At 71.2% G+C, this 52,784-nt stretch carries 53 protein-coding genes; 28 read left to right on the top strand and 25 right to left on the bottom strand.

Going from position 1 to position 52,784, the window contains the following annotated elements:
- Window positions 1–300 (top strand): transposase (locus tag K336_RS17025; protein ID WP_211223467.1); only part of this gene is annotated, 300 nt, incomplete at its 5' end.
- Between the two features lie 145 nt (window positions 301–445).
- On the opposite strand, the gene K336_RS0107935 is transcribed toward K336_RS17025, so the two are convergent.
- Entirely contained in the window at window positions 446–1,276 is an 831-nt protein-coding gene (locus K336_RS0107935; RefSeq protein ID WP_028706739.1) for a TrmH family RNA methyltransferase, read from the bottom strand.
- Between the two features lie 244 nt (window positions 1,277–1,520).
- Between K336_RS0107935 and K336_RS0107930 the strand changes: the two genes are divergently transcribed.
- Complete coding sequence (locus K336_RS0107930; protein ID WP_021798437.1) at window positions 1,521–2,564, top strand: bile acid:sodium symporter family protein; 1,044 nt, start codon at window positions 1,521–1,523, stop codon at window positions 2,562–2,564.
- A gap of 32 nt (window positions 2,565–2,596) precedes the next feature.
- Here K336_RS0107930 and K336_RS0107925 read toward each other — a convergent pair whose 3' ends face one another.
- The gene (locus K336_RS0107925; protein ID WP_021798435.1) at window positions 2,597–3,385 is read right to left on the bottom strand and encodes an ABC transporter ATP-binding protein; all 789 of its coding nucleotides are present in this window, start codon (window positions 3,383–3,385) and stop codon (window positions 2,597–2,599) included.
- Window positions 3,386–3,541: 156 nt separating this feature from the next.
- On the opposite strand from K336_RS0107925, the gene K336_RS0107920 reads away from it, so the two are divergent.
- Window positions 3,542–4,270: a hypothetical protein gene (locus K336_RS0107920; protein ID WP_028706738.1), complete on the top strand. Its 729-nt coding sequence runs from the start codon at window positions 3,542–3,544 to the stop codon at window positions 4,268–4,270.
- Window positions 4,271–4,442: 172 nt separating this feature from the next.
- On the opposite strand, the gene fabI is transcribed toward K336_RS0107920, so the two are convergent.
- Window positions 4,443–5,216, bottom strand: a complete 774-nt coding sequence (gene fabI, locus K336_RS0107915) for an enoyl-ACP reductase FabI (RefSeq protein WP_021797451.1) — start codon at window positions 5,214–5,216, stop codon at window positions 4,443–4,445.
- Window positions 5,217–5,248: 32 nt separating this feature from the next.
- Entirely contained in the window at window positions 5,249–5,968 is a 720-nt protein-coding gene (gene fabG, locus K336_RS0107910) for a 3-oxoacyl-ACP reductase FabG (protein ID WP_028706737.1), read from the bottom strand.
- Window positions 5,969–6,032: 64 nt separating this feature from the next.
- Here fabG and K336_RS0107905 point away from each other — a divergent pair, with 64 nt between their 5' ends.
- The 3 genes from K336_RS0107905 to K336_RS0107890 all read left to right on the top strand — a co-directional run bounded on the left by K336_RS0107905 (window position 6,033) and on the right by K336_RS0107890 (window position 8,491).
- Window positions 6,033–6,779, top strand: a complete 747-nt coding sequence (locus K336_RS0107905) for an SDR family oxidoreductase (RefSeq protein ID WP_028706736.1) — start codon at window positions 6,033–6,035, stop codon at window positions 6,777–6,779.
- Window positions 6,776–7,630, top strand: a complete 855-nt coding sequence (locus K336_RS15340) for a putative RNA methyltransferase (RefSeq protein ID WP_051245532.1) — start codon at window positions 6,776–6,778, stop codon at window positions 7,628–7,630. The genes K336_RS0107905 and K336_RS15340 overlap by 4 nt, the downstream gene beginning before the upstream one ends.
- A gap of 180 nt (window positions 7,631–7,810) precedes the next feature.
- Window positions 7,811–8,491, top strand: coding sequence for a CE1759 family FMN reductase (locus tag K336_RS0107890; RefSeq protein ID WP_028706735.1), 681 nt, complete (start codon window positions 7,811–7,813; stop codon window positions 8,489–8,491).
- A gap of 77 nt (window positions 8,492–8,568) precedes the next feature.
- Here K336_RS0107890 and K336_RS0107885 read toward each other — a convergent pair whose 3' ends face one another.
- Window positions 8,569–10,167 carry an ABC-F family ATP-binding cassette domain-containing protein gene (locus K336_RS0107885; protein ID WP_043150574.1) on the bottom strand — a complete coding sequence of 533 codons (1,599 nt, stop codon included), beginning with the start codon at window positions 10,165–10,167 and terminating at the stop codon, window positions 8,569–8,571.
- Between the two features lie 339 nt (window positions 10,168–10,506).
- On the opposite strand from K336_RS0107885, the gene K336_RS18990 reads away from it, so the two are divergent.
- Window positions 10,507–11,241 (top strand): hypothetical protein, encoded by a 735-nt coding sequence (locus tag K336_RS18990; protein ID WP_162142584.1) that lies wholly within the window; start codon window positions 10,507–10,509, stop codon window positions 11,239–11,241.
- Here the strand turns inward: K336_RS18990 and K336_RS0107880 are convergent.
- The 9 genes from K336_RS0107880 to pdxS all read right to left on the bottom strand — a co-directional run bounded on the left by K336_RS0107880 (window position 11,231) and on the right by pdxS (window position 19,312).
- The gene (locus K336_RS0107880) at window positions 11,231–11,650 is read right to left on the bottom strand and encodes a metal-sulfur cluster assembly factor (protein WP_021798137.1); all 420 of its coding nucleotides are present in this window, start codon (window positions 11,648–11,650) and stop codon (window positions 11,231–11,233) included. The two genes, K336_RS18990 and K336_RS0107880, sit on opposite strands and share 11 nt — an antisense overlap.
- Entirely contained in the window at window positions 11,647–12,108 is a 462-nt protein-coding gene (sufU, locus tag K336_RS0107875) for a Fe-S cluster assembly sulfur transfer protein SufU (protein WP_021798141.1), read from the bottom strand. Before sufU ends, K336_RS0107880 begins: the two co-directional genes overlap by 4 nt.
- Complete coding sequence (locus tag K336_RS0107870) at window positions 12,108–13,361, bottom strand: cysteine desulfurase (RefSeq protein WP_021798148.1); 1,254 nt, start codon at window positions 13,359–13,361, stop codon at window positions 12,108–12,110. The genes sufU and K336_RS0107870 overlap by 1 nt, the downstream gene beginning before the upstream one ends.
- The gene (sufC, locus tag K336_RS0107865) at window positions 13,351–14,100 is read right to left on the bottom strand and encodes a Fe-S cluster assembly ATPase SufC (RefSeq protein ID WP_021798135.1); all 750 of its coding nucleotides are present in this window, start codon (window positions 14,098–14,100) and stop codon (window positions 13,351–13,353) included. Before sufC ends, K336_RS0107870 begins: the two co-directional genes overlap by 11 nt.
- Before the next feature lie 127 nt (window positions 14,101–14,227).
- A complete protein-coding gene (gene sufD / locus K336_RS0107855; RefSeq protein ID WP_051245531.1) occupies window positions 14,228–15,439 on the bottom strand; it encodes a Fe-S cluster assembly protein SufD in 1,212 nt (403 codons plus the stop codon).
- The gene (gene sufB / locus K336_RS0107850; RefSeq protein WP_021798136.1) at window positions 15,439–16,881 is read right to left on the bottom strand and encodes a Fe-S cluster assembly protein SufB; all 1,443 of its coding nucleotides are present in this window, start codon (window positions 16,879–16,881) and stop codon (window positions 15,439–15,441) included. Before sufB ends, sufD begins: the two co-directional genes overlap by 1 nt.
- Window positions 16,878–17,657 (bottom strand): helix-turn-helix transcriptional regulator, encoded by a 780-nt coding sequence (locus K336_RS15335; RefSeq protein ID WP_021798142.1) that lies wholly within the window; start codon window positions 17,655–17,657, stop codon window positions 16,878–16,880. Before K336_RS15335 ends, sufB begins: the two co-directional genes overlap by 4 nt.
- Before the next feature lie 144 nt (window positions 17,658–17,801).
- Window positions 17,802–18,404: a pyridoxal 5'-phosphate synthase glutaminase subunit PdxT gene (gene pdxT / locus K336_RS0107840; RefSeq protein ID WP_081660692.1), complete on the bottom strand. Its 603-nt coding sequence runs from the start codon at window positions 18,402–18,404 to the stop codon at window positions 17,802–17,804.
- Window positions 18,401–19,312: a pyridoxal 5'-phosphate synthase lyase subunit PdxS gene (pdxS, locus tag K336_RS0107835; protein WP_021798147.1), complete on the bottom strand. Its 912-nt coding sequence runs from the start codon at window positions 19,310–19,312 to the stop codon at window positions 18,401–18,403. The genes pdxT and pdxS overlap by 4 nt, the downstream gene beginning before the upstream one ends.
- A 95-nt stretch (window positions 19,313–19,407) precedes the next feature.
- Between pdxS and pdxR the strand changes: the two genes are divergently transcribed.
- The 4 genes from pdxR to pgl are packed head-to-tail and all read left to right on the top strand — an operon-like array spanning window position 19,408 to window position 24,146.
- Window positions 19,408–20,937, top strand: a complete 1,530-nt coding sequence (pdxR, locus tag K336_RS15330; protein WP_051245530.1) for a MocR-like pyridoxine biosynthesis transcription factor PdxR — start codon at window positions 19,408–19,410, stop codon at window positions 20,935–20,937.
- A 17-nt stretch (window positions 20,938–20,954) separates the two neighbouring features.
- A complete protein-coding gene (zwf, locus tag K336_RS0107825) occupies window positions 20,955–22,490 on the top strand; it encodes a glucose-6-phosphate dehydrogenase (RefSeq protein ID WP_028706729.1) in 1,536 nt (511 codons plus the stop codon).
- 13 nt (window positions 22,491–22,503) lie between these two features.
- Window positions 22,504–23,406 (top strand): glucose-6-phosphate dehydrogenase assembly protein OpcA, encoded by a 903-nt coding sequence (locus tag K336_RS15325; protein WP_021797756.1) that lies wholly within the window; start codon window positions 22,504–22,506, stop codon window positions 23,404–23,406.
- Window positions 23,406–24,146 carry a 6-phosphogluconolactonase gene (gene pgl, locus K336_RS0107815; RefSeq protein ID WP_028706728.1) on the top strand — a complete coding sequence of 247 codons (741 nt, stop codon included), beginning with the start codon at window positions 23,406–23,408 and terminating at the stop codon, window positions 24,144–24,146. Before K336_RS15325 ends, pgl begins: the two co-directional genes overlap by 1 nt.
- Before the next feature lie 25 nt (window positions 24,147–24,171).
- On the opposite strand, the gene K336_RS0107810 is transcribed toward pgl, so the two are convergent.
- From K336_RS0107810 to uvrC, 9 genes are all read right to left on the bottom strand, one after another.
- On the bottom strand, window positions 24,172–24,528 hold the full coding sequence (locus tag K336_RS0107810) for an RNA polymerase-binding protein RbpA (RefSeq protein WP_081660691.1): 357 nt from the start codon (window positions 24,526–24,528) through the stop codon (window positions 24,172–24,174).
- Window positions 24,529–24,586: 58 nt separating this feature from the next.
- A complete protein-coding gene (secG, locus tag K336_RS0107805) occupies window positions 24,587–24,847 on the bottom strand; it encodes a preprotein translocase subunit SecG (RefSeq protein ID WP_051245529.1) in 261 nt (86 codons plus the stop codon).
- A gap of 118 nt (window positions 24,848–24,965) precedes the next feature.
- A complete protein-coding gene (gene tpiA / locus K336_RS0107800) occupies window positions 24,966–25,754 on the bottom strand; it encodes a triose-phosphate isomerase (protein WP_021797774.1) in 789 nt (262 codons plus the stop codon).
- A gap of 2 nt (window positions 25,755–25,756) precedes the next feature.
- On the bottom strand, window positions 25,757–26,968 hold the full coding sequence (locus K336_RS0107795) for a phosphoglycerate kinase (RefSeq protein ID WP_021797764.1): 1,212 nt from the start codon (window positions 26,966–26,968) through the stop codon (window positions 25,757–25,759).
- 158 nt (window positions 26,969–27,126) lie between these two features.
- On the bottom strand, window positions 27,127–28,131 hold the full coding sequence (gene gap, locus K336_RS0107790) for a type I glyceraldehyde-3-phosphate dehydrogenase (protein ID WP_021797763.1): 1,005 nt from the start codon (window positions 28,129–28,131) through the stop codon (window positions 27,127–27,129).
- A 224-nt stretch (window positions 28,132–28,355) separates the two neighbouring features.
- On the bottom strand, window positions 28,356–29,342 hold the full coding sequence (gene whiA, locus K336_RS0107785) for a DNA-binding protein WhiA (RefSeq protein WP_021797773.1): 987 nt from the start codon (window positions 29,340–29,342) through the stop codon (window positions 28,356–28,358).
- Between the two features lie 63 nt (window positions 29,343–29,405).
- A complete protein-coding gene (locus K336_RS0107780) occupies window positions 29,406–30,356 on the bottom strand; it encodes a gluconeogenesis factor YvcK family protein (RefSeq protein WP_021797766.1) in 951 nt (316 codons plus the stop codon).
- Window positions 30,357–30,410: 54 nt separating this feature from the next.
- Entirely contained in the window at window positions 30,411–31,292 is an 882-nt protein-coding gene (rapZ, locus tag K336_RS0107775) for an RNase adapter RapZ (RefSeq protein ID WP_377173438.1), read from the bottom strand.
- An 87-nt stretch (window positions 31,293–31,379) separates the two neighbouring features.
- On the bottom strand, window positions 31,380–33,317 hold the full coding sequence (uvrC, locus tag K336_RS0107770) for an excinuclease ABC subunit UvrC (RefSeq protein ID WP_028706724.1): 1,938 nt from the start codon (window positions 33,315–33,317) through the stop codon (window positions 31,380–31,382).
- A 136-nt stretch (window positions 33,318–33,453) separates the two neighbouring features.
- Between uvrC and K336_RS0107765 the strand changes: the two genes are divergently transcribed.
- The 9 genes from K336_RS0107765 (at window position 33,454) to K336_RS0107725 (ending at window position 42,749) form a co-directional block, all read left to right on the top strand.
- Window positions 33,454–34,767 (top strand): sensor histidine kinase, encoded by a 1,314-nt coding sequence (locus K336_RS0107765; protein ID WP_043150572.1) that lies wholly within the window; start codon window positions 33,454–33,456, stop codon window positions 34,765–34,767.
- Window positions 34,764–35,435 (top strand): response regulator, encoded by a 672-nt coding sequence (locus K336_RS0107760; protein WP_028706722.1) that lies wholly within the window; start codon window positions 34,764–34,766, stop codon window positions 35,433–35,435. Before K336_RS0107765 ends, K336_RS0107760 begins: the two co-directional genes overlap by 4 nt.
- 70 nt (window positions 35,436–35,505) lie before the next feature.
- Window positions 35,506–36,423, top strand: coding sequence for an ABC transporter ATP-binding protein (locus tag K336_RS0107755; protein WP_390896269.1), 918 nt, complete (start codon window positions 35,506–35,508; stop codon window positions 36,421–36,423).
- Window positions 36,420–37,601 carry an ABC transporter permease gene (locus K336_RS0107750; protein WP_028706720.1) on the top strand — a complete coding sequence of 394 codons (1,182 nt, stop codon included), beginning with the start codon at window positions 36,420–36,422 and terminating at the stop codon, window positions 37,599–37,601. Before K336_RS0107755 ends, K336_RS0107750 begins: the two co-directional genes overlap by 4 nt.
- A 110-nt stretch (window positions 37,602–37,711) precedes the next feature.
- Complete coding sequence (locus tag K336_RS0107745; RefSeq protein ID WP_028706719.1) at window positions 37,712–39,022, top strand: extracellular solute-binding protein; 1,311 nt, start codon at window positions 37,712–37,714, stop codon at window positions 39,020–39,022.
- Window positions 39,019–39,948 (top strand): carbohydrate ABC transporter permease, encoded by a 930-nt coding sequence (locus K336_RS0107740; RefSeq protein ID WP_021797761.1) that lies wholly within the window; start codon window positions 39,019–39,021, stop codon window positions 39,946–39,948. Before K336_RS0107745 ends, K336_RS0107740 begins: the two co-directional genes overlap by 4 nt.
- A gap of 6 nt (window positions 39,949–39,954) precedes the next feature.
- Window positions 39,955–40,797 (top strand): carbohydrate ABC transporter permease, encoded by an 843-nt coding sequence (locus K336_RS0107735; RefSeq protein ID WP_021797760.1) that lies wholly within the window; start codon window positions 39,955–39,957, stop codon window positions 40,795–40,797.
- A 20-nt stretch (window positions 40,798–40,817) separates the two neighbouring features.
- Window positions 40,818–42,062, top strand: coding sequence for an ABC transporter ATP-binding protein (locus tag K336_RS0107730; protein ID WP_028706718.1), 1,245 nt, complete (start codon window positions 40,818–40,820; stop codon window positions 42,060–42,062).
- Between the two features lie 150 nt (window positions 42,063–42,212).
- Window positions 42,213–42,749 (top strand): GNAT family N-acetyltransferase, encoded by a 537-nt coding sequence (locus tag K336_RS0107725; RefSeq protein WP_021797776.1) that lies wholly within the window; start codon window positions 42,213–42,215, stop codon window positions 42,747–42,749.
- Between the two features lie 102 nt (window positions 42,750–42,851).
- Here K336_RS0107725 and uvrA read toward each other — a convergent pair whose 3' ends face one another.
- A complete protein-coding gene (gene uvrA / locus K336_RS0107720) occupies window positions 42,852–45,851 on the bottom strand; it encodes an excinuclease ABC subunit UvrA (RefSeq protein WP_028706717.1) in 3,000 nt (999 codons plus the stop codon).
- A 201-nt stretch (window positions 45,852–46,052) separates the two neighbouring features.
- Between uvrA and K336_RS15320 the strand changes: the two genes are divergently transcribed.
- The 4 genes from K336_RS15320 (at window position 46,053) to K336_RS15315 (ending at window position 49,457) form a co-directional block, all read left to right on the top strand.
- Window positions 46,053–46,799 (top strand): maleylpyruvate isomerase family mycothiol-dependent enzyme, encoded by a 747-nt coding sequence (locus K336_RS15320; RefSeq protein ID WP_021797107.1) that lies wholly within the window; start codon window positions 46,053–46,055, stop codon window positions 46,797–46,799.
- The gene (locus tag K336_RS0107710; RefSeq protein ID WP_233418744.1) at window positions 46,796–47,398 is read left to right on the top strand and encodes an MBL fold metallo-hydrolase; all 603 of its coding nucleotides are present in this window, start codon (window positions 46,796–46,798) and stop codon (window positions 47,396–47,398) included. The genes K336_RS15320 and K336_RS0107710 overlap by 4 nt, the downstream gene beginning before the upstream one ends.
- Window positions 47,399–47,488: 90 nt before the next feature.
- Window positions 47,489–48,490 carry a DUF3644 domain-containing protein gene (locus K336_RS0107705; protein ID WP_028706715.1) on the top strand — a complete coding sequence of 334 codons (1,002 nt, stop codon included), beginning with the start codon at window positions 47,489–47,491 and terminating at the stop codon, window positions 48,488–48,490.
- A gap of 229 nt (window positions 48,491–48,719) precedes the next feature.
- Window positions 48,720–49,457: a hypothetical protein gene (locus K336_RS15315; RefSeq protein ID WP_051245528.1), complete on the top strand. Its 738-nt coding sequence runs from the start codon at window positions 48,720–48,722 to the stop codon at window positions 49,455–49,457.
- A 54-nt stretch (window positions 49,458–49,511) separates the two neighbouring features.
- Here the strand turns inward: K336_RS15315 and K336_RS17740 are convergent, their stop codons facing one another.
- Complete coding sequence (locus tag K336_RS17740) at window positions 49,512–50,579, bottom strand: IS630 family transposase (protein ID WP_081660690.1); 1,068 nt, start codon at window positions 50,577–50,579, stop codon at window positions 49,512–49,514.
- Between K336_RS17740 and K336_RS17735 the strand changes: the two genes are divergently transcribed.
- The 4 genes from K336_RS17735 to K336_RS19935 all read left to right on the top strand — a co-directional run bounded on the left by K336_RS17735 (window position 50,475) and on the right by K336_RS19935 (window position 52,727).
- Window positions 50,475–50,945, top strand: a complete 471-nt coding sequence (locus tag K336_RS17735; RefSeq protein ID WP_081660694.1) for a DNA methyltransferase — start codon at window positions 50,475–50,477, stop codon at window positions 50,943–50,945. The genes K336_RS17740 and K336_RS17735 overlap by 105 nt on opposite strands.
- Window positions 50,935–51,867 (top strand): hypothetical protein, encoded by a 933-nt coding sequence (locus K336_RS0107685; protein ID WP_051245527.1) that lies wholly within the window; start codon window positions 50,935–50,937, stop codon window positions 51,865–51,867. The genes K336_RS17735 and K336_RS0107685 overlap by 11 nt, the downstream gene beginning before the upstream one ends.
- A 249-nt stretch (window positions 51,868–52,116) precedes the next feature.
- A complete protein-coding gene (locus K336_RS17020; RefSeq protein WP_051245526.1) occupies window positions 52,117–52,326 on the top strand; it encodes a hypothetical protein in 210 nt (69 codons plus the stop codon).
- A gap of 278 nt (window positions 52,327–52,604) precedes the next feature.
- Window positions 52,605–52,727 carry a hypothetical protein gene (locus tag K336_RS19935; protein ID WP_267879357.1) on the top strand — a complete coding sequence of 41 codons (123 nt, stop codon included), beginning with the start codon at window positions 52,605–52,607 and terminating at the stop codon, window positions 52,725–52,727.
- Window positions 52,728–52,784: the final 57 nt, after the last annotated feature.

The following is a 52,784-nucleotide window of genomic DNA, read 5'->3' as shown; positions in this document are numbered from 1 at the left end:
GAGAAGATCGCGGTCGTCCTCGACAACGCCCGGTTCCACCACGCCAAGATGCTGACCGGTCTCTACGAGCCCGGCCGGCTGCTGGAACGCATCACCCCGATTCAGCTGCCACCGTACGCGCCCGACCACAACCCGGTCGAGCACGTCTGGAACACGGCCAAGAACAACATCGCGAACATCCAGCGCGAGACCCCCGAAGAAACCTTCGGCGCGTTCGCCTCATACATCACCGGCCGCACCTTCGACTACGACTTCGAACACCTCCCACCCCGCGACACCGAAAACGATCTTGTTTCATGACCGCCATACCAGAACGTCATCTTCCACAACTGACGGGCCGCGGGACCGGCCGCACCGAGCCGGCCCCGACCATGATCCGGGCCCTTCCCCGATTCCTTTCTCTCCGCCTCACCGCTGTGGGGCACAGGGGGAAGGGCCCTCCTCCTCAGCGGCGGTGGCCGGGCGCACCCTCGCGCAGGGTGTAGCAGGCCACCGCCGCCGCGGCGGCCACGTTGAGGGAATCGATGCCGCGGGCCATGGGGATCCGCACGACGACGTCGGCCTGGGCCAGCCAGTGCGAACTCAACCCGCTGCCCTCGGTGCCCATGAGCAGCGCCACCTTGCGCGGCTCGGCCGCCAGGTCGGCGGCGAACTCGTCGAGGGTCACGTCGTCGGCGCGCAGGGCCATCGCCGCGACGGTGAAGCCCGCCCGCTTGAGGGTCCCCAACCCTCCGGCCCAGTCGTCCATGCGGGCCCAGGGCAGGAAGAAGACGGCGCCCATGCTCGTCTTGACGGCCCGCCGGTAGAACGGGTCGGCGGCCCGCGGGGCGAGCAGCACGCCGTCCCAGCCGAGGGCGGCGGTGCAGCGGATGATGGCGCCGACGTTCGTGTGGTCGACGATGTCCTCGCACACGACGAGGCGCCTCGCGTCGAGCAGTTCGGCCATGCTCCAGCGGGTGGCGCGCTTCATCGAGGCGAGCGCCCCGCGGTGCACGTGGAACCCGGTGACCCGCTCGGCCAGGGCCTCGTCCACGACGTAGACGGGCACGTCGAGGCGGTCGAGGATCGGGCGCAGCCCGGCGATCCAGCGCTCGGCCAGCAGGAAGGACCTCGGCTCGTAGCCGGCCTCGCAGGCCCGCCTGATCACCTTCTCGCCCTCGGCGATGAACAGCCCCTGCTCGGCCTCGAGGGACCGGCGCAGCGAGACGTCGCGCAATCGGACGTAGTCGCCCAGCCGCTCGTCGGCGGGATCGGTGATCGGGATGAGGGTCGCCACGGCGCAAGGCTAGTGCCCCGACGGCCCCCCGGCCGGGCCGGCCAACGATGAGGGGCCGCCGAGGGGCGCCACGGCGGCGGGGACGACGCCCCGGCTCCGGGGGATGGAGCATCCCGGCCACGCGCGAGAGGACAGCGCGGCAGCAGGAGAGCCGCGGCACGGGCCCCGCCGGCAGGACCGGCTCCGACCGGACCGCTGACCGGCGGCGCACCGCCCGGAGGCGACCCGATCCTAGACTGGCCACGTGACGACCCAGACCCAGCAGCACGGACCGAGACCCTGGTACCGGAGGATCCGCATCGACTGGTTCGTGACCGCCATCGTCGTCTCGGCCGTCGTCGCCACGGCGCTGCCGGCCACCGGCGAGGCCAACCGCGTCCTCGACTGGGCCGTCAAGGTGCTCATCTTCGTGCTCTTCCACCTGTACGGCGTGCGCCTCGAACCGCGCGAGGCGCTGGCCGGCCTGGTGCACTGGCGCCTGCACGTGACGATCCTGGCCTGCACCTATGTCGTCTTCCCGGTCCTCGCGCTGGCGCTGCGCCCCCTGTCGGGCGGTTACCTGAGCCCGGAGCTCTACCTGGGGGTGCTGTGGCTGTCGATCCTGCCGTCGACGGTGCAGAGCTCCATCAACTTCACCTCGATCGCCGACGGCAATGTGGCCGGGGCGATCGTCTCGGCCTCGATGTCGAACATCCTCGGCGTCTTCTTCACCCCGCTGCTGGCCATGGTCGTCATGAGCACCGGCGGCCTGGTCATCGAGCCGGGCTCGATCGTCGACCTGGCGGTGCAGCTGCTGCTGCCCTTCGTGCTGGGCCAGCTCACCCGCCGGTGGACGGCCGGCTTCGTCCGGGACCATCCGCGGCTGAGGCTGGTCGACCAGATCAGCATCGTCTGCGTCGTCTACAGCGCGTTCAGCGACGGCATCAACGAGGGCGTCTGGCACACCGTCGGCGCACTCGACATCGTACGGCTCCTGCCGGTGCTCTTCGCGCTGCTGGCATTCATGCTGGCCTTCACCTGGTGGCTGCCCGGCCGGATCGGCTTCGGGCGCCGCGACCAGATCGCCATCCAGTTCTGCGGGACGAAGAAGTCGCTGGCCACCGGCGCCCCGATGGCCTCCGTGCTGTTCAGCGCCGCCCAGGTGCCGCTGCTCGTCCTGCCGCTCATGATCTTCCACATGGTGCAGCTCATCGTCTGCGGCGTCATCGCCGGGCGCTACCGCGCCAAGCCTGCGGCCTGGCACGAGCGGGGCGGGCGGTTGAGCGCCGCCGAGGAGCAGCGGGACTGAACGGCGGGCCACCGGGCCGGACCGCCCCGTCCTCAGCAGGCGGCCTTGGCCGTCCAGCGCCCGTCGTCGGCCTGCTCGATGCGCAGCGGCATGCCGTAGACGGCGGACATGAGCTCGTCGGTGAGCACCTCGCCGATCGGCCCGGAGGCCGCGACCCGGCCGCCGGACAGCAGCAGGGCATGGGTGATGCCCGCCGGGATCTCCTCGACATGGTGGGTGACGAGCACGGTCGTCGGCGCGTAGGGGCTGGCGCACAGCTGCGCGAGCGTCGACACGAGGCGCTCCCGGCCGCCCAGGTCGAGGCCGGCGCCCGGCTCGTCGAGCAGCAGCAGCTCGGGGTCGGTCATCATGGCCCGGGCGATCTCGACGCGCTTGCGCTCCCCCTCGCTCAGGGTGCCGTAGGTGCGGTCGGCGAGCTCGACGACGCCGAAGTAGTCCATGAGCCGGCCGGCGCGGTCGAAGTCCATCTCGTCGTAGTGCTCGCGCCAGCGCCCGTTGACGGCGTAGCTGGCCGAGACGACGACGTCGCGCACCCTCTCGCGGGCCGGGATGCGGTGGGCCACCGTCGGGCTCGTCAGGCCGATGCGGGGGCGCAGCTCGAAGACGTCGACGGCGCCGAGCACCTCGCCGAGGATCCCGACGACCCCCTTGGTGGGATACAGATGAGTCGCCAGGATCGACAGCAGCGTGGTCTTGCCGGCGCCGTTGGGGCCGATGACGACCCAGCGCTGGCCCTCGTCGATCGACAGGTTCACATCGTCGAGCAGCAGGGTGGTACCACGCCGCACACTGACACCGGCAAGCTCCGCAACCGAGACCATGGTTAGACCTTACAAGTCGGCCCCGCGAGGCTGCGGCCGCCGACCGTCTGGCGACGCGCCGCGTTCGGCTGCGACGCAACCCCTCGGGCGTCCGGCGGCGGACGACCAGCCTGGGCGCCGTGTCCGACCCCCTCACTCATCGCGTGCCTGAGGCTCGTGAGCGTGCTCAACGCCATGGGCGTCGGCGCCCTCGACGCTCCCCGCGCCGAGCGCGTGCTGCGCATCAGCGACACCGGCGAGCCGGACCGGCCCCACCACGTCGCCGACCCCGAGGGGTCCTCGGACCGGGCGGGCCCGACGCGGCCCCGTGCGCCCGACCCTGGCCCGCATCGCGAGCACCCGCTGCCCGGCGAGCTGTGGATGCTGGCCGTCGTCCACCCCGGCGATCCGGCTGGGCGGCCTGCGCGACCCCTCGACGACGAACGCCCAGGCCCTCGAGTGCGGCGCCACCGCCGTCGCCCACGGGGCCGGGTGGCCTGGCTGCCCCACCCGGTCGGGCCCGCCATGCAGTGGCGGCTGGCCCGCGCCGAGCGTCCGCTGCCCCCGCCCACGCCCGGCGAGGCGGCGACGGCGCTCAACGCGCAGGTCCTCGTCTCGGCCCGCGAGCTGGCCGGCCTCGACGCGGCGGTCGGGCGACGTCCGGACGACGCGGCCTCGGTCGTCCTGGGCGGGGCCTACCCCACGGGGAACCAGCGCCTGCTCGACCGGGCGATCCTGTGGCGCGAGGTCTGCGCGGCGGGCCCGGGCGCCGACAACGCGGCGCTGCACTCGCATGCCCGGCTGGCCCGCTCGGCGCACCTGCGCAGGATCGGGATCGTGTGCCGGCAGGCGATCAGCGCGGCCGCCAGCTGGCCGGACGCGCGGCCGGCGGGCGCCCGTCTCTGAGAGGTGGGGCCGGAGAGGCGGAGCACCCGCGCGGCGCGTCCGCGCCGGGCCGCCGGGGCCCGCACGACCGTCACCGTGCGGAGCGCCCGCCCCGCGGGCGGGGCCGCCGACCGGTTCGGCGACGGGCAGGGCCGATCCGACCCGCGCAGCAGGCCGGTGACGCCGGGAGCCCTCAGGCGCCGGTCGAGAACAGGCCGCCGTCGACGTGGATGATCTCTCCGGTCGTCGCGGCGAACAGGTCGCTGAGGAGCGCGCAGATGACCGTGCCCACCGGGGTGGCGTCCTTGGCGTTCCAGCCGAGCGGGGCCCGCTCGTCCCAGACGTCGTTGAGCGAGGCCGATCCGGGGATGGCCTTCTTCGCCAGCGAGTCGATCGGCCCGGCGGAGACGAGGTTGGCGCGGATGCCGTCGGGGCCGAGGTAGCGGGCGAGGTAGCGGTTCGCGGACTCCAGGCCCGCCTTGGCGACGCCCATCCAGTCGTAGGACGGCCAGCTGATCGTCGCGTCGAAGGTGAGGCCGACGACCGAGGAGCCGGGCCCCATCATGTCCTTGAGGGCCATGGCGAGGGCCGGGTAGGAGTAGGTCGAGGTGTGCAGCGCGGTGGCCACGTCGTCCCAGCCGGTCGTGAGGAAGCCGCCGCCGAGCGCCGTCTCGGGGTTGGCGAAGGCGATGGAGTGCAGCACGCCGTCGATGCGGTCGAATCCGTTCTCGCGCAGGGCGCCGGGCAGGGCCGCCAGGCTCTCCTCGCTCGTGGCGTCGAGCTCGATGACCGGGGGCGCGGGGTCGAGCTTGGCGCAGACGCGCCTGCACAGGCTGAGCGCCCGGCCGAAGCCGGTGACGATGATGTCGGCGCCCTCGCGCTGGGCGACCTCGGCCGCCTTGTAGGCGATGGAGGTGTTCATCGTGATGCCCGTGACGAGGATCTTCCTGCCCTCGAGAATGCCCATGTGTTCTGGTCCTTTCCGTTCTCGGTGGAAGACTAGCGTCCCATGCCGATGCCGCCGTCGACGGGCAGGACGACGCCGGTGATGTACCCGGCCTCGTCGGAGCACAGGAAGCGCACCGCGGCGGCGACGTCCCCGACCTCGGCGGCCCGGCGCAGCGGGATGCGCTTGAGGTAGTCGGCCCTGACCTCGTCGGACAGCTCGTCGGTCATGTCGGTGCGGACGAAGCCGGGCGCCACGACGTTGCAGGTGATGCCGCGGCTGCCGAGCTCGCCGGCGACGGAGCGGGCCATGCCGATGAGGCCGGCCTTGCTCGCCGCGTAGTTCACCTGGCCGGGCGTGCCGACGTAGGCGGACACGGAGCCGATGAGCACGATGCGACCGAAGCGGGCGCGCGTCATGGGGCGCACGGCGCGGCGCACGGTGCGGAAGGCGCCGGACAGGTTCGTGCCGATGACGTCGTCCCAGGCCTCGTCCTTCATCATGGCGAGCAGGCCGTCGCGGGTGATGCCGGCATTGGCGACGAGCACCTCGACGGGGCCGATCTCGTCCTCGACCCGGCGGTAGGCCGCGTCGACCTGGTCGGGCTCGGTGATGTCGGCGGCGATGCCCAGGACGCCCTCGGGGGCGGTGCCGGTCCGGCTCGTGCCGGCGACGCGGTAGCCCGCGGCGAGGAGGTCGGCGGCGATGGCTGCGCCGATGCCGCGGCTGGTTCCGGTGACGAGGGCCACGCGCCCGTTCTGCTGCGTACTCACCCGTCCACGGTACCGGTTCGCGCCCCTCGGCGGGGCGCGGATCCCCGTGGGGCAGGATGAGGACATGGATTGTGGACTGCACGACAGGGTGTTCATCGTCACGGCCGCCAGCGGCGGCCTCGGCCTGGCGGGCGCCCGGGCGCTCGTGGCCGAGGGGGCCCGTACGGTGCTCGTGGCGCGCCGGAGGGACGCGCTGGAGGAGGCGGTCGCCGAGCTGGGCGCCGACCGGGCCACGGCGCTGGCGGCCGATCTGTCCGAGGCGGACACGGCGCAGCGCGCCGTCGAGGCGGCGCTGGGGGCCTGGGGGCGGCTGGACGGCGCCCTGGTCTCGGTCGGCGGCCCGCCGAAGGGCACCGTCACCGGCACCACGGACGCGCAGTGGCTGGGCGCCTTCGACTCGGTCTTCCTGGCGGCCGTGCGCATCGCCCGCGCCGTGCTGGGCGCGAACGGGGCGGCGAGGCTGGGCTTCGTCCTGTCGGTCTCGGCGAAGATGCCGCTGGCCGACATGGCCCCGAGCAACGGCCTGCGCCCGGGCCTGGCCATGCTCGTCAAGCAGCTGAGCGACGAGATCGCCCCCGCCGGCGGCCGGGCCGTCGGCCTCATGCCCGGCAACATCGCCACCGGGCGGATGATCGACCTGCTCGGCCACGAGCCCACCGCCGAGGACGCCCGTCGGGCGGGCATCCCGATGGGGCGCCTGGGCACGCCGGCCGAGTTCGGCGCGGTCGCGGCCTTCCTCCTCTCGGATGCGGCGAGCTATCTGACCGGCTGCCTCGTGCCGGTCGACGGCGGAATGCTGCGCGGCCTGTGACCGTCCCCCTCGCCCGGCGCCTCGCCGCGCTCGACCGGGCCGCGGGCCTGCTCGCCTGCCCGGTCTGCGCACGCCGGGGCGTCCCCGATGCGCCGCTGGCACGCTCGGAGCGGCGGCTGCGCTGCGGGGCCGGCCACGCCTTCGACGTGGCGCGGCAGGGCTACGTGAACCTGGCCGGCTCGGCCCAGCCCCGCAACGCCGACACGGCGCGGATGCTCGACGCCCGGGGGCGCCTCCTCGGCTCGGGGGTCCACGAGCCGCTGCGCCGGGCCGTCGTGGAGGCCTGCGGCGAGCCGTCGACGATCGTCGAGGCCGGCGCGGGCCCCGGCTGGTACCTGGCCGGGGCCGCAGCGGCCCATCCGCGGGCCGTGCCGCTCGCGATGAACGCCTCGGTGCCCGCCCTCAGGCGGGCGGCGGCGATCGGGCTGGCCTGCGTCGTGGCGGACACCTGGGCCGGGTTGCCGCTGCGCGCGGGATGCGTCGACGCGCTGCTGTGCGTCTTCGCGCCGCGCAACGCGGCCGAGTTCTCCCGGGTGCTCTCGGGGTCCGGTCGCGTCGTCGTGGCCGCCCCGACGACGGCCCACCTGGCCGGGCTGCGCGCCGAGCTGGGCCTGCTCGATGTCGCCGACGGCAAGGCCGACCGGCTCGTCGGGCAGATGGGCGACGCGGGCCTGGACCGAGTCGGGAACCGGCTCGTCGAGTTCGAGGCCGCATGCACCCGGGAGCAGCTGCGCGACCTGGTGGACATGGGCCCGAACGCCTTCCACGAGCACGCCGCCCCGCGCGGGCCTCGGACGGTGGTCGTGAGCGTTCTCGTGAGCGTCTTCGCGCGAACGACCCGTCACCCGTGAACGTCCTCGTGCCGGGGGCGGCGGCCAACGAGCCGTGACGCCCTGCGCGAACGACCTGGCCGGCCCCGGCGCGCCCCGCGGCGAATGACACCCTCACGGCATCGATGGACACGAATGCGTCCGGGGGGCGACCGCCGAGCCCCGCGGCCCTATACGATCCGAGCTGGAATGGAGACCGAGATGACGACCCTCGTTGTGATCAGCGCTGGCATGCGCAGACCGTCCACGACACGGATTCTGGCCGACGAGCTGTCCGCGGCGGTGAGCGCGCGCCTGCCCGGACCGCTCACTGTGACGAACGTCGAGGTGCGCGACTACGCGCAGGCCATCATCGACGCCCTGCTGGGCGGCTTCACGCACTCCGACCTCGACGAGGCGATCACCGCCGTGGAGGACGCCGACGCGCTCATCGCCGTCTCCCCCACCTTCCAGGGCTCCTACTCGGGCCTGTTCAAGTCGTTCATCGATCTGCTGCCGCCGAACGACCTCGCGCACAAGCCGGTGCTGCTGGGCGCCACGGGCAGCTCGGAGCGTCACTCGCTCATCATCGACCACGCCATGCGCCCGTTGTTCAGCTATCTGCGCACCATGACCGTCCCGACCGGCGTCTACCTCACGACCGGCACCCTCGGCGAGGAGAACCGGGGGCTGCGGGCCCGCATCAACCGGGCGGCCGACGAGCTGGCGGCCTTCGTCGAGCTCAACGCCGCGACGCGGGGGCCCCTGCCGGCCGCCGCAGGCGACGAGTCCACGACGACGGCCATCGAGCTCGACCAGGCGCACGCCGAGCTCGGGCTGAGTCCGGCCGGGCCAGGAGACGGCACCCTCGAGCGGATGCTGCGCACCCTGGGGAGGGGCTGAGGCCCGCCGGCGCCTCCGAACGGGCCCGCGGGACCGGGCCGCACGTCGGGCGTCCGCGTCCGTCGCCGGCCGGGCGCTCAGGCCAGGACGACGAGCTCCGCGTAGTCCTCGCTCCACAGGTCCTCGTCGCCGTCGGGCAGCAGCAGGACCCGGTCGGGCTCGAGGGCCTGGACGGCGCCCTCGTCGTGCGTGACGAGCACCATCGCGCCCCGGTAGGCGCGGATCGCCCGGAGCACCTGTTCCCGGCTGGCCGGGTCGAGGTTGTTCGTCGGCTCGTCGAGCAGCAGCACATTGGCCGCGCTCGCGACGAGCGTCGCGAGCGCCAGTCGGGTCTTCTCGCCGCCGGACAGCACCCGGGCCGGTTTGTGGTCGTCATCGCCGGTGAACAGGAAGGTGCCGAGCACCGTGCGGGCGTCGGTCTCGTTGAGCTGCGGCGCGGCGGCCTGCATGTTCTCCAGCACGGTGGCGTCCATGTCGAGCATGTCGTGTTCCTGGGCGAAGTACCCGAGCCTGAGGCCGTGGCCGGGCAGCACCCGGCCGGCGTCGGGCTCCTCGACGCCGTACAGCAGGCGCAGCAGTGTCGTCTTGCCGGCGCCGTTGAGGCCCAGGACGACGACCCGTGAGCCCCTGTCGACGGCGAGGTCGACGCCGGTGAAGATCTCCAGGGAGCCGTAGGCCTTCGACAGGCCCTCGGCCATGAGCGGGGTCCGGCCGCACGGGGCCGGTTCGGGGAAGGAGATGGCCGCGACCCTGTCCTCGGCGCGCTCGGACTCGGTGCCGGCGAGCAGTCGCTCCGCGCGGCGGGCCATGTTCTGGGCCGCGGTGGCCTTGGTCGCCTTGGCGTGCAGCTTCTCGGACTGGGCCATCAGCTGGGCCGCCTTGCGGTCGGCGTTGAGGCGCTCGCGGCGGCGGCGCCGCTCGTCGGCCTGGCGCTGGGTCAGGTAGGGCCTCCAGCCCATCGAGTAGACGTCGAGCACGGAGCGGTTGGCGTCCAGGTGGAAGACCTTGGTGACGGTCTCGTCCAGCAGCACGGTGGAGTGGCTGATCATCATGACGCCGCCGGAGTAGCTCCGCAGGAAGTCGCGAAGCCAGGTGATCGAGTCGGCGTCGAGATGGTTCGTGGGCTCGTCCAGCAGCAGGGTGTCGGCGTTGCTGAACAGGATGCGGGCCAGCTCGACGCGACGGCGCTGGCCGCCGGACAGCTCGTGCAGCGGCTGGGCCAGCACGCGGTCGGGCAGCCCGAGGTTGGACGCGATGCGCGCGGCCTCCGCCTCGGCCCCGTAGCCGCCCGCCGCGACGAAGGACGCCTCGGCGCGGTCGTAGGCGGCCATGGCCCTCTCGCGGGCCGGGCCGCGGGCGCGGGAGATGTCGTCGGTGGCCCGGTTCATCCGCTCCAGGAGGGACTCGATGCTGCGGGCGGAGACGATGCGCGAGCGCGCGGTGACCGCCAGGTCCGACTCGCGGGGGTCCTGCGGCAGGTAGCCGACCCGGCCCGAGCGCCTCACCGAGCCGCCCGGGGCCGGCGCCTCGCCGGCCAGGATGCGCATCGTCGTCGTCTTGCCGGCGCCGTTGCGCCCGACGACGCCGATCTTGTCGCCCTTGACCACCTGGAAGCTCACGGGGGCCAGCAGCAGACGGGCGCCGACGCGCACCTCCAGGTCATTGGCTTGTATCAACGGCGCTCCTGCACTTCTCGACGACACGCCCGGCAACGGACCGCCATCCATTCTCCCGCGCGCCGTGGCGCCGGGCAAAGCGGCCCTGACTCGGACGGCGACCCGCCGGCGGGGCCCGCGCGGGGTCCCGGTGTGGTTGAAACAGATTCTTCCGACTTGTTCACAGGGCATCCGGAAGCGCACAATGAACGCGCCCGCACCCCGCGGGCGCCCTCGTGCCCTCTGCCGGCAGCGCGACGAACGCGAGGAGCGGGCATCCCACGACCCCCCTCCGCGGACGGTACGAGTCCCACCCCCGGCATGTCCGCGAACGGTATGGAAGTGAGGGAAGTGAACCAGATGTCCGATGCGTCGCGCTCGCGTCGCCGCGGCCTCGTGCTCCGGTTCGTCCTCATCGCGCTCATGGTGCTGGCCGTCAACATCCTCATCCAGCTGTTCATCGGCGCCTCGCTGGGCGTCGTCGAGAACGCCTGCTGGCTCGTCTCGGCAGCCCTGCTGGGCTGGGCGGGCTCCTTCGGCCACGATCGGCTCAGCGGCGAGTGGCCTGGAGCCGGGCAGGACACCCCCGCCGCGGCGCGGGCCCTGCCCTCCGAGCCCTCCGAGTCGGCGCCTCCCCCGCCCGAGTCGGCCGAACCGGTCCGGGGTCGGCCGGGGCCGGTCGACCCGGCACCTGTCGGACCGGCACCGTCCACCGAGCCGGCCATGCCCCGGCCGGGGCCGGTCGACGAGGCGTCGTCCCAGCCCACGCCCATCGACCCGGTGCGTGTGAACCCGACATTCACGGGACCAGCGCCCACAGGACCGGCACGAGCGGGATCCACGCCCGCCGCAGCCCCCGCACCAGCGACGCCCGCACCACCCATCGACCCGGTGCGCGTGAACCCGACATTCACGGGACCAGCGTCCACAGGACCGGCACGAGCGGGATCCACGCCCGCCGCAGCCCCCGCACCAGCGACGCCCGTACCGCCCGCGGCGGCGGCGACCGGGCAGCCCCGTCCGATGGGTCCTGCGCCGGCCGCCCCGGGGGACAGGCGATGGAGGAGGACCTCCGGACGCTGGTTCAGACGTTGAAGCCGATGTAGCGCAGCTGCTCGCGGCCGTCGTCGGTGATGCGGTCGAGGCTCCACGGCGGGAGCCAGACCCAGTTGATCGTCACGGAGTTCACGATGCCGTCGAGGGCCGACTGGGCGCCCCACTCGAGCTGGTCGGTGAGCGGGCAGGCCGGGCTCGTGAGCGTCATGTCGATGACGACGTTGGCCTCCTCGTCGATCTCGACGCCGTAGACGAGCCCCAGGTCGACGACGTTGACCATGAGCTCGGGGTCGATGACCTCCTTGAGCGCCTCGAGGACCTGATCCCGGGTGGGCGGCTCCGTGACGCCGACCGGGGCGTCGGGCAGCCTGTCGCGCACCAGGTCGGACGGGCGCCGCTCGTCCCGGCCGGACGTGGGATCGCCGTCGGGCGGCTGCTGCTCACTCATGCTGTCTCCTTCTCGTCGCCGATGTCCGCCCCGGCGCGGGCGAGCGCGTCGCGCAGGGCCATCCAGCTCAACATGGCGCACTTGACGCGCGCCGGGAACTGCGAGACGCCGGCGAACGCGATCGCGTCCTCCAGGACGTCCTCGTCGGGCTCGATGCGGCCCTGGCTCTCCATCATGTCCTTGAACACCGAGAAGGTGCCCATGGCCTCGTCGACCGAGCGCCCGATGACCAGATCGGTCATGACCGAGCTGGACGCCTGGGAGATGGAGCAGCCCTCGCCGGCGTAGCTCACGTCGCCGATCCGGTCGCCGTCGAGCGCCACCCGCAGCGTCAACTCGTCGCCGCAGCTGGGGTTCACATGGTGCACCTCGGCACCGTACGGCTCCCGCAGCCCGCTGTGGTGCTTGGCGCGGTAGTGGTCCAGGATGATGTCCTGGTACATCTCCTCGACGTTCATCAACGACCCCTCAGCTTGCCGGTGAAGAAATCGTGCGCCCACACGACGGCCTCGCACAGGGCGTCGATCTCGGCCCTCGTCGTGTAAAGATACCCGGACGCGCGGGCCGAGCTCTGCACGCCCAGACGGCGGTGCAGCGGCTCGGCGCAGTGGTGTCCGCCGCGCACCGCGACGCCCCTCGAGTCGAGCAGCTGCATGAGGTCGTGCGGGTGCACCCCGTCGACGGTGAAGGAGATCGCCCCTCCGCGGTCGACGTCCTCCAGCGGCCCCATGACGTGGACGGCGGGGATCCCGCCGAGCTGCTCGAGGGCGTACTGCGTGATCTCGTGCTCGTGGGCGGCGACCCGGTCCATGCCGATGCCGGTGAGGTAGTCCACCGCGGCGCCGAGGCCGACGGCCTGGGCGATCGGGGGCGTCCCGGCCTCGAACTTGTGCGGCACCTCGGCCCAGGTGGAGCCCTCCATGCGCACGACGCCGATCATCTCGCCGCCGCCGAGGAAGGGCGGCAGCTCCTCGAGCAGGGCGCGCCGGCCCCACAGGACGCCGATGCCGGTCGGGCCGAGCATCTTGTGGCCGGTGAAGGCCAGCAGGTCGACGCCGAGGGCCGACACGTCCGTGGGCAGCTGCGGCACGCCCTGGGAGCCGTCGGCGACCATGACGGCCCCCACGGCGTGGGCCTGCTCGGCGATCCGCGCGATCGGGTTGACCGTACCCAGCACATTGGAGACCCAGGCCAGCGAGACGACCCTCGTGCGCTCGTTGATGAGCCCCTCGCGCTCGGCGGCGTCCAGGTCGAGCCGGCCCTCCTCGGTGATGTCGAACCAGCGCAGCGTGGCGCCGGTGCGCCCGCAGACCATCTGCCAGGGGACGAGGTTCGAGTGGTGCTCCAGGACCGAGACGACGACCTCGTCGCCGGGCCCCAGCCGAGCGCCCAGCGTGCCGGCCGCCAGGTTGAGGGCCTCGGAGGCGTTCTTCGTGAAGACGACCTCGTCGGGGCCGGCCGCACCGATGAACCCGGCGATCCGGGCGCGGGCGCCCTCGTAGGCCTGCGTCGCCTCCGAGCCGAGCGCGTGCATGGCCCGGGCGACGTTGGCGTTGTGCTCGCGGTAGTGGCGGTCCACCGCGTCGATGACCGACTCCGGCTTCTGCGAGGTGTTGGCGCTGTCCAGGTAGACGAGCGGGTGGGAGCCGAGCCGCCGGCTCAGGATCGGGAAGTCCCGACGGATCGTCTTGACGTCGACATCACTTGACATACTGCTCGTAGCCCCGCTCCTCGAGGTTGTCGGCGAGCTCGGCGCCGCCGGTGATCTTGACGCGCCCGTCGACGAAGACGTGGACGCGATCGGGGTGCACATAGCGCAGGATGCGCGTGTAGTGCGTGATGAGCAGGACCGACTTGCCGGGTTTCCTGCTGTAGTCCACGATGCCGGCCGAGACGACCTTGAGGGCGTCGATGTCCAGGCCCGAGTCGATCTCGTCGAGGATGGCGGTCCTGGGGTCGAGCAGCTCGAGCTGGGCGATCTCGCCGCGCTTCTTCTCACCGCCGGAGAAGCCCTCGTTGACCGAGCGCTCGGCGAAGTCGGACGACAGGTCCATGGCGGTGAGGGCCTCGTTCACCTGCTCGGGCCAGGTGCGGACCCGGGGGGCCTCGCCGGACAGGGCGGTCTTCGCGGTGCGCAGGAAGTTGGCCATCGAGACGCCGGGCACCTCGACCGGGTACTGCATGCCCAGGAAGAGGCCGGCGCGGGCCCGCTCGTCGACCGGCAGCGCCGTGATGTCGACGCCGTCGAGGCTCACGGAGCCCCGGGTGATCGTGTACTTCGGATGCCCGGCGACGGCGTAGGCGAGGGTCGACTTGCCGGAGCCGTTGGGCCCCATGATGGCGTGGACCTGGCCGTCGCCGACGGTCAGGTCGACGCCCTTGAGGATCTCCTTCGGCCCGCTCTCGGTGTCGACGTCGACGTGCAGGTCCTTGATGACGAGTTCGGCCATCTGTCTCAGTTCTCCTTGATCGGGTTCGCGACGGCGACGAGGGACCGGACGTCCTCGGCGCGGAGGGGGTTCATGGGTACGGGCGGGATCGCGGCCGGGACGGGGCCGCCGGAGGTTCTCACGCGGCTCACTCCGGGGCGCCCCAGTCGGGCGCGATCGCGTCGAGCTGGCGCTGGACGGCCGCCATGAGGCGCTCGGCCACCTCGGGGATCCCGATGCGGCGGACGATCTCGACGAAGAAGCCCTGGACGACCAGGCGCCGGGCCTCGTCCTCGGGGATTCCGCGGCTGCGCAGGTAGAACAGCTGCTCGTCGTCGAAGCGGCCCGTCGTCGAGGAGTGGCCGGCGCCCTCGATCCGCCCGGTGGCGATCTCGAGATTCGGGATCGACTCGGCGCGGGCGCCGGCGGTCAGGAGGAGGTTCTTGTTGGCCTCGTAGGTGCTGATGCCCTCGGCCTGCTTGCGGATGAGCACGTCGCCCACCCACACGCCGAGCGATCCCTCGTCCTGGAGGGCGCCCCGGTAGTCGATGTTCGAGCGGCTCAGCGGCTGGTTGTGATCGACGAACAGGCGGTGCTCGACGTGCCGGCCCGAGTCGACGAAGTAGAGGCCGAACTGCTCCAGCTCGCCGCCGGCGCCCTCGTAGCTGGCGCGCTCGAGCATGCGGGTGACGGCGCCGCCGAGCGAGGCCTGCACGGTACGGACCGTCGCGTCGCGGCCGACGAGCAGGGAGCTCTGGGCGACGTGCACGGCGTCCGGGGCCCAGTCCTGGAGGGTGACGAGGTCGACCCTGGCGCCGGCCCCGACGCGCACGTCGATCTTGTCGGCGATCCGGGCGGAGCCCTCGAAGCGCAGGAGGATCCGGGCCCGCGCCCCGGCCCCGACCCCGATGATCGTCTGCTGGTAGGCGGGCCGGTCGACGCCGGTTCCGGTGAAGTCGAGCTCGACGGGCTCGTCGAGCTCGAGGCCGGCGGGCACCGTGACGAGACGGGCGCGGCCGGCGTTGGCGGCGGCGATCGCCGAGGTGCGGTCGGCCGGAGGCTCAACGGCGGCGGCGCGCACGGCGTCGCCCTCGACGAAGCCGGCGGTCACGCCCTCGGGCAGACGGAGGGCGCAGTCGAGCTCGACGCCGGTGGCCGGGCTCGTGAGGAGGTCCTCGAGCCGGTGCACCGGGGTGAACCGCCAGACCTCCTCGCGCCCGGTGGGCACGGGATGGTCGTCGAGCTCCCACGAGACCTTCGGGTGCAGGTGCGAGGCGACGCCCTCGAGGGCGCCGCGCACCGCCTCTGCGCCGGTGTCAGCCGGTTCGGCCACTGCTGCTGCTCCGTTCTTCCAGGTCATCAGCCCACCGCGCCTTCCATCTGGAGCTCGATGAGCCGGTTGAGCTCGAGCGCGTACTCCATCGGCAGTTCGCGGGCGATGGGCTCGACGAAGCCGCGCACGATCATGGCGCGGGCCTCGTCCTCGTCGAGGCCGCGCTGCATGAGGTAGAAGAGCTGGTCCTCGGAGATCCTGGAGATGGTCGCCTCGTGCTCCATCTGGACGTCGTCGGTACGCACGTCCACGTAGGGGTAGGTGTCCGAGCGCGAGACGTTGTCGACGAGCAGGGCGTCGCACTTGACCGAGGACATCGCATGGTGGGCGTCCGGGGAGACCGCGACGAGGCCGCGGTAGCCGGTGCGCCCCCCGTTGCGGCTGATGGACTTCGAGACGATCGTGCTCGAGGTGTGCGGCGCGGTGTGCACCATCTTGGCGCCGGTGTCCTGGTGCTGGCCCTCGCCGGCGAAGGCGATCGACAGGGCCTCGCCCTTGGCGTGGGGGCCCATGAGCAGGCAGGCCGGGTACTTCATGTTGGCCTTCGAGCCGATGTTGCCGTCGATCCACTCCATCGTGCCGCCCTCGGCGACGGTGGCCCGCTGGGTCACGAGGTTGTAGACGTTGTTCGACCAGTTCTGGATCGTCGTGTAGCGGCAGCGCGCGTTCGTGCCGACGATGATCTCGACGATGGCGGCGTGCAGCGAGTCGGTCTTGTAGATCGGGGCCGTGCAGCCCTCGACGTAGTGCACGTAGGCGTCGTCGTCGACGATGATGAGCGTGCGCTCGAACTGGCCGAGGTTCTCGGTGTTCATCCGGAAGTAGGCCTGCAGCGGGATGGTGCAGTGGACGCCCTTCGGAACGTGGATGAAGGTGCCGCCGCTCCACACGGCCGTGTTGAGCGCGGCGAACTTGTTGTCGCCGGCCGGGATGACCGTGCCGAAGTACTTCTCGAAGAGCTCGGGGTACTCCCTCAGGCCGGTGTCGGTGTCGGTGAAGATGACGCCCTGGCGTCCGAGCTCCTCGTTGATCTTGTGGTAGACCACCTCGGACTCGTACTGGGCGGCGACGCCGTCGACGAGACGGGCCTTCTCCGCCTCGGGGATGCCCAGGCGGTCGTAGGTGTTCCTGATGTCCTCGGGCAGGTCGTTCCAGTCGTTGGCCGGCCTGTCCTGGGCCCGGACGAAGTACTTGATGTCATCGAAGTGCAGCTGCGACAGGTCGCAGCCCCAGGTGGGCAGGGGTTTGCGCTCGAACTGCTCGAGGCCCTTGAGCCGGCGCTCGAGCATCCACTCGGGTTCGCCCTTGAGCCCGGAGATGCCGCGCACGACCTTCTCGGACAGGCCGCGCTCGAACGCCGCCGAGTAGTCGTCGGCGTCGTGCCAACCGTACTTGTAGGTGGTCAGGTCCTCGACCAGCTCGTCGCGCTCGGCGAACCTGTTCCCCGGCCTCGTGTCGACCTGCGTCATGCGCGTGCTGCCTCTCGGTTGTGGTGATCAGTGGACGTGCCACTGCGGTGATCCGTGGGTGCGCCGCCGCGCCCTCCGGCGGGCGGCCCGGCGCGCCCGGCGATGGGCACTCCGTCCAGGGGGACGTTCGTGGTGCACACGCCGTCACCGTGGGCGATGGTGGCGATCCTCTGCACCCGGGAGCCGAGGAGCCTGGCGAACAGGCTCGTCTCGGCCTCGCAGAGCTGGGGGTACCGGGCCGCCACATGGGCGACCGGGCAATGGTACTGGCACAGCTGGTGGCCCCCGGGGGCCTCCCTCACATGGGCGGCGTAGCCCTCCTCGCCGAGGACGGTGGCCAGCGCCTCGACCGGGTCGGCGTCCGGCGCCTCCGCGCGCAGCTGGCGGTAGCGGGCCTCGACCTCGCCGTGGCGGCGCTCCCCCACCCTCACGACGGCCGAGGGTCCAGCGGCCTCGACGAGGGCGCTGAGCGCCTCGAGGGCGAGGGTGTCGTAGTCCTGGAAGAAGGCCGAGCGGCCGCGGTCGGTGAGGACGTACTCCTTCGCCGGGCGGCCCCGGCCGCGGCGCCCGCGCACGGGCCGCTCCCGCTCGACGATCCGACCGCCGGCCTCGAGAACGCCCAGGTGGCGGCGGATGGCGGCGGGGGTGACCCCGAGGCGCTCGGCCAGCTCGGCGGCCGTCGCCGGCCCGTTGGAGAAGAGCTCCTGCAGCACATGGTGACGGGTGGACTCCTCGCCCGTTCCGGACTCCCCGCCCGGCCTCGTCACCGATTTCATGAGCCCATTGTTTCCTAAATCGACGTCCAGTCAAACCCGCTCGCCCGCAGCGAAGGGAGCGGTGACGGGCCCGTGGCGCGGTGGTCGATGCGGACGCCCGCCCGTTGCGGGGCGGCGCGGCACCGGACCGGCCGGGAGGCCCCGTCAGCGGCGGACCCGCTCGACGAACGCGCGGTGCACGCGGCGGTCGGCGGTGAGCTCCGGATGGAAGGACAACGCGGTCACCGCGCCCTGTCGGACGCCGACGACCCGCCCGTCCACCGTCGCGATGACGCGGCCGGCGGGCCCGACGCGCACGACGACCGGGGCCCTGATGAAGACGGCCTCGACGTCCGCGCCGACGCCCTCGACGTCGAGCCTCGTCTCGAAGGAGGCGAGCTGGGGGCCGAACGCGTTGCGGCGCACATCGACGTCGAGCACGCCCGGGCCGCCGGACGGCCCTCCGGCGCACAGGACGAGACCGGCGCAGGTGGCCAGCACCGGCAGCCCGCCCTCGACGGCCCCGCGCAACGGCCCGAGAAGGCCGAGGGCGCCGGCCAGTCCCCTGAGCACGGTCGACTCACCGCCCGGGATCACGATGGCGTCCAGCCCCTCGAGCTCGCCCGGCAGACGGACGGCGCGGGTGCGGGCACCGGCATCGGCCAGGGCGGCGAGATGCTCGTCGACGCCGCCCTGGAGCGCCAGGACGCCGACGAGAGGGGCCCCGTCGCAGGCGGCGCGCGGAGCGGCGCCCGGCACCGTGCTCACCGGCCGCGTCCCGCCAGCCGGTGCGGGGTCGGGACGTCGGCGACGTCGATGCCGACCATGGCCTCCCCGAGATCGCGGGAGACCTCGGCGACGACCTCGGGATGGTCGTGCATGGCGGTCGCCCTCACGATGGCGGCGGCCCGCCGGGCCGGGTCGCCCGACGCGAAGATGCCCGAGCCGACGAAGACGCCCTGGGCCCCCATCTGCATGACGAGCGCCGCGTCGGCCGGGGTGGCCACCCCGCCCGCCACGAAGAGCACGACGGGCAGCCCGCCGGTCTCGGCGACCTCGCGGACCAGGTCGTAGGGGGCCTGGAGGTCCTTGGCGGCGGTGTACAGCTCCTCGTGGTCGAGGCAGCGCAGGCGGGCGATCCCGTCGCGGATGGCGCGCAGGTGCCGCACGGCCTCGGAGATGTCGCCGGTGCCCGCCTCGCCCTTCGAGCGGATCATGGCGGCGCCCTCGGCGATGCGGCGCAGCGCCTCGCCGAGGTCCGTGGCGCCGCAGACGAAGGGGACGTCGAAGGCCCACTTGTCGATGTGGTGCGCGTGGTCGGCCGGCGAGAGCACCTCGGACTCGTCGACGTAGTCGACCTCGAGCGCCTGGAGCACCTGGGCCTCGGCGAAGTGGCCGATGCGCGCCTTGGCCATGACGGGGATGGAGACGGCGTCGATGATGCCCTCGATGAGGGCGGGGTCGCTCATGCGGGCGACGCCGCCCCGGGCCCGGATGTCGGCGGGCACGCGCTCGAGGGCCATGACGGCGCAGGCGCCGGCCTCCTCGGCGAGCCTGGCCTGCTCGGGCGTGACGACGTCCATGATGACACCGCCCTTCAGCATGTCGGCCAGACCCCTCTTGACGCGGGTCGTGGCGGTGCGGATCATGCTCGGGGAGTCGCTCTGCGTGGTCATGCCCGCCATTCCAGCCCCAGCAGTGGACCACCGCAAGATCCACATCATGAATCTTCGACTGGACCACTTCTGGTCGCCGGTGGCAGTCTCGGACCATGCGCAGCACGCTGGTGGTCCACCCCCCGCTCGTCCTCGACCGCGACGGACCGGCGCCGCTGACCCACCAGATCGTCACCGGCCTGCGGGGGCTCGTCGAGTCGGGCGCCCTCAGGGCCGGCGACGCCCTGCCCTCGACACGGGCACTGGCCGCCTCACTGGGCGTCGCGCGCGGCACCGTCGTGACGGCCTTCGAGCAGCTCGAGGCCGAGGGCTATCTGGTCGCCACCCGCGGCTCGGGCACCCGGATCGCCCAGGTGCGGGCGCGTCGTGCGCCAGCCGGTGCACGACGGCGCACGGCGCCCGGGGGGCGCGACGGCGCGCCGCGGCACGACGGGCTGCTCGACCTGCGGCCCGGCCACCCGGACATCTCGGCGATCGACTCCCCGCCCTGGCGGCGCGCCTGGCGCGAGGCGCTGGCCGAGCCGGCCGCCTCGACGGACCCGGCCGGGCTCGGCGCCCTGCGCGGCGAGGTGGCCGAGCACCTGCGTCTCATGCGCTCCCTCGTGCGGCCGCCCGAGCAGATCCTCGTCACGGCGGGCGCGCGCGAGGGGCTCGCCCTGGCGCTCGGCGCGCTCGCGGGCTCCCGCGCCGCGGCGGGACGTGGGGACGGACCGGCGCGGCTGCGGGTCGGCGTCGAGAGTCCGGGCCATCCGGCCCTGTCGGGACTGCCCGGGGCGCTCGGACACCGGACCGTCGCCCTGGCCGTCGACGACGAGGGGCTGGTCACCGACCGTCTGCCGGACCCCTCGGGGATCGACGCGGTCATCGTCACGCCGAGCCACCAGTACCCCCACGGCGGCGTGCTGGCCGCCCGGCGCCGCCAGGAGCTGCTGGACTGGGCGAGGGCCGGCCGGGTGCTCGTCATCGAGGATGACTACGACTCCGAGCTGCGCTACGTCGGCATGCCACTGCCCCCGCTGGCCGCCCTGGACGACCCCTCGACGGGGCGCGTCCTCACGCTCGGCACCTTCTCGACGGTGCTGTCGCCTGCCCTGGCGACCGGCTACCTCGTGGCCCCGGACGGGCTGCTCGATCCGCTGCTCGCCCGCCGCCGGCTCCTCGGCCCGCCCACCGGCACGCTCGTCCAGCAGGCGCTGGCCGGCTATCTTGCCAGCGGGGAGCTGCGCCGCCACATCCAGCGGATGCGACGCAGCTACCGGGCGCGCCGGCGCACCGTCCTGGCGGCCCTCTCCGACGCGCCGGGGGCCCGTCCGGCCCCGCTCATGGGCGGCCTGCAGGCCGTCGTCCTCACCGACGCGCCCGGGGCGCGGGTCGTCGAGGCGGCGCGGGCCCGCGGCGTCCTCGTCGGGGACCTGGCGGGACGATGGGGTCGGACCGGCCGCGAGGAGGGCATCGTCTTCGGTTTCGCCGCCGTCCCGGCGGCCCGGCTGGGGACGGCGCTGAGGGTCATCGCGGCGGCCTGTGCCGAGGCCGCGCGCCCCTGCGCCCCGCCGCGGACCGGCGGGGCGACGCGTCCGCCGATCCACCGGTCCCGCCCTGCGGCTAATCTTGAGAGCTGTTCCTGACGACCCGGAAGGACGCCATGACCGCAGCACAGCAGGAGTGGGTGAACCCGCTCCGCGACCCCGAGGACGGCCGCCTGCCCCACATCGCGGGCCCGTGCGCGCTCGTCTTCTTCGGCGTGAGCGGCGATCTGTCCCGGAAGAAGCTCCTGCCCGCCGTCTACGACCTGGCGAACCGCGGGCTGCTGCCGCCCGGCTTCGGCCTGGTCGGCGTGGCGCGCCGCGACTACACCGACGCCCGGTTCGCCGAGATCGTCAAGGGGCACGTGAAGGAGAACGCCCGCACGCCCTTCCGGGACGAGACCTGGAAGCAGCTCGTCGCGGGCATCCGCTTCGTCTGGGGCGACTTCGACGACGGCGGCACCTTCGAGCGCCTCCGCGCCGTCCTCGACGAGCTCGACACCGAGCAGGGCACGGCCGGCAACCACGCCTTCTACCTGTCGGTGCCGCCGAGCCGCTTCGAGCGGGTCATCGACCAGCTCACCCGCCACGGCATGACCGACCAGTCCACCGGCTGGAAGCGCGTCGTCATCGAGAAGCCCTTCGGCCACGACCTGGCCAGCTCGCGCGCGCTGTACGACACCCTGTCCCGGGCCTTCCCCGCCGAGTCGGTCTTCCGCATCGACCACTACCTGGGCAAGGAGACCGTGCAGAACCTGCTGGCCCTGCGCTTCTCGAACCAGATGTTCGAGCCCCTCTGGAACAGCAACCACGTCAGCCACGTGCAGATCACGATGGCCGAGGACATCGGCATCGGCGGCCGCGCCGGCTACTACGACGGCATCGGCGCGGCCCGCGACGTCATCCAGAACCACCTGCTCCAGCTCATGGCCCTCACCGCCATGGAGGAGCCGAACAGCTTCGACGCCTCGCAGCTGCGCATCGAGAAGCAGAAGGTGCTCGCCGCGGCGCGCGTGCCCGACGACCTGGACGCCCACACCGCGCGCGGTCAGTACGCGGCCGGCTGGCAGGGCGGCAGCAGGGTCATCGGCTACCTCGACGAGGAGGGCATCGCGCCCGACTCGACCACCGAGACCTACGCGGCCGTCCGCCTCGACATCGACACCCGCCGCTGGGCGGGGGTGCCGTTCTACCTGCGCAGTGCCAAGCGCATGCCGCGGCGCGTCACCGAGATCGCGCTCATGTTCAAGCGCGCCCCGCACCTGCCCTTCACCAACACCGAGACCCGCGAGCTCGGCACGAACGCGCTCGTCCTGCGCATCCAGCCCGACGAGGGCGTCTCGATGCACTTCGGCGCCAAGGTCCCGGCGACGGCCATGGAGATCCGCCAGGTGAGCATGGACTTCGCCTACGCCGACTCGTTCAACGAGACGAGCCCCGAGGCCTACGAGCGCCTCATCCTCGACGTCCTGCTCGGCGAGCCGCCGCTGTTCCCGCAGCAGGAGGAGGTCGAGCTCTCCTGGCGGCTGCTCGACCCGGTCCTGGCGCACTGGTCTGCCCAGGGACGCCCCGAGCAGTACGCCTCCGGCACGTGGGGCCCGGCCGGCGGCGCCCGCATGCTGGCCAACGACGGCTTCGCCTGGCGCCGTCCCTAGGGAGGTCACCCAGATGATCATCGAACTCACGGACACGAACTCCTCCGAGGTGGCCGCGCGGGCGCTCGCCGCCCGCCGCTCCACGGGCGCCGCCTCCGGCCTCGTCATGACGCTCATCGTCGTGAGCACCACCCGCCAGTACTCCGACGCCTTCGACGCCGCGCAGGCCACCGCCGTCGAGCACCCCTCACGCATCATCGTCGTCATCGAGGGCGGCCGCGACCGTCCCACCGCCATGGACGCCGAGATCCGCGTCGGCGAGGGCGCGCCCGGCGACATGATCACCCTGCGCCTGACCGGCGAGCTCGTCGGCCACGGCGACTCGGTCGTCCTGCCGCTCCTGCTCGACCTGCCGGTCGTCGCCTGGTGGCCCGGCCGCGGCCCCGAGCTGCCCGGCGAGGACCCCATCGGGGCGCTCGCCACCCGGCGCATCACCGACGCGACGAACGCGGACGACCCGGTCGCCGCGCTCGTGGCGCGCGCCCGCGGCGAGCACAGCGGGGCCGACACCGACCTGTCGTGGACCCGTCTCACGCGCTGGCGGGCACTCGTCGCCTCGGCCCTCGACCAGTGCCGACGGCCCGTGCGCTCGGCGGTCGTCGAGGCCGCCGCCGACAACGCCCCGGCCGAGCTCTTCGCCGCCTGGCTGGACTCCCGCCTCGGCGTGCCGGTCGAGGTGCGCACCTCAATGGGGCCAGGGCTCACGGCCGTCCGTCTGGAGACCGACGCCGGCGAGGTGGCCGTGCGCCGCGAGCGGACCTCCGACGCGATCTTCGTCATCCCCGACCAGCCGGTGCGCACCGCGGCGCTGGGGCGCCGCGGCACCGTGGCCCTGCTGAGCGAGGAGCTGCGCCGCCTCGACCCCGACACCGTCCTCGTCCGGACGCTGGACGCCCTCGCGGAACGGGCCGGCTGATGAGCGCCCCGCGGGTCCTGCGCTACGCGGACGAGGACGAGCTCACCACCGAGGTGAGCAAGCACTTGGTGAACGCCCTGGCCCGGGCCCAGTCCGAGCGCGGCACCGCCCATCTGTGCTTCTGCGGCGGCCGCGCAGAGCGCGCGGTGTGCGCCCACCTGGCCGCCCTGGCCCGCTCGGGCGGCATCGTCCCGACCCGTCTGCACCTGTGGTGGAGCTCGGAGGCCTTCGTCACGACGACCGACCCCTCGCGCAACTCGCTGGCGACCCTCGCCGTCCTCGGCGGCGCCCTCACGCTGCCGCCGTCCAACATCCACGCCATGCCGAGCTCGAACGGCTCCGCCGACCCGGACGACGCCGCCTACGCCTACGCCAAGGAGCTCGACGGGACGGTCTTCGACATCTGCCTCCTCGAGATCGGGCGGGGCGGGCGCGTCGCCTCGATCTTCCCCCGGCACCCGAGCTTCACCGCCCAGAGCGGCACGAGCCAGCTGGCGACCGGCGTCACCGACGCCCCCGAGGGCCCCGCCGAGCAGGTCACGCTGACCTACAAGGCGATCAACCGCTCCCGCCAGGTCTGGGGCCTGGCCTGCGGCGCCGAGCGAGCGAGCTGTCTCGCCGCCACGCTCGGGGGCGACCCGCGCACACCGGCCGCTCGGGTGCACGGCGCCGAGCGGACCGTCTGGTTCGTCGACCGGGCCGCCGCCTCGACGGTCCCCTATTTCCAGTGCGACCTGTGAGGGGCGCCGCGGCGGGGCCCGCCGATCAGTAGATGATCTCGCCGCTGCGGCGGCGCTTCTTGAGATTGGCCAGGGCCTCCTTGAGGATCGCAGCGGCCTCCTTGTCGCTGCGGCGCTCCTTCACATAGGCCAGATGGGTCTTGTACGGGGTGGCCCGGGGCCTCGGCGGCGGATCCTGCTGGTCCCGGCTGGCGGGCAGACCGCACCTGGTGCACTCCCAGTCCTCGGGGATCTCGGCGTCCTGGGCGAAGGAGGGACGCGTCACGTGCCCGTTCGCGCAGTAGTACGCGACATGGACGCGGGGCGCCGTCTCGCCGCGCTCGGCCTCGCCCATCGGACCGGCGCCGACGCGGCTGCCACGGATTGCGCTGCCACTAGCCACAGCTGGATGCTCCTATCGGGGGAGAGGGGATGACGCTCGTGCCGGGCTCCGATCGGGCTCACGCCGTCGCCCGGTACAGCACGAGCAGGCCGATGATGCAGGCCAGCCACAGCAGACCGATGATGACAGTGAGCCGGTCGAGCATCCGCTCGGCCGAGGACGTGCCGCTCGTCGAGGTGGTCATGCCGCCGCCGAAGAGATCCGACAGGCCGCCGCCGCGGCTCCTGTGGAGGAGGATGAAGGCGGTGAGTGTGAAGCTCAGCACCACGAGCACGATGGACAGCGTCGTGATGGGCCATGTCATGAGCGGGATTAGCATCACCCGGTGATTCTAGCCCACGGACCAAGGCGGATCGGAGCAGCGAGCAGGGGCGTCCGGCATCGTGCCGGACGCCCCTGCTCGCGGGTCCCGTCGGGACGGCCCCGGGGAGGCCCCGTCAGGCCTGGGCCATGGCGTAGAAGCGGACGATGGCGGCGAAGTCGTCGGGCTTGAGGCTCGCGCCGCCGACGAGGGCGCCGTCGATGTCGGGTTTGGCCATGATGGCCGTCACGGAACCGGGCTTGACCGAGCCGCCGTACTGGATGCGCACGGACTGGCCGGTGGCCTCGTCGTACAGCTCGGTGACGGCCCGCCGGATCGCGCCGCAGACCTCCTGGGCGTCCTCGGGGGTGGCGACCTCGCCGGTGCCGATGGCCCAGACGGGCTCGTAGGCGATGACGAGACCGGCGACCTGCCCGGCGGGGATGCCGGCGAGCGCCCCCCTCACCTGGGCGACGGTGAACTCGACGTGCTGGCCGGCCTTGCGGACCTCCAGGGACTCGCCGACGCAGATGATCGGCGTGAGCCCCTTGGAGAGCGCCTTGACGGCCTTGGCGTTGACGAGCTCGTCGGTCTCGCCGTGGTACTGGCGACGCTCCGAGTGGCCGACGATCACATAGGTGCAGCCCAGCTTGGCGAGCATGTCGGCGCTGATGTCACCGGTGTAGGCGCCGTCGTCGTGCTCGGAGACGTCCTGGGCGCCGTGGACGATCGGGAGCCGGTCGCCCTCGATGAGTGTCTGCACGGTGCGGATGCCGGTGAACGGCGGGATGACGACGCACTCGGAGGCCTCGGGGTCGTAGCCCTTGTCCTGCAGCGTGAAGGCCAGCTTCTGGACCAGGCCGACGGCGTCGACGTGGTTCATGTTCATCTTCCAGTTGCCGGCCATGATCGGCTTGCGTGCCATGATCAGTTGCTCCCTTCCAGAACCGCCAGGCCGGGCAGTTCCTTTCCTTCAAGATATTCGAGGGAGGCGCCGCCCCCGGTGGAGATCCAGCCGAACTCGTCGTCGGAGTGGCCGAAGGCGCGCACCGCGGCCGCGGAGTCGCCGCCGCCGATGACGGAGAAGGCCTCGGACGAGACCAGGGCGTCGGCGATGGCCCTGGTCCCCCCGGCGAACTCGGAGATCTCGGAGACGCCGGCGGGCCCGTTCCAGAAGACGGTCCGGGCGCCCGCGATCTCCGCGGCGACGGCCTTGGCGGACTCGGGCCCGATGTCGAGGCCCTCGCGGTCGGACGGGATCGCATCGGCGGGGACGACCGAGACCTCGCCGACGGCCCTGCGGGCGTCGAAGTCCATGCCCTCGGCGACGACGACGTCGACGGGCAGCAGGATCTTCTTGCCGGTGGCCCGCGCGCGGTCGAGGTACTCGCGGCAGGTCGCGACCTTGGACTCGTCGAGGATCGAGTCGCCGACCTCGTGGCCCTGGGCCTTGAGGAAGGTGTAGGCCATGCCGCCGACGATGACGAGGGTGTCGGCGACCGACAGGAGGTTGTCGATGACGGCCAGCTTGTCGGCGACCTTGGCGCCGCCGAGGACGACGACGTAGGGGCGCTCCGGGTCCGTGGTGATCTTCGACAGGACGGAGACCTCCTTGGCGACGAGCTCGCCGGCGGCGTTCGGCAGCAGCTTGGCCAAGTCGTAGACGCTGGCCTGCTTGCGGTGGACGACGCCGAAGCCGTCGGAGACGAAGATCTCGCCGAACCGGGCGTACTCGGCGGCCAGGGCCCCGCGCTCGGCGTCGTCCTTGCTCGTCTCGCCCGGCTCGAAGCGGACGTTCTCGACGAGGGCGATCTCGCCGTCGGCGAGGGAGACGCTGGTGGCCTGGGCGGAGGGGCCGACGGTGTCGGCGGCGAACTTCACGTCTTGACCGAGCAGCTCGCCGAGGCGGGCGGCGACGGGGGCCAGGGAGAACGCGGGGTCGATCCGGCCCTTGGGGCGGCCGAGGTGCGCGAGCGCGGTGACGCGGGCGCCGGCGCCGAGGAGGGCCCTCAGGGTGGGCAGGGCGGCGCGGATGCGGCCGTCGTCGGTGATGATGGTGCCGTTGAGCGGCACGTTGAAGTCGCAGCGGATCACGACGCGCTTGCCGCGCAGATCGCCGAGCTGGGAGACAGTCTTCACTGGTCAACTCCTGGAACTGGGATTCGGTGGTTCGTCATGGATGATTCCTGGCGGGTGAACCGCGGCGGACGGGTCGACGGGATGCGCACGGGCGGTTCACGACGGGGCAGGGCGCGCCGGCCAAGCCGACGCGCCCTGCCCCACGTGGTGATGATGGCTCAGAGCTTGTCGCAGACGAGCTTGGTCAGGTTGACGAGGCTGTTGGAGTAGCCCCACTCGTTGTCGTACCAGCTGAGCACCTTGACGAGGTTGCCGATGACCTTGGTCTCGGAGGCGTCGAAGATGCTGGTGTGCGGGTCGCCCTGGATGTCGGTGGAGACGATCGGGTCCTCGGTGTAGGCGAGGATGCCCTCGAGCTCACCGGCGGCGGCCTCCTTGACGGCGGCGTTGACCTCCTCGACGGTGACCTCGCGGCCCGGGATGAACGAGAGGTCGGTGAGCGAGCCGGTCGGCGTGGGGACGCGGACGGCGAGACCGTCGAACTTGCCCTTGAGCTCGGGGAGCACGAGGGCGACGGCCTGGGCGGCGCCGGTCTTGGTGGGGATCATGTTGAGGGCGGCGGCGCGGGCGCGACGCAGGTCCTTGTGCGGGGCGTCGAGGATGCGCTGGTCGCCCGTGTACGAGTGGATCGTCGTCATGATGCCGCGCTCGATGCCGAACTTCTCCTGGAGGACCTTGGCCAGCGGGGCCAGGCAGTTCGTCGTGCAGGAGGCGTTCGAGATGATGCTCTGGGTGGCCGGGTCGTAGCTCTTCTCGTTCACGCCCATGACGAAGGTGCCGTCGACGTTCTTCGCGGGGGCGGAGATGACGACCTTCTTGGCGCCGGCCTCGATGTGGGCCTTGGCCTTCTCACCATCGGTGAACAGGCCGGTCGACTCGACGACGACCTCGACACCGAGCTCCTTCCAGGGCAGATCGGCGGGGTTGCGCTCGGAGCAGACCTTGATGGCCTTGCCGTCGACGATGATGCTGCTGTCGTCGTAGGTCACCTCACCGGCGAAGCGGCCGAGGATCGAGTCGTACTTGAGCAGATGGGCGAGGGTCTTGGTGTCAGTCAGATCGTTGACTGCGACGATGTCGAGATCAGCCTTCTGCTCGATCATCGCACGGAAGAAGTTGCGGCCGATGCGGCCGAAACCATTGATACCAACCTTGACGGTCATGTAGTCGATTCTCCTTCGACGGGTCGTGATGCCTGAGCCACCCGGCGTCACACCCGGCCCCCAGACTCGGACGAGGCAATCTTATCCGACCGGCGGCCCCATGATCCATGGGGCTCATCCCGGAATCCCTTCTGGGAATCCGTGCAGGATTCGGATTCCGGAATGCCTGTTCATGCACGGCCCGGGGCCCGGCTCCGGCGCTCGCCGGCTCACTTGTCGCCGTCTCACTTGTCGTCGGCGAGCATCTCGGAGGTCAGGGCCGCGGTCGTGGGCGCGACGCCGCGCTCGGCGGCCGTCTTGTCGGCCAGGGCGAGAAGGCGGCGGATGCGGCCGGCCACCGCGTCCTTGGTGAGCGGCGGGACGTGCAGACGGCCGAGCTCCTCGAGCGAGGCGTCGCGATGGGACAGGCGCAGCTCGCCGGCGGAGCGCAGATGGTCGGGGATGTCCTCGCCGAGGATCTCCAGGGCGCGCTCGACGCGGGCGCCGGCGGCGACGGCCGCGCGGGCCGAGCGGCGCAGGTTCGCGTCGTCGAAGTTGGCCAGCCGGTTGGCGCTCGCGCGCACCTCGCGGCGCATGCGCCGCTCCTCCCAGGCGAGCACCGACTCGTTGGCGCCCATCCGGGTGAGCAGCTCGGAGATGGCGTCGCCGTCGCGGACGACGACGCGGTCCATCTGGCGTACCTCGCGGGCCTTGGCGCCGATGCCGAGCCGGCGGGCCGCCCCGACGAGGGCCAGCGCGGACTCCGAACTGGGGCAGGTGATCTCGAGTGCCATCGAGCGGCCCGGCTCGGTGAGCGAACCGCGGGCCAGGAAGGCGCCCCGCCATGCGGCGACCTGGTCCTCCAGCGAGCCGCCGACGATCTGGGCGGGCAGTCCGCGCACCGGGACGCGGCGGGCGCCGATGAGGCCGGTCAGGCGGGCGAGGTCCTCGCCCCGGCGCACCTGGCGGACGACGTAGCGGGTGCCGCGGCGCATGCCCGAGGAGTTGACCACGATGATGTCGCAGTCGAAGTCGTACAGCTCGCGGATGCCGGCGCGCAGGCGGCGGGCGGCGTTGCCGGTGTCGAACTCGCCCTCGACGACGATCTGGCCGCTCACGAGGTGGATGCCGCCGGCGAAGCGCAGCATCGTGGCGATCTCGGCGCGGCGCGACTCGGGTTTGAGCACGGGGACCGTGGCCAGCTCGGACTTCACCTGCTGCGTCAGTGCCATCTGCTCTCCCCCTGTTCGGCGTCGACCCCACTCAGGGTACGCAACCGGCCCCGGAGCCCGGTGTCAACCGAGCATGAGCTCGCTGTAGACCGACGCCAGCCGCAGCCGGTCGTGACGGGCCGTGTTGTCGTGCATGGCGACGTCGCCGATGACGAGGCGGGCGCCGAGCCGGGCGCAGGCCGCCTCGAGGGTCTCGTCCTCGCCGGCGAAGGTCTCGTCGGCGACCACCGTGTCGAGGCGCAGCCCGGGCGCGTGCTCGGCGATGAGCTCCATGTGGCGGGTCGGCGAGAAGCCGGCCGTCTCGTGGCCGGACGCGACGTTGAGCGTGAGCACCTTGTGAGCCCCGGACTCGATGATCGCCCTGGCCAGCCCCGGGATCATGAGGTGCGGCAGGACGGAGGTGAACCACGACCCGGGACCGAGGACGACGTAGTCGGCCGCGGCGATGGCGGCGAGGGCCTGCGGGCAGGCCGGGGGGTCGTCGGGCAGCAGCCGGATCGACTGGACGAGGCCGCGCGTCACCGCGACCTCGTGCTGGCCGTGGACGACCTGCACCTCGGTCGGGAACTCGAGGTCGAGGCCGAGGACGTCCGCCTCGATGTCGAGCGGGACCGTCGAGGCGGGCAGGACCCGCCCGCGGGCGTCGACGAGGTCGGCGACCATGTCGAGGCCGGCGACCGGGTCGCCGATCGTCTGCCAGACGCCCTCGATGAGCAGGTTGCCGATGGCGTGCCCGTTGAGGGGCCCGTCGGAGCGGTAGCGCTGCTGGAGCACGGTGGCCCAGCGGCGCCCGTTGTGGTCGTCGCCGCACAGGGCGGCCAGCGCCATGCGCAGGTCGCCCGGGGGCAGGCCGCCGAGCTCGGCGCGCAGCCGGCCCGACGAGCCGCCGTCGTCGGCGACCGTGACGACGGCCGTGAGGTCGTCGGTGACCCGCCGCAGCGCCGCGAGCGACGAGTAGAGGCCGTGTCCGCCGCCGAGGGCGACGACCTTGGGAAGCTCACCTGGGTCGCGCATCGCCGATCCCCTTCACTCTCATCTCTGGGGGCCCGGTCCGGCCCCGCGAACGGTTCACTCGAGACCGAGGTCGCGGTGCAGGACGCTCACCTGCATCCCGTCGGCGCGCAGCCGCGCGGCGGCCGCCTCCGTCATGGCCGTCGAGCGGTGCTTGCCGCCGGTGCAGCCGACGGCGATGGTCACCTGGCGCTTGCCCTCGCGCAGGTAGCCGGGTGCGACGATGCGGAACATGCTCTGCAGGTCGTCGAGGAACTCCGTGGCGCCGTCCTGGGCCAGGACGTAGCCGCTGACCGCCTCGGACAGGCCGGTCTGCGGGCGCAGCTCGGGGACCCAGTGCGGATTGGGCAGGAAGCGCACGTCGAAGACGAAGTCGGCGTCGAGCGGCACGCCGTTCTTGAAGCCGAAGCTCATGACCTGGACGCGCAGGGTGCCCGCCTCGTCCCCGCCGTAGGCGTGGGCGACGCGCGCGGCCAGCTGGTGGACGTTGAGGCGGGAGGTGTCGATGACGAGATCGGCGCTGGCGCGCAGGTCCGACAGCATCCGGCGCTCCTTCTCGATGCCGACGAGCAGCCGGCCGTCCCCCTGGAGCGGCAGCGGGCGGCGGCTGGACTCCTGGCGGCGGACGATGGCCTCGTCGCTGGCCTCGAGGAAGCAGATCTCAGGCGAGATGCCCCGCTCGCGCAGGCGGGAGAAGACCGCGGGCAGCTGGTCGAACATCTCCCGGCCGCGCACGTCGAGACCGACGGCCAGCCGGTTCAGCCCGGAGTCGTTGGCGGTGCCGATGAGCTCGGGCAGCATCGACGGGGGCAGGTTGTCGACGACGAACCAGCCGAGGTCCTCCATGGCGTGGGCGCAGGTGCGTCGTCCCGCGCCGGACATCCCGGTGATGATGACGGTGCGGGGGGCCTTCGGCAGGGTGCGGACGGGCGCTGGCAGATCACTCACGACCCCCATTATCGGCCACCCTGGGCGTCGGACGCCGGCGTTCGACGCCCCGGACGAGGGGACGGACCCCGGCCGGACTCACCGGAGGATCTCGCCGGTCGTCGTGTTGACGGCCGGGGCCGCGTCGTCGGCCGCCAGGGCCGCGACGATCGCCTCGGCCGTCGCCCGCCCGATGCCGGGCAGCCCGGCGAGCTCGGCGACACCGGCCCCGCGCAGCCGCTTGAGCGAGCCGTAGCGCTCGAGGATCGTGGCCCGCCGCACCGGGCCCAGGCCCGGCACCTGGTCGAGCACGGACTCGACCATCGCCGCCGAGCGCCGGCGCCTGTGGTGGGCGATGGCGAAGCGGTGCGACTCGTCGCGCACGCGCTGGAGCAGGTAGAGGCCCTCGGAGGTGCGCGGCAGGATGAGCGGGTACTCCTCGCCGGGCAGCCAGACCTCCTCGAGGCGCTTGGCGAGGCCGATGACGCGGACCCCGGTGACGCCCAGCGCGTCGACGGCGCGCTGGGCGGCCTCGACCTGGAGCGGGCCGCCGTCGATGACGACGAGCGAGGGGGCGTAGGCGAACTTGAGCGGCCGGCCGGTGCCGGGGTCGACGAGGGCGTCCCGGCCGGCGTCCCGCAGCACCGCGCGGTCGTCGAGCAGGCGGCCGAAGCGCCGGGTGAGCACCTCGTCCATGGCGCGCAGGTCGTCCGAGCCCTCGAAGCTCTTGATGACGAAGCGGCGGTACTCGCTCTTGCGGGCCATGCCGTCCTCGAAGACGACCATGGAGCCGACCGCCTGCGTGCCCTGGAGGTGCGAGATGTCGTAGCCCTCGATGCGCAGCGGCGCCTCGGGCAGCTCGAGCAGCTCGGCGAGCTCGGCCAGCGCCCGGTTGCGGGTCTCCAGGTCGGCCGAGCGCCTGGCCTTGTGCCGGGCCAGCGCCTGGGCGGCGTTCTGCGCGACCGTGTCCAGGAGGACGCGCTTGTCGCCGCGCCGGGGCACGTGGAGGTTCACCGCCGCGCCGCGCTGGGCGCCCAGCAGTTCGGCGAGCGCCCCGGCGTCAGGGGGCAGGGCCGGGACGAGCACCTCGCGCGGCACCGCCGAGTCGGAGTACAGCGTCAGGAGGAAGGACTCGACGAGCCCGCCCTCGTCGGCGTCGTCGGCCCGGTCTGCCACCCAGGAGCGTTCGCCGCGCACCCGCCCGCCGCGCACGTGGAAGACCTGGAAGGCCACCTCGAGCGGGTCGAGGGCCAGGGCGACCACGTCGGCGTCGGTGCGCTCGGGCAGGACGATGGCGTTGCGCTCGCCGGCCTCGGCCAGGGCCGCGAGCGAGTCGCGCAGCACGGCGGCGCGCTCGAAGTTCTCCTCGGCGGAGGCCTGCACCATCTGCTCGGTCATCTTCCTCTCGAGGCGCCCGGTGCGGCCCTCCATGAAGGCGCACAGATCGGCCGCGATCGCGCGGTGCTCGTCGGCGCCCACCCTGCCGACGCAGGGCGCCGAGCACTTGCCGATGTAACCGAGCAGGCAGGGGCGCCCCGACTGGGCGGCCGCGTTGAAGGCGCCCTTCGTGCACGAGCGCATCGGGAAGACGTGCAGCAGCATGTCGAGGGTCTCACGGATCGCCCAGGCCTTGCCGAAGGGACCGTAGTAGCGCCACCCGCGGTGCTTGGCGCCGCGCCCGACGAAGACCCGCGGGTACTCCTCGCTCCAGCTGACGCACAGCCACGGGTAGCTCTTGTCGTCGCGGTACATGATGTTGAACCGCGGCCGGTACTGCTTGATCCACGTGTACTCGAGCTGGAGCGACTCGAGCTCGTTCTGCACGACCGTCCACTCGACGCGACCGGCGGTGCGCACCATCGTGCGGGTGCGCGGATGCAGCGCCGACTCGTCCTGGAAGTAGGAGTTCAGTCGGTTGCGGAGGTTCTTGGCCTTGCCGACGTAGACGACCCCGCCGTGCGCATCGCTGAACCGGTAGACCCCCGGGCTCGTGGGGATCTCGCCCGGTGCGGGACGATAGGTGGACGGATCGGCCATGCCCGCCAGCGTACCGAGCCGGAGCCGGGAACCGGACGGGCGAGCCGGCGACCGGGGATGGACGGGCGCGCAGGCGACCGGCGGCGGGCCGCTAGGCTCGCCCCAGCCCGATCGGCCCGTGGACGAGGGAGGACGCATGGCCAGGCAGCCGCTGTCCGAACGCATCGGGGCGTGGCTCGGTCTCGACGACGACTGGCGACGCCCGGGCCCGCGCCTCGAGCGGCGCGACGCCGCCATCGCCGCCGCCATGGCCATGGCGGCGGCGATGAACCTCGAGTTGCTGCGCGGCTACGTCTCGGCCGAGCTGCTCCGGTCGCGCCCGCTCGAGTACGGGCTCATCGTCCTCGAGGCCGCGCCGCTCCTGTGGCGGCGCCGCTTCCCGCTCGCCTCGACGCTGGTCATCTTCGCCGGCTTCGTCGTGACGACCCGCACCGCCGGTGAGGTGAACTCCCAGCTGGTCGGCATGGCGCTCATCTTCCTGTCCGTCTTCTCGGCCGTCAACTGGGCGGCGAGCCGGCGCGCGGTGACGGCCGTCATCGCGGGGATCCTCCTGGCCGACCTCGTGTGGCTCACCTGGGACGTCGCCGTCGGCTCCGGTCTGGAGCGCATCAGCGACCGCCAGGGCGACGGCGCCGCGCACGGCCTGCTCGGGCCGGCCCTGTCGTACGGCATCTACTCCTATCTGGTGAACATCGTCTTCTTCGTCGCCGCCTTCGCCTTCGGGACGAGCGCCTGGCGCCGGGCTCGCCAGCAGGACCAGTTGGCGGACCAGGCCGCCCAGATCGCACGGCAGGCCGAGCAACTGCGCGACCGGGCGATCGTCGAGGAGCGCCTGCGCATCGCCCGCGAGCTGCACGACGTCGTCGCCCACCACGTCTCGGTGACGGGCGTGCAGGCCGCCGCCGCGCGACGCGCCCTCGCCCGGCGGCCGGAGCGGGCCGCCGGGGCGCTGAGCGCCGTCGAGGAGTCCTCGCGGGAGGCCATCGGGCAGATGCGCGGGTTGCTCGGCGCGCTGCGCGGCGCGACCGGGCCCCAGGACGGCTCCCGCCGCTCCTCCCCCACCCTCGCCCAGCTCACCGGGCTCACCACCGACCGCCCGGACGGTCTGGACGTCGACTGCACGCTGCTGGAGTCGACGCCGGGGGCCGCCGAGAACGTGCCGCTGCCGATCGGCCTGTCCATCTACCGCACCGTCGAGGAGGCGCTCACGAACGTGCGGCGCCACTCCACCGCCCGCAGCGCCCAGGTGGTCGTGCGCATCACCGAGCGCTACGCGGAGGCCGAGATCCTCGACTCCGGGCGCCCCGTGCCGGGCTCCTCGGGCACCGGCCTGGGGCTGCTCGGCATGCGCGAGCGCGTCGCGGGACACAAGGGCGAGGCCGAGATCGGTCCGCGCCCCACCGGCGGTTACCGGGTGAGGGTCCGCCTCCCCCTCGAGGAGGTCTCATGATCCGCGTCCTGCTCGCAGACGACCAGAAGCTGGTGCGCACCGGCTTCGACATGATCCTGTCCCTGGAGGACGACATCGAGGTGGTCGGCCAGGCCCACGACGGCGCCCTGGCCGTCGAGCTGGCCCGCGCCGAGCGCCCCGACGTCATCCTCATGGACGTGCAGATGCCCGGCGTCGACGGCATCGAGGCCACCCGCGCGATCACCGCCGAGAATCTCGCCAGGGTCATCATGGTCACCACCTTCGACCGCGACGACTACGTCTTCGAGGCCCTCGGCGCCGGCGCCTCGGGCTTCGTCCTGAAGAACTCCGACCCCGACGAGCTGGTCTCGGCCGTGCGCGCCGTCGCCCGAGGCGACGCGCTGCTCAGTCCGAGGGTGACGCTGCGCGTCATCCGGGCGATGTCGGCGTCCGGGGCCCAGCCGCCGGCCCCGGACGGGCCGGGGCCGGGGACGGGCGCCGCCATCGGCCCGGCCGAACTCACCGGGCGCGAGACCGAGGTGCTGCGCGCCCTGGCCAGGGGCCTGTCCAACGCGGAGATCGCCGCCGAACTGGTCGTCTCGGAGGCGACCGTCAAGACCCACATCTCGAACCTGCTGGCCAAGCTGGGACTGCGCGACCGGGTGCAGGCCGTGGCCTGGGCCTTCCGGCACGGCCTGGCGGACTGACCGCACCGGGACTCATCCCTTCGGACGAGGCCGCGCGGGACGGGCGGGCCCGAGTTCCCCTGGACGGCCGATGCGCGAGCGCGGACGGACCGGCAGACTTGTCGTCATGTTCGAGACACGACACCTCACCCGGCGGTTCGGCGAGCTGGTCGCCGTCGACGACGTGAGCCTCGAGGTGCCCGACGGGGCGACCGTCGGCTTCATCGGGGGCAACGGCGCGGGGAAGACGACGACGATGCGCATGATCATGGGCCTGCTCGGCCCCGACGCGGGCGAGGTCCTGTGGGACGGCGCCCCGATCACCGCGGCCGAGCGCCGCCGGATCGGCTACATGCCCGAGGAGCGCGGGCTCTATCCCAAACAGCGAGTGCTCGACCAGCTCGTCTACTTGGCCCGCCTGCACGGCGCCGGGGCCGCGGCGGCCCGCGCCGAGGCCGTGGCGCTGCTCGAGGCCTTCGGCCTGGGCGAGCGCACGGACGAGAAGCTCGAGAAGCTCTCCCTCGGCAACCAGCAGCGCGTCCAGGTCACCGCCGCCGTCATGACCGAGCCGGCCGCCCTCATCCTCGACGAGCCCTTCAGCGGCCTCGACCCGGAGGCCGTCGACTCGCTGGCCGAGGTGCTGCGCACGCGCACCGCGGCCGGAGTCCCCCTGCTGTTCAGCTCCCACCAGCTCTCCCTCGTCGAGCGACTGTGCGACCGGCTCGTCATCCTCTCCCACGGGCGGGTCGTGGCGGCCGGTACCCGCGAGGAGCTGGAGGCCGGCGGCGAGTCCCGCCACCGCCTGGTCATGGACGTCGACACGGGCTGGGTGCGCGACCTGCCCGGCATCACCGTCCTCGACGTGGCCGGCCCCACCGCACTGCTGACCCTCGAGACCGCCGACGCCCGGCGCGCGCTGCTGACCGAGGCGCTGGCCCGCGGCGACGTGCGCGAGCTCGCCGAGGTCCGTCCCACCCTTGCCGAGATCTACCGGGAGGTGACCCGATGAGCACCGTCGGAACGGGCTCCGGGAATCAGTGGCGCATCGTCGCCGGGCACGAGATGTCCGTCAGGCTCCGCGACCGGAGCTTCATCATCTCGACCATCCTCATGCTCGTCATCATCGCCGGGGGCCTCGGCTTCTCCATCTGGTCGAGCTCCCAGCAGAAGACCTGGACCGTCGTGACCTCCGACCCCGCCTCGGCCCGGGTGGCGCAGGCCATCGGCTCCGTGGCCGGGGCCAACGGATCCTCCGCGCGGATCGAGCTCGCCGAGGCGGCCGACGAGACGGCCGCCCGCGCCGAACTGGGCGACGACGACACGGCCTGGCTGCACGAGACCGGCACCGGCTGGGTGCTCACCTTCGGCGGCTCCGCCGACGAGCAGCTGCTCTCCTACACGAGCACGGCCGCCTCCCAGACCGCCCTGGCCCGGCTCGCCGAGCAGACCGGCATGGGCGACGAGCAGCTGGCCGCGGCGACGAGCGTCACGAGCGAGGAGCTCGACCCCGACGCCGGGTTCACCATGCGGGGCTACTTCGTCGGCATCGCCTTCGCCGCGCTGTTCATGGTCTCCTCGATGATGTTCGGCATGCAGATCGCCCAGTCGGTGACGGCCGAGAAGCAGTCCCGGGTCATCGAGATCCTCACGGCAGCGGTGCCGGCCCACCAGCTGCTGCTGGGCAAGATCGTCGGCAACACCCTCATGGCCCTGGGCCAGATGGCCCTCTACACGATCGTCGGGCTCCTCGGCGTCTCGCGGACCGGGCTCGGAGCCGTGCTGCCGGGGCTGTCCGGCTCCCTCGCCTGGTTCCTCGCCTTCTTCCTGGTCGGCTTCTGCACCCTGGCCTGCCTGTGGGCGGCCGCCGGCGCCCTGGCCAGCTCGCAGGAGGACCTCCAGCACACCTCCCAGCCGCTGACCTGGCTGCTCCTGGCGATCTACGTCGTCGGCTTCGCCGTCCACGGCCCGGCCCAGAGCGTCCTGTCCTTCGTGCCGCTCGTGTCCTGCGTGCTCATGCCGGTGCGTCTGGCGACCGGGACGGCCCCGTGGTGGCAGGCGGTCATCGCCCTGGCGGTCACGCTGGCCATCACCCCGCTGGTGGTCTGGGCGGGCTCGAGGATCTACCGGCGCTCGCTGCTGCAGACCCACGGCCGGGTGAGCCTGAGGCAGGCGCTGGGCTCCCGGTAAAGGGGCCTGACGGGGGCGTTCGCTCACCGCGAACGCCCCCCGGTGCCGCCCGGGAATGTGGCCCCTCGACTATGATCAGGACCACATTCATGCAACGAGGCAGGAAGACCATGAGATCGAGGAAATCTCTCGCACCCGTCCTGGGAGGCTGCCTTCTCGCCCTCGCCGTCTCCGGGCTCACCGGGTGCTCCGGCGGCGGGACGGCCGGCACCGACACCCTCACCTGGTTCATCAATCCCGACGGCGGCGGCTCCTCGCCCACCGGAGGGGGCCAGGCGCAGCTCGCCGCCGAGTGCTCCCAGGCCTCCGGCGGCACCTACACCATCAACGTCGAGCTGTTGCCGAACGAGGCCTCCGACCAGCGCCAGCAGCTCATCCGCAGACTGGCGGCCCACGACTCGGGGGTCGACATCATGAGCCTCGACCCGGTGGTCGTCCCCGAGTTCGCCGAGGCCGGCTACCTCGTGAACGTCCCCGACCAGTACGTCGCCGACTTCACCGAGGACCGGGTGCAGGGCTCCCTCGACGCCTCCCACTGGAACGACGCCCTCGTCGCGGCGCCCTTCTGGGCCAACACGCAGCTGCTGTGGTACCGCAAGTCGGTGGCCGCCGCAGCGGGGCTCGACATGACCCGGCCGGTCACCTTCGACCAGCTCGCCGCGGCGGCCCGCTCCACCGGCACCGACCTCGCCGTCCAGGCCAAGCGCTACGAGGGCTACACCGTCTTCGTCAACGCCCTCGTCGCCGGCGCCGGCGGCACGATCGTGCAGAACGAGGGCGCCACGGCCGAGGACACTCGGCTGGGGCTCGACACGCCCGAGGGCCAGCGCGCCGCCGAGGTCATCCAGGAGCTGGCCTCCTCCGGGGCCGTCGGCCCCGCCCTGTCGTCGATGACCGAGACCACCTCGCTCAACATGTTCCAGGACGAGGCGACCTCGGGCTTCATGCTCAACTGGATGTACGTCTACGCCGCCATGAAGGAGAACGACCTGTCCTTCTTCGACGACATCGGCTGGACCACGTACCCGCGGGTCGACGCCGACAAGGAGGCGGCGCCCCCCTTCGGCGGCATCGAGCTGGGCGTCAACACGGCCTCGCAGCACAAGGACGAGGCCTGGCGGGCGATCTCGTGCATCACGAGCGCCGAGCACCAGAAGGAGTACATGCTCGGCACGGGCAACGCCGCCTCCCGCTCGTCGGTGTTCGACGACCCGGAGATCGCCGAGCAGTTCCCCATGGCCGACGTCTTCAGGGAGTCTCTGAACAACGCCGTGCAGCGGCCCCGCACCGCCTACTACGGCGATCTGTCCGCCGCCATCCAGCGCACCTGGTCGCCGCCCGAGCAGGTCGATCCGTCGCGCACCCCGGCCGAGTCGACCGAGCTCATCATGAAGGTCCTGCGCGGGGAGGCCCTGCTATGAGCACCGCCCCCGACACCGCTAGGCCCCACCTGAGCGACCGGGCCCGCGAGGAGCGCAGGCTCGGCTGGAAGCTGGCCGGGCCGGCCTTCGTCATCATGATCCTCGTCACCTTCTACCCGATCCTCCAGGCGGTCTACACCTCGCTGTTCAAGTACCGCCTCACCGATCCGGGCGGGCGGGACTTCGTGTTCCTGCGCAACTACGGGATCATCCTCACCGACCCGCTGTGGTGGCGGGCGTTCGGCACGACGGCCTTCATCACCGTCGTCACCGTCGTCGTCGAGCTGGTGCTCGGCTTCGCGATCGCCTTGGCAATGGAGAAGATCGTCCATGGGCGGGGGCTGCTGCGCACCGTCGTGCTCATCCCCTACTCGATCATCACCGTCGTCTCGGCGTTCTCCTGGTTCTACGCCTTCGCGACCGACACCGGCTTCGTCGACCCGCTGCTCCACAAGCTGTCCCTCGGGCTGTTCCCGGCCGACTACGACTGGTTCGGCGGCTTCTGGAGCTCGATGGTGCCGATCTGCGGCTCGGAGATCTGGAAGACCACCCCATTCATGTCGCTGCTGCTGCTCGCCGGCCTGACCCAGATCGACAGTGCGATGGAGGAGGCGGCGGTCGTCGACGGCGCCACGTGGGGCGAGCGGCTGCGCAAGGTGATCCTTCCCAACATGAAGTCCCAGATCATGGTGGCGCTGCTGTTCCGCACGCTCGACGCCTTCCGGATCTTCGACAACATCTTCATCATGACCGCCGGCAGCCACGACACCTCGTCGCTGTCGCTGATCGCCTACAACCAGACGATCTCGCGCACCGAGGTCGGGCTCGGCTCGGCCGTGTCGGTGCTGCTGTTCGTCTGCGTCGTCATCATCGCGGTGATCTTCGTCAAGGGGTTCCGCGTCGACCTGGCCGGCGGAAGGAAGTGACCGGCTATGAATCGTGAGCTGTCCGGCGCCCGGAGATTCTGGCAGACCGTCGCCTCGGTGGCGATCATCGTCTACACGGTCGTCCCGCTGCTGTGGATCCTCAACATGTCGCTCAAGTCGACGGCCGACCGGGCCGACGGGAAGTTCTGGGCCCACAGCCCGACGCTGGAGAACTACCGGCTCATCTTCACCGGCGGCGCGAAGAACCTCTTCCTGCCGGCGCTGCGCAACTCGATCCTCGTCGCGGTCATCGCCACCCTCGTCGCCGTGATCCTCGCGACCTTCTGCGCCTACGCGATCGCCCGCCTGGACTTCCCGGGCAAGCGGATGATCCTCGGGACCGCCCTCACGGTGTCCTTCTTCCCGGTCATCTCGCTCGTCACCCCACTGTTCGACCTGTGGCGCCGCATCCACCTGTTCGACACGATCCCCGGCCTGATCCTGCCCTATCTCGTGCTGACCCTGCCGTTGGCGATCTGGACGCTGTCCGCGTTCTTCCAGCAGATCCCCTGGGAGATGGAGCAGGCCGCCCAGGTCGACGGCGCCACGAGCTGGGAGGCGTTCCGCAAGGTCATCGTCCCGCTCGCCGCGCCCGGCGTCTTCACGACCGCGATCATCGCCTTCTTCACGGCGTGGAACGACTTCGTGTTCGCCATGTCGCTGACCAGCGACCAGGCCCGCACGGTCCCGGCGGCGCTGGCCTTCTTCACCGGTGCCAGTCAGTTCGAGTCGCCGACCGGCGCCATCTGCGCGGCGGGGGTCGTCGTGACCATCCCCGTCGTCCTGCTCGTCCTCCTCTTCCAGCGCCAGATCGTCTCCGGGCTCACCTCCGGCGCCGTCAAGGGCTGACCCGGTTAGGAGAAACCACCATGGCCCAGATCACTCTGAAGAACATCTGCAAGGAGTACGGCGACGGCTTCAAGGCCGTCAACGACATCAGTCTGGACATCGCCGACGGCGAGTTCATGATCCTCGTCGGCCCCTCGGGCTGCGGCAAGTCGACGACGCTGCGCATGGTCGTCGGTCTGGAGGACATCACGAGCGGCGACCTGGAGATCGATGGCAGGCGCGTGAACGACTTGGCGCCGAAGGACCGCAACCTCGCGATGGTCTTCCAGAACTACGCGCTCTACCCGCACCTGAGCGTGCGCGACAACATCGCCTTCCCGCTGCGCCTGGGGCACAACAGGATCCCCGAGGAGGAGGTCGACCGGCGGGTGCGCGAGGCCGCCGAGATGCTCGAGCTCACCGAGCACCTCGACCGCAGGCCCGCCAACCTGTCCGGCGGCCAGCGCCAGCGCGTGGCCATGGGGCGGGCCATCGTCCGCGACGCCGACGCCTTCCTCTTCGACGAGCCGCTCAGCAACCTCGACGCCAAGCTGCGCGGCCAGATGCGCACGGAGATCGCCCGGCTGCAGCGCAGGCTCGGCATCACGACGGTCTACGTCACCCACGACCAGACCGAGGCCATGACGCTGGGCGACCGCGTGGCCGTCATGCGCAAAGGCGTGCTCCAGCAGTGCGCGTCCCCCCGCGAGCTCTACGAGGAGCCGGTCAACCTCTTCGTCGCCGGGTTCATCGGCTCCCCGCCGATGAACTTCCTGCCCGCCCGGGTGCGCGACGACCGCCTCGAGCTGCCGATGGTCAGCGCCCCGATCCCCGAGGGGATCCGCGACGAGCTGAAGGGCACGGAGGTCGTTGTCGTGGGCCTGCGGCCCGAGGCCATCAAGGACGCCGAGGTGCGCACTCCTCCGGCTGGCGCCGTCGTCTTCTCCAGCACGGTGGACGTCACCGAGTGGCTCGGCAATGAGCAGTACGCCTATGTGCCCTTCGCCTCGGACCCGGCGGTGCAGAGCACCCTCGAGGAGCTCGACCGGGACCTGGACGGCGAGGGCCTGCGCACGCAGTTCATCGTCAACCTCGACCCGAGCTCGCACGTCCTCGAGGGCGAGGAGGCCTCGCTGTTCTTCCTGCCCGAGGACATGATGGTCTTCGACCCCGAGTCGGGGCGCAACCTCACCCGGGACGACCAGCACGCCGCGCAGATCGCCGAGCGCTCCGAGGCCGCCCGCCGGAAGGCGCTCGAGCGGTCCAAGGCGAAGACGGGGTCCTGAAGCATCCGTCCGGGCGGGCACCCGTCCGGACGCCGTCCTGAACCTCACGGGGCCCCGGTCGGGGCCCCGTGCGCGGGCACGCTAGCGTGGGCCGGAGAAGCCGTCCCCGGCGCTCGGGCGCCGGGCGTCCTCGCATCGAAGGGTTGAGACATGCTTCGTTGGCCATTCGCCGAGACGACGCTCACCGCAGGCGACCTCACGGCGCAGCGCTGGGACCCGGCCCGCGACGCCGGGCCGCTGTGGGAGGCGCTGGCCTTCCCCGAGGTCTGGGGCTCGGCGCCCCGCGGCATGCCGGACGGGCCCGACGACCTCGCCGCCAGACTCGCCCAGCGGGAGGGTGGCCCCGAGCGCATCACATGGACGGTCAGCCTCGACGGCGAGGTCATCGGCACCTCCAGCCACTTCCGCCGCGGGGAGTGCGTCGAACTGGGCGCCACCTATCTGTCGCCGCGGGTCTGGGGCACCGGCCTGCACCTGCGCCTGGTGCGTCTCATGATCCACGAGGCCCGCGCGAACGACTGCTCCGGCGTCGTCATGCGCGCCGACGACACCGACGAACGCGCGAACAAGGCGATCCAGAAGCTCGGCTTCGTCTTCGTCCACAAGTCGGCCGAGCAGTCGCTGCGCGCCGACGGCACCCGTCGCATCGCCCGGGTCTACCGGCTCGACAACGACGAGGTCATCTGAGCCGGTCCGCGCCGGACCCCGACGCCGCGGCGCCACCGCCCGCCGGTGAGGGGCGCCCCGCTGCCCCGATCATTCCGCCGTCCGGGGCGGCCCGCGGCGGCCTCAGGCCCGCGCCGCACCGGCCCGGGCGGACGACGTCCTCTTGGCGGTCCTGCGGCCCGCCGTCCTCTCGGCCCCGCGCAGCCGGGCCCGGGCGCGCAGCTGGGACGCCGTGGGGACCCCGGGGCGCGGCGGCAGCGGCGCCGCGTCGGGATCGGGCCGGACGTACCTCGCGAGATAGCGGCCGGTGTGGGAGTCGGCGCAGCTGGCGACCTGCTCGGGCGTGCCCTGGGCGACGACCGTGCCGCCGCGGCTGCCGCCCTCGGGGCCCAGGTCGATGACCCAGTCCGCGGTCTTGACGACGTCGAGGTTGTGCTCGATGACGACGACCGTGTTGCCGGCGTCGACGAGCCTGCCGAGCACCGCCAGGAGCTTGCGGATGTCCTCGAAGTGCAGGCCCGTGGTGGGCTCGTCGAGGACGTAGAGGGTGCGACCGGTGGAGCGTTTCTGCAGCTCGGCGGCGAGCTTGACGCGCTGGGCCTCGCCGCCGGACAGCGTCGTGGCCGGCTGGCCCAGCCGCACGTAGCCGAGCCCGACCTCGACGAGGGTGGCGAGATGGCGGTGGATCGAGCCGATCGGCTCGAAGAACTCGGCGGCCTCCTCGATGGGCATGTCGAGCACCTGCGCGATCGACTTGCCCTTGTAGTGCACCTCGAGCGTCTCGCGGTTGTAACGGGCGCCGTTGCAGACCTCGCACGGCACGTAGACGTCGGGCAGGAAGTTCATCTCGATCGTGATGGTGCCGTCGCCGTAGCAGTTCTCGCAGCGCCCGCCCTTGACGTTGAAGCTGAAGCGGCCCGGCCGGTAGCCGCGCATCTTCGCCTCGGGCGTCTGGGCGAACAACTGCCGGATCTTGTCGAAGACTCCGGTGTAGGTGGCCGGGTTGGAGCGCGGCGTGCGCCCGATCGGCGTCTGGTCGACGTGGATGACCTTGTCGATGTGCTCGACGCCGGTGATCGAGTGGTGCCTCCCGGGCACCGCCTTGGCGCTGTAGAGGCGCTTGGCGAGCGCCGTGTAGAGGATCTGGTTGACGAGCGTGGACTTGCCCGAGCCGGAGACGCCGGTGACGGCGATGAGCTGGCCGAGCGGGAAGCCCACGTCGATGCCGCGCAGATTGTTGGCGGCGGCCCCGTGCACCGTGATCGCGGCGCCGTTGGGGGCGTGGCGCCGGGCCGGCACCTCGATGCGCCGCCGGCCGGTGAGATAGGCGCCGGTGATCGAGCGCTCGCTGGCGAGGAGGTCGTCGACCGTGCCGTTCACGACGACCTCGCCGCCGTGCTCGCCGGCGCCGGGGCCGATGTCGACGACCCAGTCGGCCGAGCGGATCGTCTCCTCGTCGTGCTCGACGACGATGAGCGTGTTGCCGAGGTCGCGCAGGCGTCGCAGGGTCTCGAGGAGCCGCTCGTTGTCGCGCTGGTGCAGGCCGATGGAGGGCTCGTCGAGGACGTAGAGGACGCCGGTGAGGCCCGAGCCGATCTGCGTGGCCAGGCGGATGCGCTGCGCCTCGCCGCCCGACAGCGTGCTGGCCGAACGGGCCAGGGTGAGGTAGTCGAGACCGACGTCGACGAGGAAGCGCAGGCGCTCGCGGATCTCCTTGACGACCCGGGCGGCGATCCGGGCCTCGCGCTCGGACAGCTCCATCGCCTCGAGGACCCCGAGGACCTCGCCGATCGACAGCCCGCACAGCTCGGCGATGGAGCGCCCGTCCATCGTGACGGCCAGCGAGGCGGGCTTGAGGCGGGCGCCGCCGCAGGCCGGGCAGGGGATCTCGCGCAGATAGGCGCCCCAGCGGTCGCGGGCCGCATCGGTCTCCGCCTCGTCGTAGCGCCGACGCACGTAGGGCAGAACACCCTCGTACTTCTGCGTGTAGGTGCGCACACGCCCGAAGCGGTTGCGGAAGGTCACGTAGACCGGGTCGTCGTGGCCCTTGAGGATGAAGCCGCGGACCGTGGAGGGCAGCTCCTCCCAGGGGGTGTCGACGCTGAAGCCCTCGGTGGCGGCCATCGCCTCGAAGACGTGGTCGTAGTGGCGCTTGACCATCGCCGAGGCCCACGGCGCGATGGCGCCGGCGGCCAGCGAGAGCGTCTCGTCGGGCACGACGAGGGCCGGGTCGACCTCGAGCTGGGTGCCCAGCCCGGTGCAGCTCGGGCAGGCGCCCCACGGCGAGTTGAAGCTGAACTGGCGCGGCTCGAGCTCGTCCATCTCGAGGTCGTGGCCGTTGGGGCAGGCCATCCGCTCGCTGAACCGGCGACGGCGGTGCGGCTCGTCGGCCCCGCGGTCGACGAAGTCGATGACGACGAGGCCCTTCGACAGGGCGAGGGCGGTCTCGACGGAGTCGGTGATGCGCCCGGCGGCGCCGGCCTTGACGACGACGCGGTCGATGATGACGTCGATGTCGTGCTTGCGCCTCTTGTCGAGTGCCGGCGGCGCGGACAGCGGGTGCTGCTCGCCGTCGACGAGGACCCGGGCGTAGCCGTCGGCGGCGAGCTCGCGGAAGAGGTCGACGTACTCGCCCTTGCGGCCCCGCACGACCGGGGCGAGGATCTGGAATCGCGTGCCCGGCTCGAGACCCATGAGACGGTCGACGATCTGCTGGGGCGTCTGGCGGGCGATGGGCTCGCCGCACGTCGGGCAGTGCGGACGGCCGATGCGGGCGTAGAGCAGCCGCAGGTAGTCGTAGACCTCGGTGATGGTGCCGACCGTGGAGCGCGGGTTGTTGCTCGTGGACTTCTGGTCGATCGAGACGGCGGGCGACAGGCCCTCGATGAAGTCGACGGCCGGCTTGTCCATCTGGCCGAGGAACTGGCGGGCGTAGGAGCTCAGCGACTCGACGTAGCGGCGCTGGCCCTCGGCGAAGATCGTGTCGAAGGCCAGGGAGGACTTGCCCGAGCCCGACAGGCCGGTGAACACGACCAGCCGCCCCCGCGGGATGTCGAGGCTGATGTTGCGCAGGTTGTGCTCCCGCGCGCCACGGATCACGAGCTCGTCATTCACGGCCCCCATGGTAGGGGCGGGCACGGGCTTTTCCCCGCCGCCGGGGCGGGCGCGGACGACCGCGTCCGGCCCAGCCGCCGAGGGCTCCGCCGCAGTGTCACCGGGCTCCCGCCGGGAGGGTACGGTTTCCCCAGACGCCGATGGGTTCGGCCGCCCGCGCCGCACCGGCGCGCGGGACCGCCGCGGGACGGAGCAGGAGGGGGTGCGACGATGCCATCACTGGACGACCAGCGGGCCCTGCTCGGGGCGGACGACATCCGCCTGGTCCGTCGGCGCAAGCTCGAGGCGACCCAGCAGCTCCTCGGCGACACGATCATGATCGAGGAGGACGCCTGGCACGAGCCGAGCGCGCTGCCGGGCTGGACGCGCGCCCATGTCGCCACGCACCTGGCGCGCAGCGCCGACGCCTTCTCCCGGCTGGCCGAGTCGGCGCCCTACGGGGTGGGCATGCCCCTCTACCTGTCGGACCGCGACCGCTTCACCGACATCGAGCGCGGCGCCGAGCGGCGGGCCCTCGATCTGCAGATCGACCTGGACACCTCGGCGGGCCGGCTGCACCGCAGCTTCGACAAGATCGACGCCTTCCCCGGTGCGGAGTTCGTCGACCTGGGCGGCGGTCGCCTGCTGCGCCTCGAACTGCTGCCGCTGGCCCGCCTGCGCGAGGTGCTGCTGCACCACGTCGACCTCGACTGCGGCTTCGCGATCACCGACGCCGACGACGACATCGCCCGCTGGGTGCTGGGGTGGACCTGCTACTGGCTCACCGACGACGAGAGCCTGCCGGCGCTCCAGGTGGAATCGACCTCGGGCTTCCACGCGAGGCTCGGCGCGCGGGGCCGCCCCACCCCGGTCGGCGGCGGCGACACCCTGCTGCTCGGCTGGCTGACCGGGCGGCTGCCCGCCGGCCACCCCGCACTGGACGAACTGCCCGGACTACCGGAAGGATGGCGAGCATGACCGTCAGCATCGAGACCCTCGTCGTGGGCCCCCTGGAGAACAACGCGTATCTGCTGACCGACACGACCGGCCACCATGTGCTGGTCGATGCGGCGGACGAGGCCGACCGCCTCCTCGAGTGGATCGGGGGGCGCCGCATCGACACGATCGTCACGACCCACCGCCACCGGGACCACATCGGCGCCCTGGCCCGGATGGCCGCCGCCACCGGCGCCGCGCTCCGCGCCGGGGCCCCGGACGTCGCCGCGATCGCGTCCCGGACCGGTGTCGAGCCGACCGGGGTCTGGGACGGCGACGCCGTCGCCGTCGGCGCCGACCGGCTCGAGGTCATCGGCCTCGTCGGCCACACGCCCGGCTCGATCGCGCTCGTCGCGCCGACCGAGCCGGCCGCGACCCTCCTCACCGGCGACTCGCTGTTCCCCGGCGGTGTCGGCAGGACCACCTCGCCGGCCGACTTCGACAGCCTCCACCGCGACGTCACGACGAAGCTCTTCGCCCGCTTCGGCGACGAGGTCCGCGTCCTGCCCGGCCATGGCGCGCCCACCACCCTGGGCGCCGAGCGCCCCCACCTCGACGAGTGGCGCGCCCGAGGCTGGTGAGCCCTTGCGGGGGCCTGATTCTCCTGGCTGGTGTCAGTGACGGACTGTAAGGTCAGCGACATCAGTATTAGTCTTCGAGGTGAATAAAAAATGCCGCAGCCATCCGTCTCCTCACGTCGTCTCGTCGCCAACTCTCTGTCCGCGATGCTCGCCGCCATCGAGGTTTATAACAAGCCGCGCATGGAATACCGTGATGAAGTGACTGTGCTGCTGGTTGTCAACGCCTGGGAGCTAGCACTCAAGGCTGCGCTGAAAAGGGCGAGCAAGCGGATCTTCTACAAGAAACAGCGCAACGAGCCCTACAGAACACTCTCGATCGAGGATGCCCTAAAGCAGGTGGTCAACCACAAGCTCTTCCCCGCCGGCATCGACGGACAGGCCCTATCAGTCAACGTGAGGGCGCTCATCGAATACCGCAACCGGACAACCCACCTCTATGCCGCAGACTTGGGCGAGATGGTCTATCCCTTCCTGCAGACCAGCATCCTGAACTACCGCGACTTCATGCTGGACCAGTTCCAGAAGGACATCGCGGACTCGATCACTTGGCAGCTACTACCGCTGGGCGCCAAGGCGCCATCGGAGCCCGTCCAGTTCATGAAGGCGATGCCGTCAGCGTCCGCAGTCGCCGAGGTTCATGAGTTCATCGACGACCTACGGAAGATGATCGACCGCGCTGAAGCAGACGGCGCCGACATGCAGCGGGTAGCAGCAGTGTACGACGTCCATCTGCGTACAACCAAGGCGGTCTCCAGCGCCGACCTCGTGGTCTCGGTGACCAAGGAGGGAGAGCACGTCTTGGTCAAGAAGACTGACCCGAATCAGAGCCACCCCTACAACACGACTGAACTGCTGGAGCGTGTCAACGCCAAGCGAAACGGTCGCACTCTCACAACGCGCGACTACCAAGCCCTGTGTTGGAAGGAGAATCTGCGACAGAATTCCCGCATGGCTTGGAAACACAAGAAGGGCCAGTCCCACAACTGGTCCGGTGAAGCTGTGAACCATATGGCCAAACTCAATGACAACTACTACGACAAAGTGCGAGCCGAATACAGTGCTGATCTGAAGCGGCGTCGCAAGAAAAAGTAACGAGAATCCCGCAACTGCGCCAAGATCATCGTGAGGGTTATTCAAAACTAACTCGTTGTCAAGGAAATACCCTAGTCAGGCGTGAGTCCGACAAAGGTTTTGAATAACCTTACATGTTGAGACTCTTGATTATGAGATGGGATTATGGGATAAGCAGAGTACTAAACTGAAGCTCGAGGGTCGTTCGGCCGCGGTCTTGCGGGACGACCGATTATGAGAAGGTTGGAGCATGCCCGAGAAAATGAAGCCCTACGATCTGCACGTAGGGGATGTAGCTGATGCCTACGCATCGTGGCCGCCGCCTGCGTGCATCATCAGCGACGGCGCCTATGGCATCCGCGGGTTCCATGGTGACACCACTGACGAGGAGGGCCTCGTCGAGTGGTATGCGCCACACATCGAGCAGTGGACGAAGGCTGCCGCTCCGGGCACAGCCCTGTGGTTCTGGGGCACCGAAGTCGGTTGGGCCACGGTCCACCCCGAGCTCAAGCGCCAAGGCTGGAACTACGTGCAGACCGTGGTCTGGGACAAGGGCCTGAGCCACATTGCAGGTAACGTGAACAGCAACACGATCCGCAGGTTCCCCGTCGTTACCGAAGTCTGCGTGCTATACCAACGCCGCCTCGAGGTTGAGACCGAGGAGGGCATGCTCGATGCGCAGCAGTGGCTCCGTCATGAATGGCGCCGATCGGGTCTGCCAATGTACTTGGCGAACGATGCCTGCGGCGTGAAGAACGCCGCGACGCGGAAATACCTGACCAACGACTGGCTCTGGTACTGGCCACCGGGCTTCGCCGTGGCCGCCATGGCGGCCTACTGCAACCAACACGGTCTGGAGAGCGGTCGGCCATACTTCTCGCTCGACGGCAAGACATCAGTCGTCTCGAAGCAATGGGACCGGATGCGCCACCAGTGGCATCACGTCCACGGCCTCACGAATGTGTGGAGCCGCCCCCCCGCTGCATGACAGTGAGCGGATGAAGGGCTCGATGCGCCGGTCTGCACCGCGCGTCTATGGCTGTCATGAAACAAAATCGTTTCTGGTTTCGCGGAGTGGGAGGTGTTCGAAGTCGTAGTCGAAGGCGCGTCCGGTGACGTATGAGGCGAACGCGCCGAAGGTCTCTTCGGGGGTCTCGCGCTGAATGTTCGCGATGTTGCTCTTGGCCGCGTTCCAGACATGCTCCACCGGATTGTGGTCGGGCGCGTACGGCGGCAGATGAATCGGCATGATGCGCTCCAACAGCTGACCCGGCTCGTAGAGATCGGTCAATGCTTTCGCGTGGTGGAATCGGGCGTTGTCCAGGACGACCGCGATCTTGCCGGTCTCGGTTTCTCGTTGAAGCCGGTCCAGCGCGAGGATCGTCTGCCAGGTGTTCTGGTTCCCCTCGATCGGGTACAACTTGACCTTCTTGCTGGTCAGGGAGAGCGCACCGAAGAACGACTGGGACGTCTTCTTCCGGTCCACGGACAGCTTGGTCCGCTGCCCCTTTGGGAGCTGCATCCGGCGGGTCGCGGCCTCGTACTCCAAGCGGACCTCGTCCGCCGTGTAGACCTCCCACCCTTGGTCCAACAAGCTCTTGACTTGGGCCTTCACCTCGGCCATGCGCCGGGTGATGGCTTTCTCGTTGCGGTGCTCGTCGAACGAGTCGGGCAGCTTGAAACTCAGCCCGCACAGGCGCAGGAGCAGCTGATACGAGGAGTCCGCCTGGTACTCGACATCGAACAGAATCTTCACGACCTCACGCATCGCCGGGACGTCCCAGAACTCGGCGTGAACACCAGACCGGGAGGACGGCTGGGCCAAGATGGCCTTGAGTTCTTCCTTCTGGGCGCGGGTGAGTTTCGCCGCGTTCTGGTTCCCGGCATGCCCTGTCAGCACCGAGCACATCCGCGTGGCCCGCCACTCGGCCAGCCATTCCAGCACTGTCCTCTCAGTGCGCTCAACCATTTTCGCAATGATGCTGATACTGACTCCTTCAGAGGCATACAGGACAGCTTCTGCTTTCATCCGAACCAGCACATAATTGTCGGAACGCTTCTTCCACCTGATCAGGACGGCGGTTTCTTCCGGGGTGACCCCGACCTGCATGCCTCAATCATATCCGAAACGGCACAGAAAATCCACGAAAAATACGATTTCGTTTCATGTCAGCCATACAAGCCCACGAAAGCCAGCACCACGCACCTGAACCAGAAGCCGCTGGAGCTCATGGAACGTCTCGTGCACGCGGTCACGAAGGAGGGCGATGTCGTGTGGGAACCCTTCGGCGGGCTGGGCACCGGCTCGGTTGCTGCGGTGGTACTGCGGCGTCAGGCGTTCCTCGCAGAGTACGACCCCTACTTCGCTGAGCTCGCGCAGGAACGGCTCGCCGTTGCCGCCGAGGAAGCCGAGACCAACGATGAGCTCGTGGACCTTTTCGAGGCCAATCCCGAGGAAGAGAATAATGTCGGATGACGCGGTGACGACGAACGCTCAAGTGGATTCCGGACCGGTCCGGCCGATGCCAGACCCCAACGATCCGCACACGAAGCTGCAGAAGGGAGTGTCTGCCGCGCTCCAAGCTCTGCCCGGTGAGTTCGAGTCCAAGAACACGATCAGCGGGGTGAATGCCACCGACCTGTTCAGCCTCAACAGCTTCCTCGGCTCAAGCATTGAGCTGGAGGTTGTGCGCACCTTGAATAGCCTCCGCCAGATCTGGGACCCAGACTCCGAGTGGTCGACTTATCGGTTCGAGCGCTCCTCGCAGGCGTTCCCCGACGTATGGCTAGTGAACCACGGCACCGTGGGCGAGGCGATTGCCATCGGCATCGAGCTCAAGGGCTGGTGGATGCTTGCCAAGGAGAAGGTGCCGTCGCTGCGGTACCAAGTCTCCCCCAACGCCTGCACGAACTGGGATCTCGTGTGTTGCGTTCCGTGGCACCTCGATAGCGCCGTGAGCGGCGCCCCAGTGGTCGTGGAGCCTTGGGTGGAGTCGGCGAAATACGCGGCGCAGTGGCGCGATTACTGGTGGCAGAACATCAAAGAGACTGACGGCAGCGCTGACCTCGAATATCCCGACGATGCGACACCGTACCCGTCGAAGGCTGATCGCGTGACGGTCCACCCGGTCAATGACGGCGGAGGTAACTTCGGCCGCCTGCCCCGGTGTCGTCCGCTGATGGACTCTTTCATCGAGTCAACGATGCAGGTACCCATCCTGGGCATCGAGACGGGTGCCTGGGTGAATTTCCTGCGACTGCACAGTGAGTCTGCTGGCGCCGAGGCGGTCATCGAGAAGCTGCAGCGGCAGCTCAAACAGCTAGACAAGAAGGTCGCGCCCGACCAAGCCGAACGGATTTTGCACCAGCTGCGCACGATGGCCGAGCTATTGCCGTAGGGCAGTCTTCATGAAGATTGGGAGGACTATTCAAAGTCCGATTATATGGCCGTTATGAAACGAAACCGTATTTTTCGTGGATTTCCTGTGCCGTTTCGGATGCGGTGGGGGCGTGCGGGTCGGGGTCGCCCCGGAGGAAACAGCCGTCCTGGTCGGGTGGAGGAAGCGGCCCGACAATCATGTGCTGGTGCGGATGAAGGCAGAGGCGGTCCTGTACGCCTCCCCGTCGATGCGGGCATCATCGCTGAAATGGTCGAGCAGGCCGAGAGGACGGTGCAGGAACGGCTGGCCGAGTGGCGGGCCACCAGGATGCGCCCGGTCCTGACCGGCCATGCGGGGAACCAGGACGCGGCGGAACCCGCCCGCACCCGGGAGCAAGAACCCAAGGCCGTCCTGGCCCGGCCGCCCTCCCGGACGGGCGCCCGCGCCGAGTTCCGAGACGTCCCGGCCCTGCGGTGACGTCGTGAAGATCCTGTTCGACGTCGAACACCAGTCGGGCCCCTCCCACCGGCTGCTCCCGCGCCTGTGCGGGCCGAGCCCCGGGCCGCCCGGACCCGTTCGACGAGCACCACGACGAGCCGGCCACCACCAGACGCGCGGCCTGGACGACGACCCGAGTCAAAAGCTTGTCGGACCAGGGCCGGAAGGCCCACACCGCAAGACTGAGGCCCGCCCCGAGCACGAGGCCTGGACCCGCCGCATGCAGCCCCCCAGAGGACAGCGCACCAGACCGGTCCGTGGACCGGCGGAGGACGTCCCAGTCCTTCTTCGGCGCCCTCTCGCTGACCAGCAAAAAAGTCAAACCGTACCCGATCGAGGGGAACCAGAACACCGAGCAGACAATCGGCGCGCTGGAATGACTCCAACGCGAAACCGAGGCCGGCGAGATCGCGGTCGTCTTGGACAACGCCCGATCC

This window comes from Propionibacterium acidifaciens DSM 21887, assembly GCF_000426605.1.
In the GTDB taxonomy this organism is placed as follows: Bacteria; Actinomycetota; Actinomycetes; order Propionibacteriales; family Propionibacteriaceae; genus Propionibacterium; species Propionibacterium acidifaciens.
Note: the sequence above shows the minus strand (reverse complement) of the source record. Positions and strands in the feature narration are given on the sequence as shown.

Bases quoted from the DNA above. Each gene is read 5' to 3' on its own strand.
- K336_RS15325 (WP_021797756.1), top strand. From the start codon at position 22,504: ATGATCATCGAACTCACGGACACGAACTCCTCCGAGGTGGCCGCGCGG.
- K336_RS0107760 (WP_028706722.1), top strand. From the start codon at position 34,764: ATGATCCGCGTCCTGCTCGCAGACGACCAGAAGCTGGTGCGCACCGGC.
- K336_RS0107755 (WP_390896269.1), top strand. From the start codon at position 35,506: ATGCGCGAGCGCGGACGGACCGGCAGACTTGTCGTCATGTTCGAGACA.
- uvrC (WP_028706724.1), bottom strand. From the start codon at position 33,317: ATGGCCGATCCGTCCACCTATCGTCCCGCACCGGGCGAGATCCCCACG.
- K336_RS0107735 (WP_021797760.1), top strand. From the start codon at position 39,955: ATGAATCGTGAGCTGTCCGGCGCCCGGAGATTCTGGCAGACCGTCGCC.
- K336_RS0107780 (WP_021797766.1), bottom strand. From the start codon at position 30,356: ATGCGCGACCCAGGTGAGCTTCCCAAGGTCGTCGCCCTCGGCGGCGGA.
- fabI (WP_021797451.1), bottom strand. From the start codon at position 5,216: ATGGGCATTCTCGAGGGCAGGAAGATCCTCGTCACGGGCATCACGATG.
- sufD (WP_051245531.1), bottom strand. From the start codon at position 15,439: ATGACCTGGAAGAACGGAGCAGCAGCAGTGGCCGAACCGGCTGACACC.
- uvrA (WP_028706717.1), bottom strand. From the start codon at position 45,851: ATGGGGGCCGTGAATGACGAGCTCGTGATCCGTGGCGCGCGGGAGCAC.
- K336_RS17020 (WP_051245526.1), top strand. From the start codon at position 52,117: ATGGTCGAGCAGGCCGAGAGGACGGTGCAGGAACGGCTGGCCGAGTGG.
- K336_RS18990 (WP_162142584.1), top strand. From the start codon at position 10,507: ATGTCCGATGCGTCGCGCTCGCGTCGCCGCGGCCTCGTGCTCCGGTTC.
- K336_RS0107745 (WP_028706719.1), top strand. From the start codon at position 37,712: ATGAGATCGAGGAAATCTCTCGCACCCGTCCTGGGAGGCTGCCTTCTC.
- K336_RS0107710 (WP_233418744.1), top strand. From the start codon at position 46,796: ATGACCGTCAGCATCGAGACCCTCGTCGTGGGCCCCCTGGAGAACAAC.
- K336_RS0107925 (WP_021798435.1), bottom strand. From the start codon at position 3,385: ATGGTCTCGGTTGCGGAGCTTGCCGGTGTCAGTGTGCGGCGTGGTACC.
- K336_RS0107685 (WP_051245527.1), top strand. From the start codon at position 50,935: ATGTCGGATGACGCGGTGACGACGAACGCTCAAGTGGATTCCGGACCG.
- K336_RS0107870 (WP_021798148.1), bottom strand. From the start codon at position 13,361: ATGTCAAGTGATGTCGACGTCAAGACGATCCGTCGGGACTTCCCGATC.
- K336_RS0107730 (WP_028706718.1), top strand. From the start codon at position 40,818: ATGGCCCAGATCACTCTGAAGAACATCTGCAAGGAGTACGGCGACGGC.
- sufU (WP_021798141.1), bottom strand. From the start codon at position 12,108: ATGAACGTCGAGGAGATGTACCAGGACATCATCCTGGACCACTACCGC.
- zwf (WP_028706729.1), top strand. From the start codon at position 20,955: ATGACCGCAGCACAGCAGGAGTGGGTGAACCCGCTCCGCGACCCCGAG.
- sufC (WP_021798135.1), bottom strand. From the start codon at position 14,100: ATGGCCGAACTCGTCATCAAGGACCTGCACGTCGACGTCGACACCGAG.
- K336_RS0107890 (WP_028706735.1), top strand. From the start codon at position 7,811: ATGACGACCCTCGTTGTGATCAGCGCTGGCATGCGCAGACCGTCCACG.
- pgl (WP_028706728.1), top strand. From the start codon at position 23,406: ATGAGCGCCCCGCGGGTCCTGCGCTACGCGGACGAGGACGAGCTCACC.
- gap (WP_021797763.1), bottom strand. From the start codon at position 28,131: ATGACCGTCAAGGTTGGTATCAATGGTTTCGGCCGCATCGGCCGCAAC.
- pdxR (WP_051245530.1), top strand. From the start codon at position 19,408: ATGCGCAGCACGCTGGTGGTCCACCCCCCGCTCGTCCTCGACCGCGAC.
- K336_RS0107905 (WP_028706736.1), top strand. From the start codon at position 6,033: ATGGATTGTGGACTGCACGACAGGGTGTTCATCGTCACGGCCGCCAGC.
- K336_RS0107725 (WP_021797776.1), top strand. From the start codon at position 42,213: ATGCTTCGTTGGCCATTCGCCGAGACGACGCTCACCGCAGGCGACCTC.
- tpiA (WP_021797774.1), bottom strand. From the start codon at position 25,754: ATGGCACGCAAGCCGATCATGGCCGGCAACTGGAAGATGAACATGAAC.
- K336_RS0107880 (WP_021798137.1), bottom strand. From the start codon at position 11,650: ATGAGTGAGCAGCAGCCGCCCGACGGCGATCCCACGTCCGGCCGGGAC.
- K336_RS15320 (WP_021797107.1), top strand. From the start codon at position 46,053: ATGCCATCACTGGACGACCAGCGGGCCCTGCTCGGGGCGGACGACATC.
- K336_RS15335 (WP_021798142.1), bottom strand. From the start codon at position 17,657: ATGAAATCGGTGACGAGGCCGGGCGGGGAGTCCGGAACGGGCGAGGAG.
- K336_RS0107705 (WP_028706715.1), top strand. From the start codon at position 47,489: ATGCCGCAGCCATCCGTCTCCTCACGTCGTCTCGTCGCCAACTCTCTG.
- K336_RS17740 (WP_081660690.1), bottom strand. From the start codon at position 50,579: ATGCAGGTCGGGGTCACCCCGGAAGAAACCGCCGTCCTGATCAGGTGG.
- K336_RS0107765 (WP_043150572.1), top strand. From the start codon at position 33,454: ATGGCCAGGCAGCCGCTGTCCGAACGCATCGGGGCGTGGCTCGGTCTC.
- K336_RS0107740 (WP_021797761.1), top strand. From the start codon at position 39,019: ATGAGCACCGCCCCCGACACCGCTAGGCCCCACCTGAGCGACCGGGCC.
- pdxS (WP_021798147.1), bottom strand. From the start codon at position 19,312: ATGACCACGCAGAGCGACTCCCCGAGCATGATCCGCACCGCCACGACC.
- secG (WP_051245529.1), bottom strand. From the start codon at position 24,847: ATGCTAATCCCGCTCATGACATGGCCCATCACGACGCTGTCCATCGTG.
- K336_RS0107750 (WP_028706720.1), top strand. From the start codon at position 36,420: ATGAGCACCGTCGGAACGGGCTCCGGGAATCAGTGGCGCATCGTCGCC.
- K336_RS15315 (WP_051245528.1), top strand. From the start codon at position 48,720: ATGCCCGAGAAAATGAAGCCCTACGATCTGCACGTAGGGGATGTAGCT.
- whiA (WP_021797773.1), bottom strand. From the start codon at position 29,342: ATGGCACTGACGCAGCAGGTGAAGTCCGAGCTGGCCACGGTCCCCGTG.
- sufB (WP_021798136.1), bottom strand. From the start codon at position 16,881: ATGACGCAGGTCGACACGAGGCCGGGGAACAGGTTCGCCGAGCGCGAC.